The organism is Paraburkholderia sp. A3BS-1L (genome assembly GCF_051125215.1).
In the GTDB taxonomy this organism is placed as follows: domain Bacteria; phylum Pseudomonadota; class Gammaproteobacteria; order Burkholderiales; family Burkholderiaceae; genus Paraburkholderia.
Genome location: NZ_CP120443.1, coordinates 167,938 through 223,968 on the forward strand (window position 1 = coordinate 167,938; position 56,031 = coordinate 223,968).

Annotated in this window: 53 protein-coding genes (2 of these 53 cut by a window edge); 28 read left to right on the forward strand and 25 right to left on the reverse strand. The window is 65.5% G+C overall.

Features of this window, described 5'->3' with window-relative positions:
• From P5W99_RS15995 to P5W99_RS16015, 5 genes are all read right to left on the reverse strand, one after another.
• A protein-coding gene (locus P5W99_RS15995; protein ID WP_421026161.1) for a pyridoxamine 5'-phosphate oxidase family protein crosses the window boundary here: on the reverse strand, positions 1–156 show its start. It extends 462 nt beyond the left edge of the window; only the first 156 of its 618 coding nucleotides appear in the window; it begins with the start codon at positions 154–156; the stop codon falls past the left edge of the window.
• A 125-nt stretch (positions 157–281) separates the two neighbouring features.
• Complete coding sequence (locus tag P5W99_RS16000; protein WP_421026162.1) at positions 282–1,151, reverse strand: NAD-dependent protein deacetylase; 870 nt, start codon at positions 1,149–1,151, stop codon at positions 282–284.
• A gap of 24 nt (positions 1,152–1,175) precedes the next feature.
• Positions 1,176–1,439, reverse strand: a complete 264-nt coding sequence (locus P5W99_RS16005; RefSeq protein WP_421073922.1) for an oxidoreductase-like domain-containing protein — start codon at positions 1,437–1,439, stop codon at positions 1,176–1,178.
• Positions 1,440–1,489: 50 nt separating this feature from the next.
• The gene (locus P5W99_RS16010) at positions 1,490–2,806 is read right to left on the reverse strand and encodes a DUF2252 domain-containing protein (RefSeq protein ID WP_434663770.1); all 1,317 of its coding nucleotides are present in this window, start codon (positions 2,804–2,806) and stop codon (positions 1,490–1,492) included.
• Complete coding sequence (locus P5W99_RS16015) at positions 2,770–2,943, reverse strand: hypothetical protein (RefSeq protein ID WP_434663772.1); 174 nt, start codon at positions 2,941–2,943, stop codon at positions 2,770–2,772. The genes P5W99_RS16010 and P5W99_RS16015 overlap by 37 nt, the downstream gene beginning before the upstream one ends.
• Before the next feature lie 204 nt (positions 2,944–3,147).
• On the opposite strand from P5W99_RS16015, the gene P5W99_RS16020 reads away from it, so the two are divergent.
• Both P5W99_RS16020 and P5W99_RS16025 read left to right on the forward strand, forming a co-directional pair.
• Positions 3,148–3,768 (forward strand): LysE family translocator, encoded by a 621-nt coding sequence (locus P5W99_RS16020; RefSeq protein ID WP_421026165.1) that lies wholly within the window; start codon positions 3,148–3,150, stop codon positions 3,766–3,768.
• Between the two features lie 229 nt (positions 3,769–3,997).
• Entirely contained in the window at positions 3,998–4,975 is a 978-nt protein-coding gene (locus tag P5W99_RS16025) for a 2-dehydropantoate 2-reductase (RefSeq protein WP_421026166.1), read from the forward strand.
• Positions 4,976–5,083: 108 nt separating this feature from the next.
• Here P5W99_RS16025 and P5W99_RS16030 read toward each other — a convergent pair whose 3' ends face one another.
• Positions 5,084–6,127 (reverse strand): LysR family transcriptional regulator, encoded by a 1,044-nt coding sequence (locus P5W99_RS16030; RefSeq protein WP_421026167.1) that lies wholly within the window; start codon positions 6,125–6,127, stop codon positions 5,084–5,086.
• 31 nt (positions 6,128–6,158) lie between these two features.
• Positions 6,159–7,472, reverse strand: coding sequence for an oxalate/formate MFS antiporter (gene oxlT, locus P5W99_RS16035; RefSeq protein ID WP_421026168.1), 1,314 nt, complete (start codon positions 7,470–7,472; stop codon positions 6,159–6,161).
• 360 nt (positions 7,473–7,832) lie between these two features.
• Here oxlT (P5W99_RS16035) and P5W99_RS16040 point away from each other — a divergent pair, with 360 nt between their 5' ends.
• Positions 7,833–8,777 carry a LysR family transcriptional regulator gene (locus P5W99_RS16040; RefSeq protein WP_421026169.1) on the forward strand — a complete coding sequence of 315 codons (945 nt, stop codon included), beginning with the start codon at positions 7,833–7,835 and terminating at the stop codon, positions 8,775–8,777.
• 80 nt (positions 8,778–8,857) lie between these two features.
• On the opposite strand, the gene P5W99_RS16045 is transcribed toward P5W99_RS16040, so the two are convergent.
• From P5W99_RS16045 to P5W99_RS16065, 5 genes are all read right to left on the reverse strand, one after another.
• Positions 8,858–9,901: a hypothetical protein gene (locus P5W99_RS16045; RefSeq protein ID WP_434663778.1), complete on the reverse strand. Its 1,044-nt coding sequence runs from the start codon at positions 9,899–9,901 to the stop codon at positions 8,858–8,860.
• A 178-nt stretch (positions 9,902–10,079) separates the two neighbouring features.
• A complete protein-coding gene (locus P5W99_RS16050) occupies positions 10,080–10,904 on the reverse strand; it encodes a fumarylacetoacetate hydrolase family protein (RefSeq protein WP_421026171.1) in 825 nt (274 codons plus the stop codon).
• A 137-nt stretch (positions 10,905–11,041) separates the two neighbouring features.
• Entirely contained in the window at positions 11,042–12,289 is a 1,248-nt protein-coding gene (gene frc, locus P5W99_RS16055) for a formyl-CoA transferase (protein WP_421026172.1), read from the reverse strand.
• 431 nt (positions 12,290–12,720) lie between these two features.
• Positions 12,721–13,449, reverse strand: a complete 729-nt coding sequence (locus P5W99_RS16060; protein ID WP_421026173.1) for a GntR family transcriptional regulator — start codon at positions 13,447–13,449, stop codon at positions 12,721–12,723.
• The gene (locus P5W99_RS16065) at positions 13,430–13,666 is read right to left on the reverse strand and encodes a hypothetical protein (RefSeq protein WP_421026174.1); all 237 of its coding nucleotides are present in this window, start codon (positions 13,664–13,666) and stop codon (positions 13,430–13,432) included. Before P5W99_RS16065 ends, P5W99_RS16060 begins: the two co-directional genes overlap by 20 nt.
• Positions 13,667–14,199: 533 nt before the next feature.
• Between P5W99_RS16065 and P5W99_RS16070 the strand changes: the two genes are divergently transcribed.
• A complete protein-coding gene (locus P5W99_RS16070; RefSeq protein ID WP_421026175.1) occupies positions 14,200–14,646 on the forward strand; it encodes a DUF2917 domain-containing protein in 447 nt (148 codons plus the stop codon).
• Between the two features lie 141 nt (positions 14,647–14,787).
• Here P5W99_RS16070 and P5W99_RS16075 read toward each other — a convergent pair whose 3' ends face one another.
• Positions 14,788–15,951 carry a porin gene (locus P5W99_RS16075; RefSeq protein ID WP_421026176.1) on the reverse strand — a complete coding sequence of 388 codons (1,164 nt, stop codon included), beginning with the start codon at positions 15,949–15,951 and terminating at the stop codon, positions 14,788–14,790.
• 504 nt (positions 15,952–16,455) lie between these two features.
• Between P5W99_RS16075 and mprF the strand changes: the two genes are divergently transcribed.
• From mprF to P5W99_RS16100, 5 genes are all read left to right on the forward strand, one after another.
• Positions 16,456–19,068, forward strand: coding sequence for a bifunctional lysylphosphatidylglycerol flippase/synthetase MprF (mprF, locus tag P5W99_RS16080; RefSeq protein ID WP_421026177.1), 2,613 nt, complete (start codon positions 16,456–16,458; stop codon positions 19,066–19,068).
• Positions 19,065–20,453 (forward strand): virulence factor family protein, encoded by a 1,389-nt coding sequence (locus P5W99_RS16085; protein WP_421026178.1) that lies wholly within the window; start codon positions 19,065–19,067, stop codon positions 20,451–20,453. The genes mprF and P5W99_RS16085 overlap by 4 nt, the downstream gene beginning before the upstream one ends.
• 371 nt (positions 20,454–20,824) lie before the next feature.
• Complete coding sequence (gene oxlT / locus P5W99_RS16090; protein ID WP_421026179.1) at positions 20,825–22,159, forward strand: oxalate/formate MFS antiporter; 1,335 nt, start codon at positions 20,825–20,827, stop codon at positions 22,157–22,159.
• A gap of 119 nt (positions 22,160–22,278) precedes the next feature.
• Entirely contained in the window at positions 22,279–22,563 is a 285-nt protein-coding gene (locus tag P5W99_RS16095) for a type II toxin-antitoxin system RelE/ParE family toxin (RefSeq protein ID WP_421026180.1), read from the forward strand.
• A 14-nt stretch (positions 22,564–22,577) separates the two neighbouring features.
• Positions 22,578–22,862, forward strand: a complete 285-nt coding sequence (locus P5W99_RS16100) for a HigA family addiction module antitoxin (protein WP_421026181.1) — start codon at positions 22,578–22,580, stop codon at positions 22,860–22,862.
• 120 nt (positions 22,863–22,982) lie between these two features.
• Here the strand turns inward: P5W99_RS16100 and ahpF are convergent, their stop codons facing one another.
• The 3 genes from ahpF to P5W99_RS16115 all read right to left on the reverse strand — a co-directional run bounded on the left by ahpF (position 22,983) and on the right by P5W99_RS16115 (position 26,561).
• Positions 22,983–24,569, reverse strand: a complete 1,587-nt coding sequence (ahpF, locus tag P5W99_RS16105) for an alkyl hydroperoxide reductase subunit F (RefSeq protein WP_421026182.1) — start codon at positions 24,567–24,569, stop codon at positions 22,983–22,985.
• 183 nt (positions 24,570–24,752) lie between these two features.
• Complete coding sequence (gene ahpC, locus P5W99_RS16110; RefSeq protein WP_035527993.1) at positions 24,753–25,316, reverse strand: alkyl hydroperoxide reductase subunit C; 564 nt, start codon at positions 25,314–25,316, stop codon at positions 24,753–24,755.
• A gap of 336 nt (positions 25,317–25,652) precedes the next feature.
• The gene (locus P5W99_RS16115; protein ID WP_421026183.1) at positions 25,653–26,561 is read right to left on the reverse strand and encodes a LysR family transcriptional regulator; all 909 of its coding nucleotides are present in this window, start codon (positions 26,559–26,561) and stop codon (positions 25,653–25,655) included.
• Between the two features lie 116 nt (positions 26,562–26,677).
• On the opposite strand from P5W99_RS16115, the gene P5W99_RS16120 reads away from it, so the two are divergent.
• From P5W99_RS16120 to P5W99_RS16145, 6 genes are all read left to right on the forward strand, one after another.
• On the forward strand, positions 26,678–27,403 hold the full coding sequence (locus P5W99_RS16120; RefSeq protein WP_421026184.1) for a pirin family protein: 726 nt from the start codon (positions 26,678–26,680) through the stop codon (positions 27,401–27,403).
• A gap of 94 nt (positions 27,404–27,497) precedes the next feature.
• Complete coding sequence (locus tag P5W99_RS16125; RefSeq protein WP_421026185.1) at positions 27,498–27,911, forward strand: DoxX family protein; 414 nt, start codon at positions 27,498–27,500, stop codon at positions 27,909–27,911.
• A gap of 75 nt (positions 27,912–27,986) precedes the next feature.
• The gene (locus P5W99_RS16130) at positions 27,987–29,351 is read left to right on the forward strand and encodes an aspartate aminotransferase family protein (RefSeq protein ID WP_421026186.1); all 1,365 of its coding nucleotides are present in this window, start codon (positions 27,987–27,989) and stop codon (positions 29,349–29,351) included.
• Between the two features lie 130 nt (positions 29,352–29,481).
• Entirely contained in the window at positions 29,482–30,039 is a 558-nt protein-coding gene (locus P5W99_RS16135; RefSeq protein ID WP_421026187.1) for an FUSC family protein, read from the forward strand.
• Positions 30,040–30,290: 251 nt separating this feature from the next.
• Positions 30,291–30,419 (forward strand): hypothetical protein, encoded by a 129-nt coding sequence (locus P5W99_RS16140; protein ID WP_421026188.1) that lies wholly within the window; start codon positions 30,291–30,293, stop codon positions 30,417–30,419.
• A 36-nt stretch (positions 30,420–30,455) separates the two neighbouring features.
• Positions 30,456–30,869: a rubredoxin gene (locus tag P5W99_RS16145; protein ID WP_434663792.1), complete on the forward strand. Its 414-nt coding sequence runs from the start codon at positions 30,456–30,458 to the stop codon at positions 30,867–30,869.
• Positions 30,870–30,907: 38 nt separating this feature from the next.
• On the opposite strand, the gene P5W99_RS16150 is transcribed toward P5W99_RS16145, so the two are convergent.
• Positions 30,908–31,750 carry a helix-turn-helix transcriptional regulator gene (locus P5W99_RS16150; protein ID WP_421026189.1) on the reverse strand — a complete coding sequence of 281 codons (843 nt, stop codon included), beginning with the start codon at positions 31,748–31,750 and terminating at the stop codon, positions 30,908–30,910.
• Positions 31,751–31,850: 100 nt separating this feature from the next.
• Between P5W99_RS16150 and P5W99_RS16155 the strand changes: the two genes are divergently transcribed.
• From P5W99_RS16155 to P5W99_RS16165, 3 genes are all read left to right on the forward strand, one after another.
• A complete protein-coding gene (locus tag P5W99_RS16155; RefSeq protein WP_434663795.1) occupies positions 31,851–32,693 on the forward strand; it encodes a carbon-nitrogen hydrolase family protein in 843 nt (280 codons plus the stop codon).
• Positions 32,694–32,831: 138 nt separating this feature from the next.
• Positions 32,832–34,223 (forward strand): APC family permease, encoded by a 1,392-nt coding sequence (locus tag P5W99_RS16160; protein ID WP_421026191.1) that lies wholly within the window; start codon positions 32,832–32,834, stop codon positions 34,221–34,223.
• A 139-nt stretch (positions 34,224–34,362) separates the two neighbouring features.
• Positions 34,363–35,526 (forward strand): DUF2242 domain-containing protein, encoded by a 1,164-nt coding sequence (locus P5W99_RS16165; RefSeq protein ID WP_421026192.1) that lies wholly within the window; start codon positions 34,363–34,365, stop codon positions 35,524–35,526.
• A gap of 67 nt (positions 35,527–35,593) precedes the next feature.
• Here the strand turns inward: P5W99_RS16165 and P5W99_RS16170 are convergent, their stop codons facing one another.
• On the reverse strand, positions 35,594–36,226 hold the full coding sequence (locus P5W99_RS16170; protein ID WP_434663799.1) for a LysE family translocator: 633 nt from the start codon (positions 36,224–36,226) through the stop codon (positions 35,594–35,596).
• Between the two features lie 371 nt (positions 36,227–36,597).
• Here P5W99_RS16170 and P5W99_RS16175 point away from each other — a divergent pair, with 371 nt between their 5' ends.
• Positions 36,598–37,080, forward strand: coding sequence for an Lrp/AsnC family transcriptional regulator (locus tag P5W99_RS16175; RefSeq protein ID WP_213301033.1), 483 nt, complete (start codon positions 36,598–36,600; stop codon positions 37,078–37,080).
• Positions 37,081–37,138: 58 nt separating this feature from the next.
• On the opposite strand, the gene P5W99_RS16180 is transcribed toward P5W99_RS16175, so the two are convergent.
• Positions 37,139–37,855, reverse strand: a complete 717-nt coding sequence (locus tag P5W99_RS16180; protein ID WP_421026194.1) for a TetR/AcrR family transcriptional regulator — start codon at positions 37,853–37,855, stop codon at positions 37,139–37,141.
• 261 nt (positions 37,856–38,116) lie between these two features.
• On the opposite strand from P5W99_RS16180, the gene P5W99_RS16185 reads away from it, so the two are divergent.
• The 5 genes from P5W99_RS16185 (at position 38,117) to hydA (ending at position 45,370) form a co-directional block, all read left to right on the forward strand.
• Positions 38,117–39,382, forward strand: coding sequence for a Zn-dependent hydrolase (locus P5W99_RS16185; protein WP_421026195.1), 1,266 nt, complete (start codon positions 38,117–38,119; stop codon positions 39,380–39,382).
• A 127-nt stretch (positions 39,383–39,509) separates the two neighbouring features.
• Complete coding sequence (locus P5W99_RS16190; protein ID WP_421026196.1) at positions 39,510–40,919, forward strand: NAD(P)-dependent oxidoreductase; 1,410 nt, start codon at positions 39,510–39,512, stop codon at positions 40,917–40,919.
• Between the two features lie 106 nt (positions 40,920–41,025).
• The gene (gene preA / locus P5W99_RS16195; RefSeq protein ID WP_434663805.1) at positions 41,026–42,303 is read left to right on the forward strand and encodes an NAD-dependent dihydropyrimidine dehydrogenase subunit PreA; all 1,278 of its coding nucleotides are present in this window, start codon (positions 41,026–41,028) and stop codon (positions 42,301–42,303) included.
• 60 nt (positions 42,304–42,363) lie between these two features.
• A complete protein-coding gene (locus tag P5W99_RS16200; RefSeq protein WP_421026198.1) occupies positions 42,364–43,881 on the forward strand; it encodes an NCS1 family nucleobase:cation symporter-1 in 1,518 nt (505 codons plus the stop codon).
• A gap of 31 nt (positions 43,882–43,912) precedes the next feature.
• Complete coding sequence (hydA, locus tag P5W99_RS16205) at positions 43,913–45,370, forward strand: dihydropyrimidinase (protein WP_421026199.1); 1,458 nt, start codon at positions 43,913–43,915, stop codon at positions 45,368–45,370.
• Between the two features lie 81 nt (positions 45,371–45,451).
• Here hydA and P5W99_RS16210 read toward each other — a convergent pair whose 3' ends face one another.
• The 3 genes from P5W99_RS16210 to P5W99_RS16220 are packed head-to-tail and all read right to left on the reverse strand — an operon-like array spanning position 45,452 to position 48,423.
• A complete protein-coding gene (locus P5W99_RS16210; protein ID WP_421026200.1) occupies positions 45,452–45,694 on the reverse strand; it encodes a DUF2783 domain-containing protein in 243 nt (80 codons plus the stop codon).
• A 30-nt stretch (positions 45,695–45,724) separates the two neighbouring features.
• Positions 45,725–47,437 carry an FAD-dependent oxidoreductase gene (locus P5W99_RS16215; RefSeq protein ID WP_421026201.1) on the reverse strand — a complete coding sequence of 571 codons (1,713 nt, stop codon included), beginning with the start codon at positions 47,435–47,437 and terminating at the stop codon, positions 45,725–45,727.
• A 26-nt stretch (positions 47,438–47,463) separates the two neighbouring features.
• Complete coding sequence (locus tag P5W99_RS16220) at positions 47,464–48,423, reverse strand: MBL fold metallo-hydrolase (protein WP_421026202.1); 960 nt, start codon at positions 48,421–48,423, stop codon at positions 47,464–47,466.
• Positions 48,424–48,694: 271 nt separating this feature from the next.
• Between P5W99_RS16220 and P5W99_RS16225 the strand changes: the two genes are divergently transcribed.
• The 3 genes from P5W99_RS16225 to P5W99_RS16235 all read left to right on the forward strand — a co-directional run bounded on the left by P5W99_RS16225 (position 48,695) and on the right by P5W99_RS16235 (position 52,109).
• On the forward strand, positions 48,695–49,642 hold the full coding sequence (locus P5W99_RS16225; RefSeq protein WP_421026203.1) for an IclR family transcriptional regulator: 948 nt from the start codon (positions 48,695–48,697) through the stop codon (positions 49,640–49,642).
• 10 nt (positions 49,643–49,652) lie between these two features.
• Positions 49,653–50,528, forward strand: a complete 876-nt coding sequence (locus tag P5W99_RS16230) for an IclR family transcriptional regulator (protein WP_421026204.1) — start codon at positions 49,653–49,655, stop codon at positions 50,526–50,528.
• A gap of 120 nt (positions 50,529–50,648) precedes the next feature.
• Positions 50,649–52,109 carry a cytochrome P450 gene (locus P5W99_RS16235; protein WP_421026205.1) on the forward strand — a complete coding sequence of 487 codons (1,461 nt, stop codon included), beginning with the start codon at positions 50,649–50,651 and terminating at the stop codon, positions 52,107–52,109.
• 348 nt (positions 52,110–52,457) lie between these two features.
• Here P5W99_RS16235 and P5W99_RS16240 read toward each other — a convergent pair whose 3' ends face one another.
• The 3 genes from P5W99_RS16240 to P5W99_RS16250 are packed head-to-tail and all read right to left on the reverse strand — an operon-like array spanning position 52,458 to position 55,304.
• Positions 52,458–53,336, reverse strand: a complete 879-nt coding sequence (locus P5W99_RS16240; RefSeq protein WP_421026206.1) for a MurR/RpiR family transcriptional regulator — start codon at positions 53,334–53,336, stop codon at positions 52,458–52,460.
• 56 nt (positions 53,337–53,392) lie between these two features.
• Entirely contained in the window at positions 53,393–54,469 is a 1,077-nt protein-coding gene (locus P5W99_RS16245; RefSeq protein ID WP_421026207.1) for an ABC transporter ATP-binding protein, read from the reverse strand.
• Positions 54,470–54,518: 49 nt separating this feature from the next.
• A complete protein-coding gene (locus P5W99_RS16250; protein WP_421026208.1) occupies positions 54,519–55,304 on the reverse strand; it encodes an SDR family oxidoreductase in 786 nt (261 codons plus the stop codon).
• A gap of 366 nt (positions 55,305–55,670) precedes the next feature.
• Between P5W99_RS16250 and P5W99_RS16255 the strand changes: the two genes are divergently transcribed.
• Positions 55,671–56,031, forward strand: partial view of an ABC transporter substrate-binding protein gene (locus P5W99_RS16255; protein WP_421026209.1) — the start only. The gene runs 884 nt beyond the window's last position; 361 of the gene's 1,245 nt are visible here — the first part of the coding sequence; the start codon lies at positions 55,671–55,673; the stop codon falls past the right edge of the window.

Genomic DNA, 56,031 nt, shown 5'->3' on the forward strand with positions numbered 1-56,031 from the left:
GTCGAGGCCTTCGGGGCCGCCTGTCGCGAGCACCACGAACGGCGACAGTTCGATGAAGCGGCGGTAGTCCGCGTTCACATGATCGATTTCCTTGCGCAGCGAGCGCTCGTTCGGCGCGCCGTAGCAGGCTTCGAGTTCCGCGATCGTGTTCGGCATGAGGCTTCCTTGTGGCTTCCTTGTGGCTACTTTATGGCCGTGTCGCTGCTTCGCGACCGCTTCATGGTGCTGCGATGCTGATGCCCCTCGCGCACTGCCTGAAATCGTGGCGCTAATCGTGACGCCTATGCCGCATTCAGGCGCGCGGCCAGTGCTTCGAGCGTGGCCGCGCACGGCGCCGCCACTTTGAGCGCGAGCAGCGGATCGGCGCGTGTCTTGCCGAGGTTGATCGCCGCCACGGGCTTGCCGCGCTGCTGCGCCCACGCGCAGAAGCGATAGCCCGAATACACCATCAGCGACGAACCGACCACCAGCACCGCATCCGCCTCGTCGAGGGCCGCCGAGGCCGCCGCCACGCGCTCGCGCGGCACGTTCTCGCCGAAGAACACCACCGACGGCTTGAGCACGCCGCCGCACGCCTCGCAGGCGGGAATATCGAAGGCCTGCTCGCCGTCGAAGTCGAGATGCGCGTCGCCATCGGCGGCGGGCTCGGCGTACGCGTCCGCCAGCGCCGGATTGCCGGCTTCGAGACGCGGCTGTAGCGACGCTCGCGTGTATCGCGCCCCGCAATCGAGGCAATGCACGTGGCCGATGCTGCCATGCAGCTCGATCACATCGGAACTGCCCGCACGCTGATGCAGGCCGTCGACATTCTGCGTGACGAGCGCGGCGATCCGCTGCGCCGCGCCGAGTTGCGCAAGCGCGCGATGCGCGCCGTTGGGCTGCGCAAGGCCGACGGTCGGCCAGCCGATCATGCTGCGCGCCCAATAACGCCGGCGCGCGTTTTCGGAGCCCAGGAATTCCTGCAGCGTGATGGGCGGCGAGCGCTTCCACGTACCGTTTTCATCGCGGTAGCCGGGAATGCCCGAGTCCGTGCTGATGCCCGCGCCGGTCAGCACGAACAGGCGCGGGTGACGTTCCGCGAACGCGTGCAGCGCGTCGAGCGCGGCGGAGTCGGGCTGGCTGGCAGCAAGCGGCAAAGCGGGATCGAACATGATGGTCTGGCGGGGGGTACGGGATCAGCGATCAGGCGGCCGGCGCGCGGCCTCGCGCGCCTCCCAGGCCTTCATCGCGGCGCGCCAACGGTCCATCTCTTCATAGTAGAGATCGAAGATGCAGGGACTGCAGCCGCTCTGGCAGCAGTCTTCATCATTGGGCCGCTCGGGCGGCGATGGACGCGGATCGTCCTCGGAATGGGAAGGCAAATGCATGAATGCGTGGCGATGTGGCGATTCGGCACGCCCAGTATACGGGACCATGCGAACGCGCGTGCGGGACCGCATCAGCCCTGAACTCGACGGATTCGGCGCGCCAGCCCCCAGACCCGCCAAATTCAGACGCGGAAATCGGCGGCCATGTCCTCGTCGCTGCGCGCCACGATCTCGCCGCTGCGCGCGGCCTTGACGAACGCTTCGTAGTCGCGCTCCACCTGATCCGCGTAGCTGGCCGCATAGCCCCCGAGCGCTTCGGCGAACGCGTCGCCGCGACCGATGTATGAGGCGATCTCGATGGCCGCATTGCCCGACTTCGCGTGCGCACGCGCCATCGCCCAGCCGCACAGGCGCGCGTAGCCCGCGAGCAACGTGCTGTCGAGCAATTCGAGGTCCACCGAGAGCTTCATGTCGCGCAACTGGCGAAAGTAGAAATGGCGTCCCGAGGGGCCTGTGGACCAGCCGAGAAACAGATCGCTCGCGGCCTGCAGCAGACGCTGCCCCTGCACCACGCGCGCACCCTCGTGCTTGAATCCGGGCCCCTTGAAATACCGGGAAATCACGGATTGGCGCGCCTCTTTCAACTGCAGGAAAAGCGGCTTGTCGTGATGATCGACGAGCAGCATCACGAGGCAGCGCGTGCCGACGCTGCCCACGCCCACCACCTTGAAGACGAGATCTTGGATCGCGAAGTGTTCGAGCAGCTCGCGGCGGTCGGGCGCGAGCGTCTTCAGATAAGCCTCGTAGGTCGGCATGATCATCGAGCGCCAGTCGCTGTGCGTGAGCCAGTTGTCTTCGTGCTCGTAAAGCGAGTTCGGGCCGTGCACGTGAAAGAGCGCGGGCGGGGCGTCGCGGATCGTCCAGTGCGGGGCGGCGGGCGCTTCGCTGCTTTCACCATTGCCCGGATCGCTGCGACCGTGACGATAAGCGAGCTTTTCCAGCATGCTCTCGTGGGTGCGGCCCGCGGCCTTCTCCATGCCGCGGCGAATCAGGCGCCGGCCCTCGGGCGTGAGCGCGGTCTCCACCATGCGGTCGAACGTGATCTTGTCGTACCAGAGTTCCAGTGCGCCAAAATTCGCGTACTCGCGCATGCGGTCGCGATACGTGTTCACCGTCGCCATGACGAGATCTTCGGCCACGCCGCGCGAAAAGCGCAGATGACGCGCGGCCACCACGAAACTCGCCACGAGGCGCTTGAGGTCCCACTCCCAAAGGCCGGAAGCCACCTCGTCGAAATCGTTGAGATCGAACGCGAGCTGGCGCTCGGGCGTGGCGAAGCCGCCGAAGTTGAGCAGATGGCCGTCGCCGCATATCGGCATGACCATGCCCGTGTTAGGCACATGGGCGAGATCGTGAGCCTGCAGGATCGCGCTGCCGCGAAAGAACGTGAAGGGCGAGACGATCATGCGCCCGTAGCGCAGCGGCACGAGATTGGGCACGCGCCCCCGCTGCTCTGTTTGAGCAGCGCGACCGGGTCGCGCTTGAGCTCGCCCACCTGCTTGTGGCTCGAGCGTTTGGCGCGTTCGCGCGCGGCGCGGCCAGCCGCTTCGCGCTCGGCAACGGTCTTTCCATTCATGAACGGCTCCAGTTCTCGGGGATGTTCGTGGATGCACTCCGCACCGGCCGCTCAGCAAGGCCGCACGCGACTGGCGTATTTAAGCGTGCGGCCCTTTTTTGCGCAAGCGGACCGGCGCGCGATTTCGCGGCCCGTGGCGGATACGCTTCGCGCTAGAATCGCGCAATGCGCCACTGGGCGCGCGCACCGTGCCGAATCCCGATCATGTCCCTCACTGCCTGGCTCTTTTTCCTGCCCGCCTGCTTCGCGCTCAATATGGCGCCGGGGCCAAACAATCTCCTGTCGATCAACGTGGCCGCGCGCCACGGCTTCATGCGCGCGCTCGTGGGCGGCACGGGCCGGCTGGTCGCATTCGCGGCGATGATCGGGCTCGCGGCAACCGGGCTCGCATTCGTGCTGCGCGCGTCGGAAGCCATTTTCTTCGCGATCAAGCTCGCGGGCGCGGCCTACCTGATGTGGCTCGCCGTGCAGCTTTGGCGCAGCGACGCCGCCCCGATCGGCATGAAGCTCGACGACGACGCCACGCTCGCGCGCATCGCCCGGCGCGAGTGCCTCGTGGCGGCGGGCAACCCGAAGGCGATCCTCGTGTTCACCGCGTTCTTGCCGCAGTTCGTCAACGTCGCCAAGCCGATGCTGCCGCAATTCGCCGTGCTGGGCGCGAGCTTTCTCGTGCTCGAATGCGTGGCCATCGCGCTCTACTCGCTCGCAGGCATGTACCTGGGCCGCTGGCTCACGCGCGCGAGCGTGCGCCGCTGGTTCAATCGCGCGTGCGGCGCGTTTCTGGGCATCATTGGCATGAGCTTCCTGCTGGTCCGCCGTGCCTGATCCACGCCCGCCCCAAGCCCTGCTGATCTCGCGAAATCGCTGCAAACCCCGGGAAAACACGTAGTCCATAATGTTTTCCTGATGATTGCGCCGACAAACTTTAACTGTCGTTAATCGACGGCAGCCCCTATGCTCGAACCATCGCCTGCGCGTGCGGCGAGTGGCCTGAATCACCCTGTCACTCGCATCGCGCGCGGGCACGCGGTTTTCAACGTCATTGGGGGAATCCATGAAGATCTGCATCTTTGGAGCGGGCGCCATTGGGGCCATGATGGGCGTGCAGATGGCCCGCGCGGGCGCCGACGTGAGCTTCGTCGCACGCGGCCCGCATCTGGCCGCCATGCGCGAACGCGGCGCGCGTCTGTTGATGGACGGCGAGGAGTACGTCGCCAAGGTCCGTTGTACGAACGATCCGCGCGAGCTGGGCGTGCAGGACGTAGTAATCATCACGCTCAAGGCGCATTCGGTGGCGGGCGTGATCGATTCGATGCAGCCGCTCATCGGCAAGCACACTGCCATCGTGACGGGCACCAACGGCATTCCCTATTGGTACTTCTACCGCCACGGCGGCAAGTTCGAAGGCTCGCGGCTCGAAAGCATCGACCCGGACGGCTCGCAATGGACGCGCCTCGGGCCCGAGCGCGCGATTGGCTGCGTGCTCTACCCTGCCGCCGAAATCGAAGAACCGGGTGTGATCCGTCACGTGTACGGCAAGAAGTTTCCGATCGGCGAGCCGTCGGGCGAGCGGACCTCGCGCATCGTGCAACTGCACGAAGTCATGACGGCCGCCGGCTTCGACGCGCCGATCCGCGAGAACATCCGCGACGAAATCTGGCTCAAGCTGTGGGGCAATCTCTGCTTCAATCCGATCAGCGCGCTCACGCACGCCACGCTCGACATCATCACCGAAGACCCGGCCACGCGCGCCGTCGCGCGCACGATGATGCTCGAAGCACAGCGCATTGCCGAGCGGTTCGGCGTGAATTTCCGCGTCGACGTTGAGCGGCGCATCAACGGTGCGGGCGCGGTGGGCGCGCACAAGACCTCGATGCTCGTCGATCTGGAACAGCGCCGGCCGATGGAAATCGATCCGTTGCTGACCGTCGTGCAGGAGATGGGGCAACTCGTGGGCGAAGCCACGCCGGCCATCGACACTGTGCTCGCGCTCATCAAGCAGCGCGAACGCATGGCGCAACGGGCGGCCTGAAAATAAGTAGCGTGAAATAAACGGGCCGCGCTCGAAAAGCGCGGCCCGTTTTGCATTTGAAACACGAAAGAGAAAGGAAAAGCGCTCGCGAGGAGCGCCCGAAAGAAGTCAGCCGATGCGCGCGAGCACGGCGGTTTCGCGTTCGAAACGCGGCGCGACGCGGGCGTCGTGCGTGACATGCGTCGATGCGGTGGCGGCGTGGTCTTCTGCAATCTGGCCGTCCGCGGCGAACTGTGACCACGCGGCTTGAGCGCAAGGACGCAACGAGCGATTGCGGCGCCGCACGAGCATCGTGCTCACCATCACGACCGGCTGCAGCACGCGCGCGACGAGCGGTCCCGCCGGCACCGGCCAATGGCACGCCGCGCCCGATGCGTCGCCGTGCTTCGCGCGCGCGCCGTCGTCGCTGATGGGCAGAATGCCGATGCCCATGCCCAGTTGCGCCATGCGCGCGACGCCTTCGACATGCGCAAGCTCCTGAACCGGACGTCCCTCGGGCCGCAGCCCCTGGAGCGCGCGCATCACCGCGCCATGGCAGCCTGCATCGCGATTGAGCGTGAAAAGCGGCTCGCGCGCGAGTTCGTCCCAGCGCAGCGCTCCTTGCAGCGCGAGCGGATGATGCGAGGGCAGCACGGCACACAACGGCGTGGCGGCAAGCGGTTGCATCTCGAAGTTGGCGCTCGTGAACGGCATGGCTTCGGCGATCACGCCGAAATCGGCTTCGCCCTGCTCGACGGCCTGCAAAACGGCGGCTTGCGGCAAGTCCCGCAATTGCAGCGTCAACGAAGGAAACGCCGCCGCACAACGTGCGAACGCGGCGGGAACCCAGCCTGAGGACAGCGCTGGATTGCTCGCCACGAGTACGACGCCGCTATATTCATGATGCGCGTCGCGGCCTTCGTTCAACGCCATTTCGATCTCGTCGAGCAAGCGCCCGATGCGCCGCTCGAACCCACTGCCTGCGAGCGTGAGTTCGACCTGGCGCGTCGTGCGATCGAACAGCTTCAGATCGATGGCCTCTTCGAGATCGCGCACGCAGCGGCTCACCGCCGACTGCGTGAGCCCGAATTCGCGCGCGGCACGCGTGAAACTGCGCTCACGCGCGACCGCGACGAATACCTTGAGTTGCTGCAGCGAAACGTTCATCGACATGGTCTGGCCCGTGTCAGCGTATATTCGCGGCTCATTCGCCGGTCTGCAGGCCAGCCGGATTTGCCGAGAGCGAGGCGGAATGCTCGTCGCTGCGCTCGATCAGGCGATGGCGCATGGGCGCGAGGATGAACTTCGCGCCGATGCCCGCTGCGATCGTGATGATCGCCGCTGCGATGAACACCGCGCTCCAGCCACCCGCTGCCGAGAGCACCGAGGCCACCGGCACGAGCAGTGCGGCCGTGCCCTTCGCGGTATAGAGCGTGCCTGCGTTGGCTGCGGCGTACTTGCTGCCGAAGGTGTCGGCGCAGATTGCCGGGAAGATCGAGAAGATCTCACCCCAGAACAGGAAGATGAGCGCGGCGAACGTGATGAACGCATACGGGTTCGTGCCGTACTCCATCATGCCGAGCAGCGCGAGGCCTTCACCCACGAAGATGAAGAACATGGCGTTCTCACGGCCGATCTTGTCGGAGATGAAGCCGCACAGCGGACGCGTGAAGCCATTGCAGATGTTGTCGATCGACAGCGTGAGCGTGAGCAGCGGCAGCGTCGCGCCGAACACGGTCATCGGCATGCGCGCAAGACCCCAGTCCTTCGCGATCGGCCCGATCTGCGCGGTCGCCATCAGGCCGCCCGCGGCAACGGCAACGAACGCCACGTAGATGACCCAGAATACCGGCTGCTTGACCATCTGCCCCGGCGTGTAGTCGACGCGCGAGACGAGGCGGCGGCCCGCTGCCATGGCGGCGCGCGGTGCGGGCTTCACAAGCAGCAGCGCGAGCACGAGAATCGCCACGCCCTGCAGGATGCCGAAGAAGAAGAACGTGTGCTCGTAGCCCGAACGCGAAATCATGTTCGCGATAGGGATCACGGTGACGGCCGCACCCGCGCCAAAGCCCGCCGCGGTCAGGCCCGCTGCGAGACCCCGACGGTCCGGGAACCACTTGAGCGCATTGCCCACGCAGGTGCCATACACGCCGCCCGCGCCGATGCCCGCGAGCACCGAGCCTGCATAGAGCATCGGCAGCGTGGTCGCATACGAGTAAAGCACCCATGCGAGGCCTGCGCACACCGCGCCGCCCATGACGACCGGGCGGGGGCCGAACTTGTCGACGAGCCAGCCTTCGATCGGCACGAGCCAGGTTTCAGTCAGGATGAAGATCGAGAACGCCAGCTGAATCGAGGCTTCGCCCCAATGATGGCGTGCGTTCATGGGCGCGACGAAGAGCGTCCACGCGTACTGCAGGTTGGCAACGAGCGCCATGCATAGCATGCCCACCACCAGTTGACCCCAGCGGTTCGTCCAAAACGGACCACCTTCGCTCCTTTGACTGATTGCATTCATCTCGGTTGTCTCCACTATCCGATCAAGAATTGCAGCCGCTCTTCCGGCTTGCATAAACATCGACTTATAGACTTCGAATCCACCCTAATTTACTGCTTATTTTTATTCTCATCGGCACATAAAAATTCGAATGAAAATACGTAATTCCCCTTTCATTCCGCGAATTCATAAAGTGCCTGAGAAGTACGTCAAGCCACCTTTTATTACGGGTTTTCCCGCTATTTATCGCTTTTCCAGGCGTTAACCCGCATGTCAAAGCACGGCATTCGAACGCCTTTCAACTCATGCTAGGGTGATTACTCGATTACTCATAATTAAAGTTTGTTATTATGTTGATTCAGTATCCTTTATGGTTCGACCATGACCATGCGAAACGCCACGCTGCGCCAGTTGAAAGTCTTCGAGACCGTGGCGCGCCACCTCAGTTTTTCGCGTGCCGCCGAGGAGCTTCATCTCACGCAACCGGCGGTTTCCACGCAGGTCAAGCAGCTCGAGGACCACGCGGGCCTGCCGCTGTTCGAGCAGCTCGGCAAGAAGATCTATCTCACGCCTGCCGGCTCGGAAATGCTGCACTACAGCCGCGCGATCATTCAGCAGTTCCATGAAGTCGACGAGGCCATGAGCCAGCTGAAGGGCATCTCCGGCGGCAAGCTCAACGTGGCCGTGATCAGCGCGGGCGACTACTTCTTTCCTCGCCTGCTCGCCGAATTCACGCGCCGCTACAAGGGCGTGCAGCTCAATCTCTCGGTGCACAACCGCGAGCAATTGCTGCAGCAGCTTTCGACCAACCAGACCGATCTGGCGGTCATGGTGCGCCCGCCGCACACGACCGATGCCATCAACGAAGCCTTCGCCCCGCACCCCTACGTGATCGTGGCGGCGCCCTCGCACCCGCTGGCGAACAAGCGCAACATCAAGCTGAGCACACTCGCGAACGAGGCGTTCATCGTGCGCGAGCGCGGCTCGGATACGTGGAATTCGATGGAGGAAGGGTTTGCCGGCAAGATCACGAACCTGAAGATCGCAATGGAGATCCAGAGCACCGAGACGATCAAGCAGGCCGTGATCGCCGGCATGGGCATCGCGTTTCTCTCGGCGCACACGGTCAGCCTCGAATTGCAGGTCGGACACCTCACGGTGCTCGACGTCGAGGGCTTCCCGGTAATGCTCAACTGGTACCTCGTGCACCGCAAGAACAAGCGCCTGCCGCCGGTCGCGCTCGCCTTCAAGCGCTTCCTGCTCGAGGAAGGCAAACAGCTCATCGAAGACATCACCCGGGTGTCCGAGTCGTCACTGCATAAGTAAGACGTGATGGCTCAAGGGGCAACTATCAGGCAAGCCTGATCGTTTGCTCCTTTCCCCCCCGAATTGTTGAACGGGTTGCCTCAGTGCAATCCGTGGTGCAGCCCCTGGCGCAGCCTGAGCGCGCCCTCGCGGCTGCGATTGCGTCTGCGGCGCGGCAAGTCCTGCGAGGCGTGATGCAGCGTGCGGGGCGTTTCGAACGGTGGTTCGCAGTCCGCCAGCCAGAGGTCGAGACTCGCGGGTTCGAGCGCGCAGCGGCCGCAAGCCGCCGCGAGCCAGACACTGGGCACGCCTGCGAAGCGGGATCGAGCAGGCGGTTTCGACGCGATCCGCGCGTCCGCGTCGGCCTGCTCACCGGCAGACGCACGCACGATGCCCGGACGCGGCGCAACCGGGAGGCGCGCGCCGCCCATGAGACGCACGCCGAATGCGGCGGCCAGCACGCAGGCGGCCACCAGCACGGAAAGCCCTAATTCGGCGGAGGCCAGAATGCGCACCGCCGCAAAGCCGTAGCCCAGTATCGCGAACAGAACGAACGCAATCGCATGCACCACACAATCGCCCGGCCGGAATGGCAAGCGGCGGCGCTCGTTCATGCCTGCGCCGCCGCTCATGCCAACACTTGCGCCATATGCGAACGCGCTCGCGGCCGCGCCAGCGAGCAGCGCGCCCAGCGTTGCCGTGACGTAAAGCGCAGCGCGCCCCGAAGTGGACAGCGCCGGCATCATCAGGAAGCTGACAAGGCAGACGCCCATGGACACCGCGCTCACCACGCAGCCCGCCACTGCGGTGGCCCGCGCGCGCTTCGCGAGGTTGTGCCGCGCACCCAGCCATAAACCGGCAAGCACGCCGCATTCCGCAGCGCCCACCGCATCGGGCCGGTACGCAACCAGCGCCGCCAGCAAGCCCGGCGGCACCGTCAGTAGCAGTGCGAACGATATGGCGAGCGCGGTGCGCACCCGTGGCGCCACCTCGCGCGCATGCTTGCAGCGCGGCTTCGCGCGCTCGGGCGCGCGCCGCGCCCATGCCGGCGCGAGCGCCGCCAATTGTGCAAATACACATGCAAGCCACGCGTACAGCAGGCTGCCGCCAAGCCATGCCACGTCGCCTGCCAGTTGCTCCGGCATCTCTCCTCCTCGCACGCGGCACTCATGCCGCGCACGTAATCCGTTCGCGCTTCGAATGCCTGCTTGCGGCGCGCCTTTCGTTGCGACCCAATCGTTCGTCTCGTCGCGCAATGCATCATGTCGTGCATCGCGCGACACGCGCGAGCGTTCTCCTGCTGGTCCCGGACTGCTTGTCCGGCTACGCCGCTGTTATCGCCTCGCGGCCCGCGTGCGCCGGATCCTGCGCGGCGCCGGCTTTCGCACCCAAGGCGTTCACCAGCGTGCCGATGCCTTCAATCGCGACCTCGACCGTCGCGCCATCGCCGATCGAGCCCACGCCCAACGATGTCCCGCACGCAATCACGTCGCCGGGTTCGAGCGTGAGGTCCTGCGAAATCAGGCTCACTTGCTGCGCGGGCGTGAACACCATGTCGTCGAGCGGATAGTTCTGCCGCTCCACGCCATCGAGCCGCGTCACGACGCGCGCGCTGCGCCAGTCGAAACCCGAAACGATCGCAGGCCCCAGGCAACAGAATGTATCGAAACCTTTAGCGCGGCACCATTGCGGGAAGTGCGGATTTTCCGCGAGCAGGCCCGCCGCGGTCACGTCGTTGACGATCGTGTAGCCGAAGATCGCGTCCTCTGCCTCGGCAAGACTCGCATTGCGGCAACGCTTGCCGATCACGACGCCCAGTTCGCCTTCGAAGACGATTTTTCCCGCATAGTGAGCGGGCCGGCGAATCGGCACGCCCGATCCGATCACCGACTCCTTCGGCTTGATCAGAAAGAGAGGATGCTCCGGAACCGGCTTTTCGAGCTTCAACGCAAGCGCATGAAAATTGTTCCAGAGCGCCACGACCTTGCCCGGCGTGCAGGGGGCGAGCGGCGTGAGCGTGCGCAGCGAGAGCACTGCGCCGGTGGGCACCGGTTGATCGAGCCCTTCGTATTCATGCAGATAACCGTCCTCTACGCGGCCGAACACGATACTGCCGTCGTTCGCCATCAAGCGCATCCATGTGTCCATGCTTCGCTCCATCGTTGCGTGGCGCGCGGCACGCTGGCGCCGCGCGGTCCGTCGGTTCAAAGATTCAGTCGTTCATGGGCACGGGCGCATCGTTGCGCCCGCATCGATCTTCGCGTGCTGCTTCACATACCGGCAGTTCAGATCGCGCCCGAAGCGCGCAGCGAACGGATATCCGCCTCGCTGTAGCCGAATTCGGCGAGCACTTCGTCCGTGTGCTCGCCCAGCAGCGGCGAGCGCGTGACCTCGGTGGCGCTGTCCGAGAGCTTGATCGGGTTGCCGACCGTGAGGTACTTGCCGCGCACCGGATGGTCGACCTCGACGATCGTGCCGGTTGCGCGCAGCGATTCGTCGGCGGCAATCTCCTTCATCGAAAGAATCGGGCCGCACGGAATGTGCTGGCGATTGAGCACCGCCATCGCTTCGAACTTGGTGCGATGCATGGTCCAGCGCTCGATCTCGGCGAAGATCTCCTTGAGATGCGGCAGGCGTGCGCTGGCCGTGGCGTAAAGCGGATCGTCGATCCATTCCTCGCGGCCGATCAGCTTGCAGATGCGGTCCCACACGGGCGCCTGCGCGATGAAATAGATATACGCGTTCGGATCGGTCTCCCAGCCCTTGCATTTGAGAATCCAGCCCGGCTGGCCGCCGCCCGAGGCGTTCCCCGCGCGCGGCACGGCGTCGCCGAAGCTCTCGTTCGGGTACTGCGGATACTCCTTCATGACGCCATCGCGATCGAGCCGCTGCTGGTCGCGCAACTTCACGCGGCACAGGTTGAGCACGCCGTCCTGCATGGCGGCCAGCACCTTCTGCCCGCGCCCGGTGTGAGTGCGTTGATACAGCGCCGTGACGATGCCGAGCGCGAGATGCAGGCCCGTGCCGCTGTCGCCGATCTGCGCGCCGGAGACGACTGGCGGGCCGTCGTCGAAGCCCGTGGTGGAGGCGGCGCCGCCCACGCACTGCGCGACGTTCTCGTAGACCTTGCAGTCCTCGTAGGGGCCCGGGCCGAAGCCCTTCACCGAAGCCACGATCATGCGCGGGTTGAGGGTCTGGATATGCTCCCAGCTGAAGCCCATGCGCTCCAGTGCGCCGGGCGCGAAATTCTCGACGAGCACGTCGCAATCGCGGATCATCCGCTCGAGCACGCGCTTGCCTTGCGGATTCTTCGTGTCGAGCGTGACCGAACGCTTGTTGCCGTTGAGCATCGTGAAGTACAGGCTGTCCGCGTCGGGGATGTCCCGCAGCTGCTCGCGCGTGATGTCGCCAGCGCCGGCGCGCTCTACCTTGATGACGTCGGCGCCGAACCATGCAAGCAATTGCGTGCAGGTCGGGCCCGATTGCACATGCGTGAAATCGAGAATGCGCACCCCATCCAGTGCCTTGCCCATGTCATGTCTCCCTTGGTTAGTCGTGGCCGGGCGAGTTTCGAAAAATCGGTGGACTGCGGGAGCGCCTGGGCGTCCGCGGTTGCTGCTTTGCTGCGTCCTTGTTCAATACAGTATGTGATATATCACAACGAAGCAAGAGGGGATTTACCGCGTGCAAATGCAGGTTGAATCAGCCGAAATCCTTACCTGGCAAGGTTTTGAAGGAATTTATGCAGTTTTGGCGTACAAGGAGCAAGGGAAAACCCCGAGTCGATAGTGCCGAGATATTTCAGATTCCGTGCGCGGGATTGGGCGTCCTGCCTTGATGCGCATAAAGTCTCGCCGGCAGGCCTCCTCGCCTTCCTCGCCCACGATGACCGCCGCCCAAGCAAAAAAAGCGGGCGACCTTATGGTCGCCCGCCTTTCTCAAGTGAATGACTGCCCTGCTGCGCTCAGTCCAGAAAATCGCAATGCTTCTCGACGTAAGCCGCAAGATCGAGCGAATGCTGGCGCACGAGCCGCTCTGCAAGCTCGGTATCGCGCTTTTCGAGCGCCTCGATAATGCGCAGATGATCGACGATCGAGCGCGATGCCCGGTCGCTCTGCGAGATCGTCATGCGCCGGATAGCGCGCACGTGCACGAAGATGTTCTTGATCGTATCGAGGATCAACTGCGACTTCGAAAGCTCGACGATGGCCTGATGGAACGCGATGTTGGCGTCCGAATACTCGGCGATATGCTCGGCCGGCGTGCTGTCGCGGAAATTGTCGAACATGTGGCGCAGCTTCGCGATTTCCGCGTCCGTTGCGTGGATCGTCGCGAGGCGCGCCGCCATGCTTTCGAGCGCGGCCCACATCTGGATCATCTCGACGATCTCGCGCTTGCTCTTGCGCACGATATAGATGCCGCGACGCGGCACCATGCGCAGGAAGCCTTCCTGCTCCAGCAGCGTCATGGCCTCGCGCACCGGCGTGCGGCTCACGCCAAGCGTCTCGCTCAGCACGCGCTCGTCCAGCCGGATTTCTTCGCGTGTCTGGTAGATATCCGCGTCGGCGATGGCCTGGCGCAACATCGCGTAAGCCTGATCGCGCAGGCTCAGCGTGGCGTTGATGGGCTGCAGCGCCAGCTTGAGCGACGCGGCTTCCCGGGTAGCGACTGCTTCAGTGTGTTCTGACGACATTCATTGCCTCTTTAACAACTCGCACGCCGACCAGCGGGCGGCGCTCCGCATGCAAGTCCAGCTTCGCGCGCGGCGCCACGCCGAGGCCGACAAAACGGCCATGCTCGGCCGCCTGCTCGATGGCCGCCCGCGGCAGCCATTTGGCGATCATAACCGTTGCCGCCACGCCTAAGCCGACAACTGACAAACCGAAGACTGCGAGAGATATGAAATCCATTTGAAGCTCCACAAGATTGAATCATCGAATGACTCAATCATATGCTGCGGCGCCACAAAAATCAATATTTCGTATGTGGTATATCAGATACAAATATTCACTCTTTTGTCTTTCTGCAGCACGTCTCTCCGAGTCCTCAGACCGCCAAAATCGTTCCGCATGAGAAAAGAGCCCATCCTGACGGAAACCGGCGCGCGCGACAAGGGGCGCGACGACGGACCGGGAACCAGGCGAAGCGGTTGCGAACATCGATTCCCTACCGTCGAGTACGACTTGTCCTACAAATCTTGTTGACAGTGCAAGCGTGCCCCCGCACACTCGACCCATGCACACATCCGTCACCTTCATCCACGCGAACGCGATGAATCACCCGTGGCATATGCCCAAAGGCATGGCATGGGGAATGTGTGCGGACGAGCAATCCGGGTAGTCCAGTCTGTCGTACGCAAATCACAGCCCCGCCGGCATCGACGGGGCTGTTGTTTTTTGTGTGACTGTGTCCCGTCCGTCGGCTTCTCATCATGGAGAACACGATGGATTCCGCTTCGCAGCAGGCCGATCGGGAAGGCGCTTCTGGTGCTTTCCGTGCTTTCACTCCCTTCGCCGCCTTCGCGCACGATGAGGTGCTGCCAGCCCTGTCAATCCACTTTGCCGTGCCCGAGGCCAGCACATTCACATGGCGCGTGCGCGCGGACGGGACACTGCACGTCCGCGGCGCGCGTATCTGGCTCACGCGCGCACGCTCGCCTTACGACTATTGGCTGAATCCGGGCGAAACGCTGCGGGTCTATCGCGGCGAACGCCTCTGGCTTAGCGTAGACGCCGGAAACTCCGCCGCACCAAGCGCCGCCGCGCCGGGCGCCGCTGCGTGCGTGACGCTCACGAGCGCATGGCGGCCGCCGTTTGCAACGGTGCGGAGCGCCGCCGGGCGTTGCGTCAACTGGTTCGCATTGCTCACGGCACGCCGCCTTGCCCGTTAGCGGCCTCGACGAGTCCGGCGGGCGCCGGCGCCCGCCGCAGTATGGGTGGACGCCGCATCGAGCCCGCCGCAGCCACCCTGAAAAAAGGCCGGACGCGCCGCCCATGCAGCGCTCCCGACCTTCATCAAGCACCGTGACGCGTCAGAACTTGTGCCGCAGGCCCAGATTGAACATGGTCTGCGTCGCCGTGCCGTTATAGCCGTACGAGCCAATCGACGCCTCGGCTGGCATCGAGCCGCCCAGGCCGTCGCCCTGGTCGCCGCTTGCGTGCTGCCAGCCCGCCGTCATGTAGATGTCGGTGCGCTTAGAAAGGCTGTAATCCGCGCCGATCGACACCTGGTGGTAATTTGCGTTCGTGTCGCCATTGGCATGCGTATAGGCATAGCCGAGGCCGAGCAGGAGCACCGGTGTCAGGTGATAGTTCATGAAGCCCTGCCCCGTGTTGTACTTCTCGGTGCCGTGGAATACCGAGCTGCCGTCCGGCGCGTATTGCGCGTTGCTGTATCCGAGCCCGAAGGTGAATTGGCCGAGCGAGTATTGCGCCGCCGCGCGTGCAATGGAAAGCGAGTGAGCGCTCACATAGCCGCGGTTGATGGAACTGTCGAAGGTGCCGTCCGAGGTGCTGCTCCATCCGGTGGTCCGGATGCCGCTGCCCGCCTGGCTGTTGGCCGCGTAGAAGTAGCCACCCGCGAGCGAGACAGGTCCGCGGTTGTACGCCACCGCCGCCGAATACGATTGTTCGGCCCCCGTCGAGCCGGCGATGCCGCCGAACGAATACATGGCGGCGGCCTGCAGGCCGTTCCAGACTGGCGTGGTGTATTTGACGGCGTTGTTGACGCGGAAGCTGTTGTCATAGTTGTCGACGTCGCCGGGCGTCGCGAATACGGAACCCAGGTAGTTGTCCTCGGTGATGCCCTGAACAAGGTCGATCACCGGGTCATATTGGCGCCCGAGCGTGAGCGAGCCGTACTGCGCTGCCGTCAGGCCCACGTATGCCTGGCGGCCGAACAGGCGGCCGCCCTGGCCCAACGCCCCCGTCGACGGATTAAAGCCGCTCTCCAACTGAAAGATGGCTTTGAGGCCGCCGCCCAGATCCTCGGCGCCCTTGAGGCCCCAGCGCGAACCCGACAGATTGCCGTAGCTGCTGTTGCCGAGCGCCCAGAGATTCTTGTTGCCGTTGGCGTGATTGACGTAGGTAATGGACGTGTCGAGGGTGCCGTACAGCGTGACGCTGGTCTGCGCATGCGCGACGCCGGCGGCGCCGAGCGCGACGAACGAAAGCGAAGTCAGGGCGAGTCGTTTCACGTCTTTCTCCTGTCGGCCTGAGTATGTGCTGAAGCACTCACTCAGGCCCGATGCAACGCCGACGCAGTCGAACTTCCGCAGTCAAACAGCAGGTGACCGAATCAGACTACCTCCACCGACACCCGAAGTAAAAGAATTAAAAAGCGTGTCTCGAATTGGTCACAGTGGTTTCAGAAAGGACCCAATCCGGCCGTAAACATCATTGGGTTGCGAACGATACAATGCCCCGCTCCGCTCTTTGGATTATCCGGCCCTTTGAGACTTCCCTCGATGTTTCTCGGGCACGGGGTCAACCATCAGGTCGCTCCGCGCGTTTGTTTTTTTACCAGTCATTTACCAAACGTTTACGGTTTGGCTCGCCGTAAAGGCCAGCCCCACGGCCCCTTGCGCTGCCTGCCGCGGCAACGCGCAACCGCCGGACCCATCGACAAACACTATGCGATGCCGCCCTGAAGACGCCAACCACGGCGCCCGCGCGGCATCGGAGAATCGCCAGGTCAACCCATGTTTGAATCGCCCCCTTCGCGCATTGCGCGCCCCGCCGCCGTGGCGTTGCGCCGCCGCGCCCGCGCGTTGCGCCTGCAGCGCTTCGTGGCGCCGGCCTTCGCCATCGGCATCTGCGCGCTGCTGCTGCTGGTGTTTCAGCACCTCTCGCAGTCCGTCGACTACCGCTCGGTCATTCGCCAGCTCTGGCACCTGAGCCCGGCGCAATGGACCGGCGCGCTCGGCGCCACCGCCATCAGCTTCGTCGCGCTCGTGGGCCGCGACGCGGTCGGCCTGCGCTACCTCGGCGCGCGCGTCTCGCGCAGTGCGCTGTGGGTAGGCGCCATCGCCGGCTCGGCGCTCGGCAACGTAACGGGCTTCGGCGCGCTCACGGGCGGCGCCGTGCGCTGCCGCGTCTACGGCGGCGCGGGCGTCACGGCGGCGCAAGTCGGCCGCATGACGGTGTTCACGAGCGTCACGCTCGCGCTCGCCCTCGCGCTCATGAGCGCGCTCGGCATGGTCGGCGCCGCCGACACGCTCACGGGCCTGCTGCACCTCTCGCCCGAAGCGCTGCGCTGGATCGGCGGCGTGGTGCTCGCGCTCGGCGCGGGGCTCATCGCGGCCTGCCCCAGCGAGGCGCGCGAAGCCGCGCCGTTCAAGCGCGCCTGGCTGCGCTTCACCGTCCCCGCGCGGCGCGACCTCGTCGCACAGTTGCTGCTCGCAGCGCTTGACGTGGTCGGCGCGGGCCTCGCGCTGTGGTCGGTGATGCCGCACGCGCATATCGGCTTTGCCGACTTCCTCACCGTCTACAGCGTCGCCATGCTGCTCGGCCTGATCGGCCACACGCCCGGCGGCATCGGCGTGTTCGAGGCGGCGATGGTGTTCGCACTCGGCGAGAGCGTGCCGGGCCCCAAAGTGTTCGCTGCCTTGCTCGCCTATCGCGCGATCTATTTCGGCGCGCCGCTCGCGCTCTCGGCTGCGCTGCTCGCCGCGTTCGAAGGCCGCGCGCTCAAGAATCCGCTCAACACGGACTTCGCGAGGCGCGGCGTCCATGGCGTCTCGCAGCTCGCCCCGCTGTTCCTCGCCATCGTCACCTTCGTGACCGGCAGCATGCTCGTGATCTCGGGCGCCACGCCCGCGTTCACCAAGCGCATAGAACTCCTGCAGAATTTCATCCCGCTCTGGGTGCTCGAAAGCTCGCAACTGCTCGGCAGCCTGTTCGGCGTGCTGCTGCTGTTCGTCGCGCGCGGCCTGCTGCGCCGACTCGACGCCGCCTGGTGGCTCGCTCTCATGCTCGCGGTGGCCAACCTCGCGCTCTCGCTCACCAAGGGCCTCGCGTTCGTCGAAGCCGGCGTGCTGTGCGTGCTGATCGCGCTGTTGCTCACCACGCGCCGCCGCTTCAACCGTCATTCGTCGCTGTTCGCCGAACCCTTCACACCCGCGTGGCTCGCCTCGGTGGGCTGCGTGATCGCGCTCGCCGTGTGGGTGCTGTTCTTCGCCTTCCGCGATGTCGAGTATTCGCAGCATCTCTGGTGGCAATTCGCGTTCGACGAACGCGCGCCGCGCGCGCTGCGCGCGACCCTCGGCGCGGGCGTGTTCGCAGCGGCGCTCGCGTCGTGGCAACTACTGCGTCCGGCCGCGGGCCGCTTCGTGATTCCCGCGAGCGAGGATCTGGCCGAAGCCGCGCGCATCGTGCGCGCGCAGGAACGCAGCGACGCAGGCCTCGCGCTCATGGGCGACAAGAGCTTCCTGTTCTCGTCCTCGCGCAACGCGTTCCTCATGTATGCGAAGCGCGGGCGCACGTGGGCCGCGCTGCACGACCCGGTGGGCCCGCGCAATGAATGGCCCGCGCTGATTCGCGAGTTCGTCTCGCTCGCACACGCGCACGGCGGCCGCGCCGCGTTCTATCAGGTTCGCGCCGACGCCCTGCCGCTCTATCTCGACGCCGGCCTCACGCTGATGAAGCTCGGCGAGGAAGCGCGCGTGATGCTCCAGGAGTTCGATCTCAAGGGACCGCAGCGCGCCCATCTGCGCTATGCGCTCAAGCGCGGCGAACGCGACGGCTTTACGTTCGAGCACATCGATCCTGCGCGCATGAGCGACAGCCTGCCGGTGCTGCGCGCGATCTCCGACGCGTGGCTCGAGGAGCGCGACGTGCGCGAGAAGAGCTTCTCGGTGGCCGCCTTCGACGACGACTACCTCGCCGCGCAACACGTGCTGCTGGTGCGCCAGAACGGCGCGCCGCTCGCTTTCGTGACCTTCATGACGACCGACCTCAACACCGATGCGACGGTCGGCGTCATGCGCCATCTGCCGGGCGCGTCGCCTTACGCGATGGAGTATCTGTTCACGCAACTTTCGCTGCATCTGAAGGGCGCCGGCTATCAATCGCTGTCGCTCGGCATGGCGCCGCTCGCCGGCATGGGGCCGACGCCGCTCGCTTCGTCGTGGCACCGCCTCGCCGGGCTGATCTGGCGCTTCGGCGGCAAGTTCTATAACTTCCGGGGGCTGCGCGGCTTCAAGAACAAGTTCGCGCCGCGCTGGGAACCGCGTTATCTGGCTGCATCGGGCTCGATCAGCGTGTTCATCACCCTCGCGGATCTTTCGTTGCTGGCAGGAGGCTGGCGCTCATGAATTTTCGTACTTTCTCGCTGCCGCGCCTCGCGGGCGCTGCGGCGGGCGCCGCCGTGCTCGCGCTCTGCGCGGTTCAGGTCAACGCAACCGAAACAGGCGCGCCGTCACACCCCGTGCCCGCACGCGTCTCGGGCGGCCGCTACGGCGATGTCGCCGTGACCAAACCCACCGGCGCGATGCGCGGCTTTGCCGTGCTGTTCTCGGCGGGCAAGCACTGGAGCGCCGCCGACCAGACGCGCGCCGACGCCCTCGCGCAACACGGCGCGCTGGTCGTGGGCGTGGATACGGAGCGCTACGCAAGCAATCTCGCGGCGGTGAAGAACGAGACCTGCCACAAGCTCTATGGCGACGCCGAAGCGCTCAGTCATCAACTCGAACGCCAGCAGGCATCGAACCAGTACTTCGCGCCGATCGCGATCGGCAGCGGCCAGGGCGCGCTCGTCGCGCAACGCATGCTCTCGCAAGCACCCGCGAACACGATGGCGGGCGCGGTGTCGCTCGATCCCGCTGCGCAGCTCGACGCACGCTTCTCGCCCTGCCCCGCCGACGCTACGCTGTCGCGCGGCAACGGCCTGCCCGGCTTCTTCGAGCAAGGCGCAACGACCGTTGCTAATGCAACCAAATTGCCCGCAGAGACTGGCGCCACTCACCCGGCGCCGCACGCATTTGCCGCGAACCTCTCCGATGCCGACAAGCTCGTCGCGCTCACCGCACCGCATCTGCGCGTGCAGACGGAGAGCGAGGAAGACGTGTCGGATCTGCCGCTCGTCGAGCTGCCCGCCGCGCATCCGACCGACATGCTCGCAGTCGTGATTTCCGGCGACGGCGGCTGGCGCGATCTCGACAAAACCATTGCGGAAGCCCTGCAAAAACAGGGTATTTCGGTGATCGGCTGGGACGCGCTGCGTTACTTCTGGAGCGAGAAGAGCCCCGCACAAACGAGCCATGACCTCGCGCGCGTGCTCAACACCTACGCCGCGCGCTGGCATGCGAAGCACATCGCGCTGGTGGGCTATTCGTTCGGCGCGGACGTGATGCCGTTCGCCTACAACCGCCTGCCCGACGCTCTGCGCGCGAAGGTCTCGTACATGTCGCTGCTCGGCTTCGCGCCCGACGCCGATTTCCAGATCCGCGTGACGGGCTGGCTCGGCATGCCCGCGAGCGAGAAGGCGCTGCAGGTGCGCCCAGAACTCGCGAAGGTGCCGCCCGCGATCGTGCAATGCGTCTATGGCGCCGATGAAAAAGACACGTTGTGCCCGGCGCTCGCGAACACCGGCATCGAGCTTGTGAAGACGGGCGGCAGCCATCACTTCGATGGCGACTACAACGCCCTCGCGGCGAAGATCATCGCGGGGTGGAAGAAGGAGATTGCGGCGCGCGGGTGAGCTGCTCGCCCGCTCAAAGGCCTCAAACCTTTCACTCGCATCTGAATGAAAGGCTTTAGAAAAATTCTTCTTTCATTACAAAAAACTTTCATCTATAACGGCATCACATGTCGCGATCTCCACTATCTCGCACATGACTCAGCCCGCCAGGCCTTGTCCTGCGGGCTTTTTTTTGCTTTTTCGGCATCGATTTAAAGCTTCCAAAAAGCCTGCTCATCAATGTCCCACGTTAGTGGAAACACTGAGACTGCTTTCTCTTGACTCCGTTGATATATCACATATTGTGTAAACGACTGTCAGCAAAACGACAGCATACAAGGCCGCAACCAGACGCAAAAACGGCCTCGCGGAACATCAACAAGGAGACACTGATGGAGCATCGGCAAGGAGGGGCGTCGCGCTTTGCGTCGCCATGGGTTCAGCTCGTGTTCGGCGTAATCTGCATGGCGATGATCGCCAACATGCAGTACGGCTGGACGCTGTTCGTCAATCCGATCAACGAGAAGTACCACTGGGGACGCGCGGCGATTCAGGTCGCGTTCACGATCTTCGTCGTCACCGAAACCTGGCTCGTGCCGGTCGAAGGCTGGCTCGTCGACAAGTATGGCCCGCGCCCCGTGGTGGTCGGCGGCGGGCTGCTGTGCGCAATCGCCTGGGTGCTCAACTCGTTCGCCTCGTCGCTGCCCTTGCTCTATGTCGCGGCGGCCGTGGGCGGGCTTGGTGCGGGTGCCGTGTACGGCACTTGCGTCGGCAATGCGCTCAAGTGGTTCCCCAACCGGCGGGGGCTCGCGGCCGGCATCACGGCGGCGGGCTTCGGCGCAGGATCGGCAGCCACCGTCGTGCCCATCGCCAACATGATCAAGAGCAGCGGCTATGAGGCGACGTTCCTCTGGTTCGGTCTCGGTCAAGGGATCGTCGTGCTCGTGCTCGGCCTCGCGCTCGCGGCGCCGGCTTCGCATGGCGTCGCCGCCGCAAAGCGCGCCATCGGCGAAGCCGCGAAACACGCCGCGCAAGGTGTGAGCGCCGTCTATAACGCGAGGCCGCGCGAGGTGATCGCCTCGCCCATCTTCTGGGTGATGTACGCGATGTTCGTGATGATGGCCGCCGGCGGCCTGATGGCGACCGCGCAGCTCGGCCCGATCGCGAAGGACTTCGGCCTGCACGACGCGCCGGTCTCGCTGCTCGGCCTCACGCTGCCCGCGCTCACCTTCGCGCTCACCATCGACCGTGTGCTCAATGGCCTCACGCGGCCGTTCTTCGGCTGGGTCTCGGACCGCATCGGCCGCGAGAACACGATGTTCGTCGCGTTCGCCGTGGAGGCCGTCGGCATCGTGCTGCTCTCGCGCTACGGGCACAGCCCGGTTGCCTTCGTCGTGCTCACGGGTATCGTGTTCTTTGCGTGGGGCGAGATCTACAGTCTCTTCCCCGCCACCTGCGGCGACACCTTCGGCCCGAAGTTCGCGGCGACCAACGCCGGTCTGCTCTACACCGCGAAAGGCACCGCTGCGCTGCTCGTGCCGTTCTCCAGCGTGATCACCGCGGCTACCGGAAGCTGGCACGCCGTGTTCATGCTCGCCTCGGGCATGGCGGCGCTCTCCGCACTGCTGGCCGTGTTCGTGCTCAAGCCGCTGCGCAACGCGCATCGCCAGAAGCATGCTGATCCGGCAGTCGGGTTTTCGTATCGCAACTCGCTCGTGCAGGAATGAGTGACTGCGCAACGTGAGCGGGAGTGAGACGCCGCAATTTGTGGGTATCGCTTGACTTCAGGCAGATCTGGACAACCATAACGCCGCGCGTCATATGATGCGTGGCGTTATGCTTTCGCATGGCGATCCAAAACTTTGAAGACCGCGAAACTGCACTCATCTGGACTGGCGAGCGATCGAGGCGGCTGCCTGCTGAAATGCAGCAGATCGCACGCCGCAAGCTGCGCATGCTTCATGCGGCGCATGATCTTGCGGATTTGCTCATCCCGCCAGCGAACAGGCTTGAGCTGTTGAAGGGTGACCGAGCCGGACAGGACAGTATCCGCATCAACGATCAATGGCGCGTGTGCTTTCGTTGGAGCAATGGAAACGCATACGACGTCGAAATCGTCGACTACCATTAACCGAGGCGCAGACTATGAAAAAACTCGCGAACGTGCATCCCGGCGTCGTCCTCCAGGAAGAGTTTCTGACGCCCATGGGAATGAGCCAGAACGCAGTGGCCCGCGCCATGAGCGTTCCACCGCGCCGCATTAACGAGATCGTGCATGGTGAGCGCAGCGTCACTGCCGACACGGCGCTGCGGCTGTCCTTCGTTTTTGGCACGACGCCGCAGTTCTGGATGAGCTTGCAGACAGACTACGATCTCGAAGAGGCCGCGAAGCACGTGAAACTGACCGATTTGCAGCGTCTGGCCGCGTGAGCAGCCGTGTCCGCACGACAACGGCTCAACGGCTAGACGAAAGAAAACGCACGAAAAAACGCCGGCGATCTGAGTAGACGCCGGCGTTTTCCATGATGCTGCATGCCTTCGCAGGCAAATTTACGCAACCGCTTCTTCTTCCTGCTCCACCGACGAACGGATCAGATAGTCGAACGCACTCAGCGAGGCCTTCGCGCCCTCGCCCACGGCGATCACGATCTGCTTGAACGGCACCGTCGTCACGTCGCCGGCGGCGAACACGCCCGGCACCGAGGTCTGGCCCTTCGCGTCCACTTCGATCTCGCCATGCTTCGAAAGCGCCACCGTGCCCTTGAGGAATTCGGTGTTCGGCACGAGGCCGATCTGCACGAACACGCCTTCGAGTTCGACGCGATGCTTCTCGCCCGTGTTGCGGTCGAGATACGCGAGGCCGGTGACCTTCTGGCCATCGCCGCTAATCTCCGTGGTCTGCGCATTCACGTGCACGGTGACGTTCGGCAGGCTGCGCAGCTTGCGTTGCAGCACCTCGTCCGCACGCAGTTGTGCGCCGAATTCGAGCAGCGTCACATGGCTCACGATGCCCGCGAGGTCGATGGCCGCCTCGACGCCCGAATTGCCGCCGCCGATCACGGCCACGCGCTTGCCCTTGAAAAGCGGGCCGTCGCAGTGCGGGCAGTACGCCACGCCCTTGTTCTTGTACTCCTGCTCGCCAGGCACATCCACATTGCGCCAGCGCGCGCCCGTGGCGAGCACTACGCTCTTCGCACGCAGCCTCGCGCCGCTCGCGGTGCGCACTTCAAAGCCGTTGCCGACGGCGGTGAGCGCTTCGGCGCGCTGCAGGTTCATGATGTCGACGTCGTAGGCGCGCACGTGCTGCTCGAGCGCCACGGCGAACTTCGGCCCGTCGGTTTCCTGCACCGAGACGAAGTTCTCGATCGACATCGTGTCGAGCACCTGGCCGCCGAAGCGTTCGGCCAGCACGCCGGTGCGAATGCCCTTGCGCGCCGCGTAAATCGCGGCCGCTGCGCCAGCGGGGCCGCCGCCGACGATGAGCATGTCGAAAATATCTTTCTGGTTGAGCTTTTCTGCTGCACGCGCCGAGGCGCCAGTGTCGAGCTTCGCGAGAATCTCCTCGACGCCCATGCGGCCCTGGCCAAACACTTCGCCGTTCAGGTAGATGGTCGGCACGGCCATGATCTTGCGCTGCTCGACTTCGTCCTGGAACAGTGCGCCGTCGATCGTGGCGATCTGCACGTTCGGGTTGAGCGCGGCCATCGCGTTGATCGACTGCACGACTTCCGGGCAGTTCTGGCACGACAGCGACATATAGACTTCGAACGAGAACGCGCCGTCGAGCGCCTTCACCTGTTCGATCGTTTCGTTCTCGAGCTTGACCGGGTGGCCGCCCACCTGGAGCAGCGCCAGCACGAGCGACGTGAATTCATGGCCCATCGGAATGCCCGCGAACGTCACCTTGACGTCGGAGTTCGCGCGCTTGATCTCGAACGAAGGGGTACGCGCGTCGCCAATTGCGGCGCCACGGCGTTCTTCGTACGCGATGCGATCCGAAAGCGATGCGATGTCCTGCAGCAGTTGCTGCAGCTCTTGCGACTTCTCGCCGTCATCCAGGTACGCAACGATCTCGATCGACTGCGTGACTTTTTCGAGGTAGTTTTTGAGTTGATCTTTGAGGTTGGCGTCGAGCATGGCGTTTTTTTTCCTGCTGGAGAAGAAGCGTTGGAATGCTAACTAATGCCTCGCGATAACAAAGCCTTTTGAGCTTTGCAGCAAGGCTTCCGGGCCGCAAGCCGCGAGGGTACGGCCCGGTTGTGCAGCTCAGTGCGATTTTCAGCGTCATGCGGTCAGGGCGACCGCATCGAACATCGACGCTTAGATCTTGCCGACGAGGTCGAGCGACGGCTTGAGCGTTTCAGCGCCCGGCGTCCACTTGGCGGGGCACACTTCGCCCGGGTGAGCCGCAACGTACTGGGCAGCCTGAACCTTGCGCAGCAGTTCCTTGGCGTCACGGCCGATGCCGTTGTCATGGATTTCGCACAGCTTGATCTCGCCTTGCGGGTTGATCACGAACGTGCCGCGCAGTGCCAGGCCTTCTTCTTCGATCATCACGTCGAAGTTGCGCGTGAGCGCGCCGGTCGGGTCGCCGACGAGCGGGTACTTGATCTTGGCGATGGTTTCCGACGTGTCGTGCCATGCCTTGTGCGTGAAGTGCGTGTCGGTCGACACGCCGTAGATTTCAACGCCCAGCTTCTGGAATTCCGCGTACTGGTCGGCCAGATCGCCGAGTTCGGTCGGGCACACGAAAGTGAAGTCGGCCGGGTAGAACACGACCACGGACCACTTGCCCAGGAAGTTCTCTTCAGAGACCGGAACGAACTTGCCATTGTGGAATGCGGTGGCCTTGAACGGCTTGACTTGCGTGTTGATGAGAGACATCAGTTGTTTCCTCGCTCTGGGTTGGAAAGGGATGGACGTAGATTACGGGAATCACGGCCATTTGAAAAATTGATTACATTGATCGCCGGGATAAACCATGTCTATCGAGCCTCATAGAAAGCCCTGATTGGGCCTCCAAGCCCGCCAGCACGGCGTTCCACGCCCGCATCGAGGCAGCGTGAGCAACCCTCGGGGCGGTGAGCATACAACGAAATTGCGACATCCCACCTCATCTGCCCGATATACCGGGCAGTGCCGCCGGGGCGGCAATCTTCTAGATGCGGGCGCAACCGGCAAATCACAAGACCGGCGCGCCGAATCCCCGCGGATTGCGCATCAAAGCGCACCGCCGCGCGCAGTTGCCGCGCGAGCTGCCAGACGTTCGCGCAGAAATTGCGTAAATGCGCGGATGGTCACGGAAGCTTCGCGGTGCTGCGGATACAGCGCGTGCAGCGCGTTGGGCGGCGGCATGAACGCTTCGAGCACCTCCACCAGCAACCCCGCATCAACCGATCCTGCCACGATGAAGTCCGGCAGATAGCAAATGCCAAGGCCCGCCACCGCTGCATCGCGAATCACCTCGCCGTTGTTGGCCCGCAGCGGCCCGCGCACCTCGAACGGCGTGCGCACCCCGTCGATCATGAAGTCCCACGACGCGCGCCCCTGCTGCCCGTATGGCAGGCAGGCGTGCTGCGCGAGATCGGCGGGCGTTTGCGGCTCGCGGTGCCGGCGCCGGTAGCCGGGGCTGCAGCAGGCGATCATGCGCACGTCGATGAGCCTCTGGGCGATCAGCGTGGAATCGGAGAGCCTTCCGATGCGCAGCGCCATGTCGAAGCCCTCGCCGATCACGTCGACGCTGCGGTCGCTCAGGTCCATGTCGAAGTGCACGTCGGGATGCGCGCGCAGGAATTCGGCGACGAGCGGCGAGAGATGCGCCATGCCGAACGACATCGGCGCGCTCACCTTGAGCAGGCCGCGCGGCTCCGAGCGGCGCGCCGACATGGCCTGCTCCGTGTCGGCCACCTCGGCGAGGATGCGCTTCGCGCGCTCGTGGAACTCCTGGCCGAGGTCCGTCGCGGCCAGCTTGCGCGTATTGCGCACCAGCAGCCGCGCGCCGAGATCGGCTTCCAGCGCGGCCACGCGGCGGCTCACGAATTGCTTCGAGAGCCGCAGCCGGTTGGCCGCCGCCGTGAAGCTGCCCGCCTCCACGGCGCTGACAAAGATCCGCATGTCATCGAGTTGCATGGCGATTGTCCACTTCAATATGACAGTGAGTCGTATTTTACGACGCTCCGTATCGCATGGGTTGACCTAAACTGTCTCCATCGCAACCGAACATCGGAACCAACGGAGAAACGAACATGATCGAACTTCGCAAAGCAGACCAACGCGGCCGCGGCGAACATGGCTGGCTCAGCTCGCGCCACACGTTTTCGTTCGCGAACTACTACGACCCGAAGCAGATCGGCTTCTCGGACCTGCTCGTGATCAACGACGACCGCGTGGCCCCGGGGCGCGGCTTCGGCAAGCATCCGCACCGCGACATGGAAATCTTCTCGTACGTGCTGGAAGGGGGGCTGGAGCACAAGGACTCGATGGGCACCGGCTCGGTGATCGTCCCCGGCGACGTACAGCTGATGAGCGCGGGCACCGGCGTCGCGCATAGCGAGTTCAACCACTCGGCCGAACAGCCGGTGCACTTCCTGCAAATCTGGATTGCGCCGAACGTGAAGGGCGCGCAGCCGCGCTATCAGCAGAAGCACATTGCGGATGCGGAAAAGCGTGGCAAGCTGCGCCTGGTTCTCTCGCCGGACGGCGCTGCCGAGTCGCTGGAGCTGCGCCAGGACGCGCGGGTCTATGCGGGCCGCTTCGACGGCGCGCAGAGCGCAACGCTCGAGATCGGCGCGGACCGCTACGCCTATGTGCACGTGGCGCGCGGCAGCGTGAAGGTCAACGGCGTGGAGCTGGGCGAAGGCGACGGCGCGCGGATCCGCTCCGAGCGCGAGCTGACCTTCAGCGACGGACACGATGCCGAGGTGCTGGTGTTCGATCTGCGTAATATCGAGGTGTCGGAACTCTGGTCGTAATCAGTGCTAGCGCGGCCGCCGCCAGGCGGCGGGCCGCGCGGCCGACACGGGCAACAAAACAAACAACCCGCTTCAACGTCTTCGGAGAAATACAATGCGATACAACCTCTTCGGCCAGGGCAACGACCTCGCCCTGCTCGTCTCTCGCGTCCTGCTGACCTCGCTCTTCATCCTGTTCGGCTGGTCCAAGATCACCGGGTTTGCCGGCACCGTCGACTTCATGGCGCACGAAGGCGCGCCGATACCGATGCTCTCGGCCGTCATCGCGGTCGTCATGGAGCTCGTGGTGGGCATCCTGCTGCTCGTGGGCTTCTTCACGCGACCGCTGGCCGTGCTGCTGGCGATCTACACTGTCGCCACCGCGTTCATCGGCCATCACTTCTGGACCATGACCGGCATGGAGCAGATGGCGAACATGATCAACTTCTACAAGAACATGAGCATCGCGGGCGGCCTGATCGCACTCGCCGTGGCAGGTCCGGGGAAGTTCTCGATCGACAGGAAGTAAGGCGGGCGCGCCCGAATTTACTTCAGTGCGGGTGCATGCGAGGATCGGCGCGACTCCATCCTCGAGGAAGCATCCATGCAAGACCGCCAAGGCGTGAACCGGGAGCGCGCGCAGCGCATCCTGGCACGCGAGCGTGATGCCTTTGTCGCCGCGCGCCCGAAGTCGCAAGCCCTCTCCGTGCAAGCCGCGCAGCATCTGCTGTTCGGCGTGCCGCTGCACTGGATGAACGACTGGCCCACGCCGTTTTCGCTCTATGTGGATGCGGCGCGCGGCGCAGCCTTCACCGATGTGGACGGGCACCGCTACATCGACTTCTGCCTCGGCGACACGGGCGCGATGTTCGGCCACGCACCGCCCGCCGTCGCCAAGGCGCTCGCGCGCCAGGCGCAGCGCGGCTTCACCACCATGCTGCCCGGCGAAGACGCCGTAGCCGTGAGCACGGCGCTCGCGCGGCGCTTCGGCCTGCCGTACTGGCAGTTCGCCATGACCGCGAGCGACGCCAACCGCTTCGCACTGCGCTGGGCGCGCGCGGCCACCGGGCGCAACACGATCGTCGTGTTCAACGGCTGCTATCACGGCACCGTGGACGACGTCTTCGTCGACCTCGTCGATGGCCGGCCCACGCAGCGCGCGAGCCTGCTGGGCCAGGTGCACGACCTGCTGCCGCACACGCGCGTGGTGGAGTTCAACGACCTCGACGCGCTCGGGCGCGCGCTCGCCGATGACAAAGTGGCCTGCGTGCTGGCCGAGCCTGCCATGACCAACGTGGGCATGGTGCTGCCCGATCCCGGTTTCTGGCGCGACGCGCAAGCGCTCATGAAGCGCCACGGCACGCTGCTGCTGATCGACGAAACGCACACCATCAGCAGCGGGCCGCGCGGCTATGCGTGCGAGCACGGCATCGAGCCCGACCTCTTCGTGCTCGGCAAGCCCGTGGGTGGCGGCGTGCCGTGCGCGGTGTACGGCTTTTCCGCCGAACTCGCCGCGCGTGCGCAAAAAGCGAAGCTCGAAGCGCCGCCGGGCCACTCGGGAATCGGCACGACGCTCACGGCGAACGCGCTATCGATGAGCGCGATGCGCGCGACGCTCGACGAAGTCATGACCGACGCGGCCTATGCGCGGATGTTCGCGCTCGCCGAGCGCCTCGCACAGGGCCTCGCGGCAACGATCGCGCGCCATGCGCTGCCGTGGTGCGTGACGCGCGTGGGCGCGCGAAGCGAGTTCCAGTTCTGCGCCACCCCGCCGCGCAATGGCAGCGAGGCGCGCGCCGCGATGAATGACGAGCTCGAGCAAGTCATCCATCTGTATCTGCTCAACCGGGGCGTGCTCATCACGCCGTTTCACAACATGATGCTCGTGTGCCCCGATACCACCGAAGCCGATGTCGAGCGCCTGATCGGCGCATTCGATGCGTGCCTCGAGGAGCTGTACGCGTCGTAAAGAAGCGCGGCGTGCTGACCTTGCATGCGAAATTGATATCCTTGACGACCAGGCGGGCGCGCCGCGCGCCCAGCTCTCAGGGCCGCCTTCAAATTCGCTTTCAAATCGGCCTTCGAGCCGATCAAACCCGATGCACGATCCGCAAGAAAATCTCTTCGGCTATTTTTCCTCGCTGCAGCAATCCGCGCTGAGCGCGCTCAAACACCTGCCGCTCAAGAGCCGCGCCGCGCAAGGCATGCTCATGGCGCTGCGCGCCGTTTGCGGTGCAGGCCTCGCCTACAGCATCGGCCACGCGCTGCATACCGAGCAGGCGTTCTGGGCGGCGATCACCGCCATCGCCGTCACGCAGCACGATTACGCCGATACGCTCACGCAGTCGCGCGACCAGTTCATCGGCGCGATCTCCGGCGGCATTGTGGGCTTCGTGGCGGCCACGCTCGGGCCGGAGAACATGGCGGTGTATCTCGTGGCGGTGGCCGTGGTAATCGTTTCCTGCTGGTGCCTGCGCGTGAGCACCGCCGCGCGGCTTGGCGCCACCACCACCACCATCGTGCTCCTCGTACCCAGCCACGGCCCCGTGTGGGATGTCGCACTCTTTCGCGTGGCCGAGGTGGCGATCGGCATGGCTTGCGCCTTGCCCGTTTGCTGGGGGTTTTCGTATTTCGAGCGGCGCTGGCTGCATGCTTAGGCAACCCTCGCGAGAAAATCTCTCTCCGCACGCTTCGCAATATTCGGCGCAGGAGCGGCGATAATCAGGGCCGCCGTGCTCAATGCCAGTGCGGGCCGCACAGGTAGCCTCGGGGGGTGCGACCCGTGCGCGCGAATTGCGCGCAATCGTCCCCCCGGATGCGAAATCGTGCGAAACTTGCCGGCTGCGCCGATCCTGGCGCACCCAACGCCCAAGTCACGCACCCGCAACACCCAATCGCATCGCACGCCATGAACTCGAACCGTCAATCCGTCCCCGCCGCCACGACCGCACGCAAATCCATCTCGCTTTTGCAGATGCTCGCGCTGATCGCGTTCGGCGGCATCGCGGTCTCGCTCGTGCTCCAGCACTTCGCCTAAGCGCCGCACCGGACGCACGCTTCAAGGTTTTCGCTTATGTACAAGAAAGGCGTCGCCCTCGAAATCCAGTTCTCACCCGAGCGCCTGAACGATGGCGCAGGCGATCCCTACTGGATCGATCTCACCGCCGCGGAAGCCGCCGCGCTGCTCGACACGCTGCAAGCAAAGCTGGCCGCGCGCGAAGCCACTTCGGCGCCGCTCGTCGTGGCGCTCGACGCGCCGCGCGAGCCTCGAGCGGATGCCGCCACCGCAAGCGCGGCACACGCTACTCGGTCCGATCAAGCCTTAAAGCAATGGGTCTGCGTGATCTGCGGCTGGGTGTACGACGAAGCCGCCGGCGCCCCCGACGACGGCCTCGCCCCCGGCACGCGCTGGACCGACGTGCCCGACGACTGGCGCTGCCCGCTGTGCGATGTGGGCAAGGAAGATTTCGCGCTGGTCGAGTTCTGAGGAACCCGCCATGTGTGAGCGTTCATGCGCTCACACTGCTATCCGCCTTCACGTCCCAGCGGCTCGTAGAACAGCGCAAATAGTTCAGACTGCGAACTAACGCCGAGCTTCGCGTAAATATGTTTCTTGTGCGCACGCACGGTCTCGAACGAGATGTCGAGCCGCTCGGCAATCGCGCGCGTCGAAAATCCCGAAAGACTCTGGCGCACCACTTCGATCTCGCGCGCCGTGAGCGGCGTGCGGCCGCTTTGTCGCGCCACCGCTTCGAAGCGGCTCGCGTAATCCGTGTTGCCTGCCGCCGTCGTCTCGGCGCGCGGCGCGCCTGCATCCGCCTCAGCCGGCTCGGGCATCGAGAACGTCTCATAAGGCAGCCGCTGCCGCATCAACGCCATCACCCACGGCGCAAACATCGCGAACATCGCAATATCGCGCTCGGTGTAATGGCGCGTTGCGCCCAGCGAGAAAATCAGCGTGCGGCGCGCATCGAGCGGGTGATTGAACTGCACTTCGTCGCCGATGATGTTGCTCCTGAAATAGCGCTGGTAGTAGTCCGTCATGCGGAAGTTATCAGGCGCGACTTCGGCAAGCGTGACGAGCCCCGCGCGCGGCTTTTCGCAGGCGTGGATATAGAAGGGATCGAGCTGGTACATGCCCTCCAGATACGCGCGGAACAAGAGATCCACGGTGCCGTCGGGCATCGGCGACTCGGCGCAGACGAGCGGTGCGCGATCGCGCATGAAGACGAGCGCGACCCAGTTGTCGAAAGCGACGAACCGCTCGATCACGCGCGTCATGCGGGTCCAGAATTCGGGACCGTCGAGGGCGTCGATGAGCGTCGCGATATGGTGATGGAACGCGCGATCTTGCCAGTCGAGTTCCATGGTTCCTCCGGTCAGGGTACCCCTGCAGGGTGATTTCCGAGCAAAAATAACGTGGTGATAATAGCCGCTCATTACGCTCGCGCGGCACAAGGAGACAGGCATGCAACTCGAACTCGCACAAATTCCCCTCGTTGACGGCGTCGTCGCGCCCAATCTGGCGCGCACGCTCGATGCGATCGGCAAGCGCCGTGCGGGTACCGACCTGATGGTGTTCCCCGAAGCCACGCTCACCGGCTTTCCCACCCGCGAGCGCGTGCGCGACGTGGCCGAGACGCTCTCCGGCCCCTCGCTTTGCGCCGTGCGCGACGCCGCGCGCAACGCCCAGGTGGCGGTGGCCGTGGGTCTTGCTGAGCGTGACAGCAGCGACAACGAGCGCTTCTACAACACCACCGTCCTGATCGACGAACGCGGCGAAATCGCGCTGCGTTATCGCAAGACCCACCTGTGGGCCACCGACGTCGGCGTCTTCACGCCCGGCGACCGTTTCGAGGTCTGCGAATTCAAGGGCATGACCGTGGGCCTGCTGATCTGCTACGACATCGAGTTTCCGGAACCCGCGCGCGCGCTCGGCGTGCTCGGCGCGGAAATGCTGATCGTCACCAACGGCAACATGGATCCGTTCGGCCCGGTGCACCGCCGCGCCATTGTCGCGCGTGCGATGGAAAACCAGGCATTCGCGGCGCTCGTGAACCGCACCGGCGACGGCGACGACAACCTCACGTTCCCCGGCGAATCGGCGCTCATCAGCCCGTTCGGCGACGTGCTGGCCGAACTCGAGAGCGACGACGCGGTCCTGCCCGTGACCGTGGACCGCGCGCTGCTCGCGCAAAGCCGCGAGCATTACAGCTATCTGCACGATGCGCGCGTCGCGCTGAATCTCGCCGATGAAAACAACGCGCAGGGCCGCCGCTCGCTCAACATCCGCGCCCGCACGAGCCGCTGAGCGCGCAGCGCCAGCGGCCAGCGCAGCCGACAACCCACCAGCAAACGATCGAAGCCACGCAGCGTGCGCTGCCCCGCCGGGGCGGCACGCACGCTCGCGCGCGGACTACACCCGCAGCACTCAGGAGACACCTGCATCATGAAGCCTTCCGCAACGCCGGCTGAACACGGCACCCACGGCACGAACGGCGCAAGCGTGGCAAGCCACGCGCGCGAACCGCATCTCAAGCGCACGCTCGGCCTGCCCTCCGTGCTCCTGTTCGGCCTCGCCTACATGGCGCCGCTGATCGTCTACGGCACTTATGGCGTGCTCGCGGGCGCGAGCCAGGACACTGCCGCGCTCGCCTATCTCATCGCGCTCATCGCGATCGTGTTCACGGCGCTCAGCTATGGCAAGCTCGCGCGCCTGTTCCCGGTGGCCGGCTCCGCCTACACCTACACGCGCAAGAGCTTCAATGCGCACATGGGCTTCATGATTGGCTGGGCCACCCTGCTCGACTACTTCTTCTTGCCGATGGTGATCTGGCTGATCGGCGCGGCCTACCTGGGCGCTGCGTTTCCGCACGTGAGCGCGTGGATCTGGATCGTCGCGTTCATCGTGCTCACGAGCGGCCTGAACATCATCGGCATCGAACTCGCGGCGCGCTTCAACATCGTGCTGATGATCGTGCAGCTCGGCATTGCCGCCATCTTCGTCGTGCTGTGCCTGCACTACGCGGCGGCCGCGGCCGGCCCCGGCGGCCTGCTCGCCGCGCAGCCGTTCTTCCAGCCGCACGTGCCGCTTTCGGCCACGATGGCTGGCGCGGCCATCGCCGCGTATTCGTATCTCGGCTTCGACGCCGTCTCCACGCTCACAGAAGAAACCATCGAGCCGGAAAAGAACATTCCGCGCGCCATCGTGCTGATCGCGCTGCTGGGCGGCGCGATCTTCGTGATCGCCGCGTACACGTTGCAGCTCGCACATCCGGGCGCCGTGTTCAAGGACCCCGATTCGGCTGCGTTCGAAATCGCGCGCAAAGTAGGCGGTGACATTTTCGTGACGATCTTCCTCGCCGGCCTGATCCTCGCGCAGTTCGCCTCGGGCATCTCGGCGCAGGCGAGCGTGGGACGCCTGCTCTACGCAATGGGCCGCGACGAAGTGCTGCCCAAGTCGATCTTCGGCTTCATCCACCCGCGCTTTCGCACGCCCGCCATCAACATCGCGATTGCCGGCGCGATCGGCCTGATCGCGCTGAAGCTCGACGTGGCCACGTCCACTTCGTTCATCAACTTCGGCGCGTTCCTTGCGTTCACCTCGGTGAACCTGTGCGTGATCCGTCAATACCTGGGCGGCGCCGCCGGCACGCGCGGCTTCGGTTTCCTGGGTGGCCTGGTGTTCCCGCTGATCGGCGCGATCACCGATATCTGGCTGCTGTGCAGCCTCGAGAAAACCGCCATCGCGCTCGGCGTGATCTGGTTCGTGCTCGGCCTTGCGTATCTCGGCTGGATCACGCGGTGCTTGCGCCGCGCGCCGCCGGAAATGGCCGTGTAAGCGCGCGCATCGCGCCATATCGATACGGGCTTCGCTGCGCGCGACAGCCCGTTTTTTGTTTTTGGGGCCGAGTGCGATCGCGATTGCGGGGTCGGGGTCAAACAGCCGCTTCAGTCACGCGGACCCGAACCGCACTACAATGCATGCCGTTCTCTCGTTTGCCGGCGCGCTCGCCGCCTCGTTCGTACGCACCATGCCCCGTATTTCAAAAGTCGTTCCGTTTCTGCTGATTCCGCTTGCTGCCGCCCTCAGTGCATGCTCGTCGCCCACACCGGCGTTTCGGGATGACCAACTGCTGAGCAGCGCTCCGAGCCCGTTCTCGCACGGCTTCAACTATGCCAGCAGCGATGCCTGCGAGGCATCGCGCCGCGCGCTGCTGAGCCAGGGCTACATGACGACGATGACGCGCAACGACACCGTCGACGCCACCAAGAATTTCCAGCCGTCCGTCGACCAGCACATCGTCGTGGAGGTGCACGTGGTGTGCACGCCGGCCGACGCCACGAACACTAGCATGCTGTACGTCAACGCCGTGCAGAACGGCTATGCGCTCAAGAAGAGCGCGACCTCGGCGAGCGTGGGGTTGTCGATTCTCGGGTCGGTCTCGCTGCCGATCCACTCGAACAGCGACGAAATGGTCAAGGTCTCGAGCGAGACGGTTCAGTCGACCGAGTTCTACAAGCGCTTCTTCGGTCTCGTGGGGCGCTATCTGGGCGGCGTCGCGCGCAGCGAGCCGGTGCCGGGCGGCAATATCAAGGCTACGCCGCTGCAACTCGAGCCCGATACAACGATGGTGAACATGGCAGCGCCGGGCGCTTCGACCGCGCCAGCGGCGGCGGCTGCCGCTGCAGCGGCAGCCGCGGTGACTGGCGCGACCGTGCTGCATACCTCCGTGTCGAGCCCGACGCCGGCAACGAGCGCAATGCCCGTGCAAGCAACCACGCACGCGGCCGCGCCCATCGCCGCCGCAAGCGGTGTGCATGCGGTCTTCCCGGCATCGCCCGCATCGGAGGCGACGCTGCTCACACCGGTGCTGCCGGCGGCGGCATCGGCTCCTGCTGGGTCGGCGGCGTCGGCTCCGGCAGCACCGGCCGCCGCAGCGACAAGCACGGCTGCCATGCCTGCCTCGGCGGCTTCGGCAACGCCGGCGCAAACAGCCGCACAGCCCGCAGCGGCATCGGCTGCCGCGGCACCGGCGCCCGCCCGCGGTGCTCAAAGCGCGGCAGCGGCCTCGTCAGCGGCGATCAGCTCCGCCAGCGCTCCGGTTTCCGGCTCGGCTCCAACCGCAGCCAGGGCGCCCTGAGCGGCCCGATCCGCACGCCTCCCCGGCGTCCGGACGCAGCGCCCGAATCCCACCGCCATATGCGCGTCTAGCGCAAGCCCGCCATCACCGCGCCCATGCCCACCAGCAGGCTGCCCATCAAACGGTTAACCACGCGCAGCCGCCGGGGCCGTTGCAGCACGTGGCGCAGGCGGTGCGAAAACAGCGCCATCGACGCCACCCCACCCGCGAACAGCAACGCGAACGTCGCCGCCAGCACGAGGTACTGTCGGTTCGCGCTCCACGACGCATCCGCGCTGATGAACTGCGGGAAAAACGACGGAAAGAACAGCAAGGTCTTGGGATTGAGCCCCGAGGTAGCAAACCCGCGCCAGAACAGACCGCGCCGGGCAGTGAGCGCCGACTCCGCTGGCTCCGCGCCAGACTCGCCGCCGAGCGTACGGCTGCGCCATTGCTTGCAGCCGAGCCAGACGAGGTAAGCCGCGCCGGCCCAGCGCAGCACGGTAAGTGAATGCTCACTAATGAGCAGCAGCGAATTCAGGCAAAGCGCCGTGAAGACGAGTTGCAACAGCACCGCGAGCGTGCCGCCCCAGACGCAAGGCAGCGCGCGACGCCAGCCGGCATGGAGCGCGTGGCTCATCGTGAGCACGTTGACGGGACCGGGGGTGTAGACGAGGACCAGCGCGGCGGCGAGAAACGACAAATACAACTGGGGCGACATTTCTGGAGTTCTGGGTTGGCGTAATGAAGGGGGCGAAACGAAAGCGGGCAACAAAAAACCGCGCAACAGCGCGGTTTCAAATGCCATCTGCCCGATCGAACCTTGCTGGCCGCGTGATGAACGCGTACAACGCCCGATGGCCGCCGCTGGGTGCACGGAAAACCGGCTCTGACGGTCCACCGCGGCTTGTGGCTGCGGCGGCGCACCTCAACGCGGGGAGGTGGCCGCGTGGGTCGTGCCGGGCAAGAAGGCATGGAGAAAATATACCGGCAATGACCCTGTAAAGGCTTCCTGTTTTCAGGCAAAAATCGCTCATTTACGGAATATCATTCCGCTAAAATTGCAACTTTCTGTAGATAATTCCATCCATCATGAGCCCCCGCGAACGCCCGTCCAAACCGCTCGACAACCAGGACCGCAAGATCCTGCGCGCGCTACAGCAGAACGCCCGCCTCTCCAACGCCGAACTCGCGGAACAAGTAGGCATGTCGACCACGGCGTGCTGGAACCGCACGCGCCAACTCGAAGCCGACGGCTACATCGACGGCTATGTCGCGCTCGTGAACCAGCGCAAGCTCGGTTTCGCCGACATCGTGATTCTCGAAGTCACGCTCGACCGCCACGAGGACGACGCGCTCGCGCGCTTCGGCGCAGAGCTCGCGGCGCTGCCCGAAGTGCTGGAGGCGTATCTCGTCTCCGGCGAATACGACTACTGGATCAAGGTGGCCGTGGATGGTACGGCGGGCTACGAGCGCTTCCTGCGCGAAAAGCTCTATCGCATTTCGAGCATCCGCCACAGCCGCTCGATGTTCGCGCTGCGCTGCATGAAGGACGTGGCGTCGATGCAGGTGTGAGCTTCCTCAGCGCATCACGCCAGTTAGTTCGTCATCCGTATCAAATGCGCGGAGCAGTTCACGCTCCTGGCGAGCGCGCCCCGCTCGCGCGCAAGATCATCTTCACGACTTCTTCAGTGGTGGCCTCGAAGCTCGCGGCCGATAACGCGCGCTTGCCCGCGAGCGCGCGAATCTGAGCCTCGAAATCGGCGTAATGCTGCGTGGTCGCCCAGATCATGAAGAGCAGCGTCTTGGGGTCCAGCGGCGCGAGCAGTCCTTCGTCGATCCAGCGCTCGATCAGTTGCACGCGCGACTCCATCCACGGCTTCACGCGCTTGAGCAGAATGTCCTGCATGTGCGTGGCCCCGCTGATGATCTCGTTGGCCCACACTTTCGAGCCCAGCGGCCGGCGCCGCGAGAGCGCCATCTTCGCGCGCACATAGCCGCCGATGGCGACCACCGGGTCGTCGCTTGCGTCGAAGGTGTCGGCGGCGGCGTTCCACTCTTCGAACACGTCGTCGAGCACGCGCCAATAGAGTGCGAGCTTGGTGGGAAAGTAGTAGTGCAGATTCGCCTTCGGCAGGCCGGCGCGCTCGGCAATCAGCGCCGTGCTCGCGCCCTCGAAGCCCCGCTCCGCGAAAACCGCCTCCGCGCAAGCCAGCAGATGCGTTTCATTGGAGGCGCGAATCGACGCCTTGCGGCGCGGCTTGTGCGCCGCGTCAGCGTCGTCGCGCGCGCCCGCACTCGTGCGCACTGCAAGATTCGCGGCTGGCGTGTTCGGGTCGTCGTCGCGCATGGGGTTCGGTCCGCTCAAGGGTGGAAAAGCGTCGCGCGCATCATCCGCCGCGCAACGCCGGTTTCATTGTAGTCACGGCATCGGCGCGACGTGCATAGATGCATGGCAAACCTTCGGGTAAACCTGCCCGTCGCCCGTGTGCTTTCATGCACCGCAACATCGATGGCATGCTTTTCGCTCGTAACACCGCATTGAATTCCTGAAGTTTATCGCCTACAACCTGTCCAATCGGACAGGATTCAGCAAACGAGGAGAGCACGCATGAACACCGTAAGCGAAGCCGCGCTGACCACCGCGATTCATGTGAACGGCCAGCGCCTCTGGGACAGCCTCATGGAGATGGCGAAGATCGGCGCGACCGCGAAAGGCGGCGTCTGCCGCCTCGCCCTCACCGATCTCGACAAAGCCGGCCGCGACCTCATCGTGAAGTGGGCGAAGGAAGCGGGCTGCACCGTGAGCGTCGATCAGATGGGCAATGTCTTCATGCGCCGCGCGGGACGCAACAACGACCTGCCGCCGGTGATGACCGGCTCGCACGCCGACTCGCAGCCTACGGGCGGTCGCTTCGACGGCATCTATGGCGTGCTCGGCGGGCTGGAGGTGATCCGCTCGCTCAACGACCACGGCATTCAGACCGAGCACCCCATCGAAACGGTGATCTGGACCAACGAGGAAGGCTCGCGTTTCGCCCCCGCGATGGTGGCGTCCGGCGTGTTCGCGGGCGTGTTCACGCTCGATTACGGCCTCTCGCGCAAGGACGTGGACGGCAAGACCATCGGCGAGGAATTGCAGCGCATCGGCTATGCGGGCGACCTGCCGTGCGGCGGGCGCAAGATTCACGCGGCGTTCGAGTTGCATATCGAGCAAGGGCCGATACTCGAGGCGGAGAACAAGACCATCGGCGTGGTGACCGACGCGCAGGGCCAGCGCTGGTACGAAGTCGTGCTCACGGGCCAGGAAGCGCATGCGGGCCCCACGCCCATGCCGCGCCGCCGCGACGCGCTGCTCGGCGCTTCGCGCGTGGTGCAGCTCGTGAACGAAATCGGCCTGCGCCATGCACCACTTGCGTGCGCGACGGTCGGCATGATGCAGGTGCATCCGAACTCGCGCAACGTGATTCCGGGGCGGGTGTTCTTCACCATCGACTTTCGCCATCCACAGGATGAAGTGCTCGCGAAAATGGACGCCGAGTTGCGCGAAGGCATCGCGAAGATCGCGCAGCAAGGCAAGCTCGAAGCTCAAGTCGAGCAGATTTTCTATTACGCGCCGGTGCCGTTCGATGCGAACTGCGTGAAGTCCGTGCGCGCGGCGGCGGAACGCTTCGGCTATTCGAACCGCAATATCGTCTCGGGCGCGGGCCACGACGCGTGCTATCTCGCAACGGTCGCACCGACTTCGATGGTGTTCGTGCCGTGCATCGACGGCATCAGCCATAACGAGGTCGAGGACGCGACGCAGGAGTGGATCGAGGCGGGCGCGAACGTGCTGCTGCATGCGATGCTCGAACGCGCGTCAGAGCCGGGTTGATCGCACACGAATCGAAACAGGCGGCCTCGAGCGCCGCGTAGCAATTCCAGCATTTCCCCCGCGTCCCGGCTACGCCGCTGCGTGCGCAGCCGGCGGGCCCGTGTTTTGCCTCGCAAGGAGCATCCGGATGTCCCATTCGAACTCGCGTGCCACCGCACCTACTCCGCAAGGCGTTGCTGCCGGACGCCTCGGCGCCGAGGCGCTCGGCTGCAATTTCGCCGATGTCGCCCCGCCCCTCTCCGCCGATGCCGCCGTCATTGCCGCCGACCGCTGCCACTACTGCTACGACGCGCCCTGCATCGCCGCCTGCCCCACCGGCATCGACATTCCGGGCTTCATCCGCAAGATCGGCAACGGCAACCTCAAGGGCGCGGCGCGCGACATCCTGAGCGCCAACCCGCTCGGCGGCATGTGCTCGCGCGTGTGCCCCACCGAGATCCTGTGCGAGGGCGCCTGCGTGCGAAATCATCAGGATGGCGAACCAGTCCGGATCGGCGCGCTGCAGCGCCATGCCACCGACTTCCAGATGGCACGCGAGGCCGAGGGCGCCGCGCCGCTCTTCAAGCGCACGAGTGAGACGGGGCGGCGCGTGGCCGTGGTCGGCGCGGGTCCCGCCGGGCTCGCATGCGCGCATGGGCTCGCGCTGGCCGGGCATGCCGTGACCGTGTTCGACGCGCGCGAGAAACCCGGCGGGCTCAACGAATATGGCATCGCCGCGTATAAGACCGTCGACGATTTCGCCCAGCGCGAGGTCCAGTGGCTGCTCTCCATCGGCGGGATCGTGATCGAAACGGGCAAGCGGCTGGGCCGCGATTTCGCGCTCGACGCGCTGCGCGAAGCGTTCGATGCGGTGTTCATCGGCATCGGTTTGGGCGGCACGCAGGCGCTGCGCATCGAAGGCGAAGCGCTCGAAGGCGTGCTTGACGCCGTCGAGTTCATCGCCGAACTGCGCCAGGCGCGCGATCTGGCCACCGTGCCCACCGGCCGCCGCGTCGTGGTGATCGGCGGCGGCAACACCGCCATCGACGCCGCCGTGCAAAGCCGCAAGCTCGGCGCGGAGCACGTCACCCTCGCCTACCGGCGTGGCGGCGCGCACATGAGCGCCACGTGGGCCGAGCAGGAATTCGCACGTAACGAGGGCGTCACGATCGTCGAGTGGCGCAAGCCGTTGCGGATTTTGGGCAGCGGCGTGGGCGCGGGCCGTGTCGAAGCGGTCGAGTTCGAACGCACGGCGCTCGACCCGAACGGCGTGCTCCGGGGCACCGGCGAAATCGAGCGCATCGAGGCCGACGTGGTGCTCAAGGCGATCGGCCAAAAGCTGCTGCCGGCAGGGCTCGAAGCACTGCAGTTGACCGAGGGCGGCGTGCGCATCGCCGTGGATGCCGATGGCGCGACCTCGCTCGAAGGCGTCTGGGCCGGCGGCGACTGCGCGGGCCACGGCGCGACCGATCTCACCGTGCAGGCGGTGCAGGACGGCAAGCTCGCCGCGCGTGCGATCGACCGCTACCTCGCTGCACAGGCCACGAAAGCGGCCTGAGCGGCAGCACTACACGTACCCCGACAAAAACGAACCATCCCATCAGCTTTGCATGGGATCGGAGCAAGTGCTGAAGCACTAACTCCGAATCGACAGGAGCCGCATCATGGCCGATCTCCGCTGCACGATTGCCGGTATTCAATCGCCCAACCCGTTCTGGCTCGCCTCCGCGCCGCCCACCGACAAGGCCTATAACGTCAACCGCGCCTTCGAGGCCGGCTGGGGCGGCGTGGTCTGGAAGACGCTCGGGCTCGACCCGCACGTGGTGAACGTAAGCTCGCGCTACGGCGCGACCACCTGGCGCGGCCAGCGCATCGCGGGCCTGAACAACATCGAGCTCATCACCGACCGGCCGCTCGACGTGAACCTCAAGGAAATCGTGCAGGTCAAGCGCGACTGGCCCGACCGCGCATTGATCGTCTCGCTGATGGTGCCGTGCACCGAGCAGGACTGGAAATGGATCCTGCCGCTGGTGGAAGACACCGGCGCCGACGCCGTCGAGCTCAACTTCGGCTGCCCGCACGGCATGAGCGAGCGCGGCATGGGCGCCGCGGTGGGCCAGGTGCCCGAATACATCGAGATGGTCACGCGCTGGGTGAAGGAAGGCACGCGCCTGCCCTGCCTCGTGAAGCTCACGCCCAACGTGACCGATATTCGCCACGGCGCGCGCGCCGCGTTCAAGGGCGGCGCGGACGGCGTCTCGCTCATCAATACCATCAATTCGATCGTGGGCGTGGACCTCGACGCCATGGCGCCGCTGCCCACCGTGGACGGCAAGGGCACGCACGGCGGCTACTGCGGCCCCGCCGCCAAGCCCATCGCGCTGCACATGGTGGCCGAGATCGCGCGCGACCCGCAAACCCAGGGCCTGCCGATCTCGGGCATCGGCGGCATTTCCGACTGGCGCGACGCCGCGGAGTTCATGGTGCTGGGCGCCGGAAGCGTGCAAGTGTGCACTGCCGCGATGCATTACGGATTCCGAATCGTCCAGGACATGATCGACGGGCTCGCCAACTGGATGGACGACAAGGGCTACGCGAATCTCGACGCGTTTCGTGGCCGCGCGGTGCAAAACGTCACCGACTGGCAATACCTGAACTTGAACTACGACATCAAGGCCCGCATCGATCAGGACCGCTGCATCCAGTGCGGCCTGTGCCATATCGCCTGCGAGGACACCTCGCACCAGGCCATCACCGCGACGAAGGACGGCAAGCGGCACTTCGAAGTGGTCGATGCGAACTGCGTCGGGTGCAATTTATGCATGCATGTCTGCCCGGTCGACCAATGCATCACGATGGAGCGCGTCGACACGGGCCGTTACGCGAACTGGACCACGCACCCGAACAATCCGGCCCGCGTGGCCGATCCGAAGGCGGCCTGATCCTCTCTCCCCCAACCTGAGCAACAAAGCGCAGCAAAAAGCGCCAGGAGAAACCGCACCATGAGCCAGCCAGCAGCCAGCGGTGGTATGGAAGGCGACGCGCACGCGCGCCGCAGCGCCAGCGAGCTATACAACGACGACCTCGCGCCCACGCGCGCCGCGCAGCGCACGTGGCGCTGGTATCACTTCGCCGCCCTGTGGGTGGGCATGGTGATGAACATCGCCTCGTACATGCTCGCGGCGGGGCTCACCGAACAGGGCATGTCGCCGTGGCAAGCGGTGCTCACGGTGCTGCTCGGCAACATGATCGTGCTCGTGCCCATGCTGCTGATTGGCCACGCGGGCGCGAAGTACGGCATTCCCTACGCGGTGCTGGTGCGCTCGTCGTTCGGCACCCAGGGCGCGAAGCTGCCCGCCATGCTGCGCGCCATCGTGGCGTGCGGCTGGTACGGCATTCAGTCGTGGCTCGGCGGCAGCGCGATCTACACGCTCGCCAACATCCTCACGCACAACGCGCTGGTCGGCGACGCGCTGCCGTTCCTCGGCATTTCGGTCGCCCAGGGCGCGTGCTTCCTGATCTTCTGGGCGCTGCAACTCTACTTCATCGTGCACGGCACCGACTCGATCCGCTGGCTCGAAAGCTGGTCGGCGCCCATCAAGGTCGTGATGTGCGTGGCGCTGGTCTGGTGGGCCTGCTCGAAAGCGGGCGGGGTGGGCTCGATGCTCTCGCAGCCCTCGCAGTTCGCGCCGGGCGGCAAGAAGGCCGGGCTCTTCTGGGTCACCTTCTGGCCGAGCCTCACGGCGATGGTGGGCTTCTGGGCCACGCTCGCGCTCAACATTCCCGACTTCACGCGCTTCGCGAAGACGCAAAAAGACCAGCTCGTGGGGCAGGCGCTGGGCCTGCCGATTCCGATGGCGCTGCTCTCGGTGGTCTCCGTCGTGGTCACCTCGGCCACCGTGGTGATCTACGGCAAGGCGATCTGGGACCCCATCGACGTCACGAGCCGCATGGAAGGCATCGGCGTGGGCATCGCGCTCGTGATCCTCACGCTCGACACCATGTGCTGCAATCTCGCAGCGAACCTGGTCGGACCTGCTTACGATTTTTCGAGCCTCTGGCCCAAGGGCATTTCGTACAAGGCGGGCGGCCTGATCACGGCGACCATCGCCATCGTGATGATGCCGTGGAAGATTCTGGCCACCACGCAGGGCTATATCTTCACGTGGCTGGTGGGCTATTCGGCGCTGCTCGGGCCGGTGGCGGGCATTCTCATGGTCGACTACTTCCTGATTCGCGGCGCGCGCCTCGACACCGAGCAGCTGTTCGAGGAAAACGGCGAATACGCTTACTCGAATGGCTGGAACCTAGCCGCCGTGATCGCGCTCGTCGCGGGCGTGCTGCCGAATCTGCCGGGCTTTTTGAACGTGGCGTTTCCGAATGCGTTTCCCTCGGTGCCCGACGCGTTCAAAAACCTCTATACCTATGCGTGGTTCGTGGGACTCGCGATCGCGGCCGTTGTCTATGGCGTGCTGATGAAGCTGGGCAAGAGCCGCAGCCCACGCATTGCGAACGCATAACTGAAAACGTAACCGAAGGAGACATTGCATCATGGCGATCCTGATTCGAGGCGGCACCATCGTCGACGCGGACAAAAGCTATCGCGCCGATGTGCTCTGCGAAGGCGGCACGATAGCGGCGATCGGCGAGAACCTCGACGCGCCCGCTGGCGCCACCGTGGTGGACGCGGGCGGGCAATACGTGATGCCGGGCGGCATCGACCCGCACACGCACATGGAGCTGCCCTTCATGGGCACCACGGCGAGCGACGACTTCTTCAGCGGCACAGCGGCGGGGCTCGCGGGCGGCACCACGTCGATCATCGACTTCGTGATCCCGAACCCGAAGCAGCCGCTCATGGACGCGTTCCAGCAATGGCGCGGCTGGGCCGAGAAGGCCGCCGCCGACTACGGCTTTCACGTGGCGGTGACGTGGTGGGACGAGAGCGTGCATCGCGACATGGGGCTGCTCGTGCAGGACCACGGCGTGTCGAGCTTCAAGCACTTCATGGCGTACAAGAACGCCATCATGGCCGACGACGAGATCCTCGTGAACAGCTTCGCGCGCGCACTGGAACTGGGCGCGCTGCCCACCGTGCACGCGGAAAACGGCGAGCTCGTGTTTCAGCTTCAGAGGCAATTGCTCGCGCGCGGCTTCACCGGACCAGAGGCGCATCCGCTCTCGCGGCCGCCCGAAGTGGAAGGTGAGGCCGCGAACCGCGCGATGCGCATTGCACAGGTGCTGGGCGTGCCCGTGTATATCGTGCACGTCTCCGCGAAAGAGGCGCTCGAAGCCATCACGCGCGCACGCGCCGAAGGCCAGCGCGTCTTCGGCGAAGTGCTCGCGGGCCATCTCGTGATCGACGAGTCGGTGTATCGCGACCCCGACTGGACGCGCGCGGCCGCGCATGTGATGAGCCCGCCGTTCCGCACCAAGGAGCATCGCGACGCGCTCTGGCGCGGGCTGCAAGGCGGCCTGCTGCACACCACGGCCACCGACCACTGCGTATTCTGCGCCTCGCAGAAAGCCATGGGGCGCAACGATTTCACGAAGATTCCCAACGGCTGCGGCGGCGTGGAAGACCGCATGGCCGTGCTATGGGATCAGGGCGTGAACACCGGGCGTCTCACGCCGAATGAGTTCGTGCGCGTGACCTCCACGAACGCCGCGCAGATCTTCAACCTCTATCCGCGCAAAGGTGCGGTGGCCGTGGGCGCGGACGCCGATCTGGTGGTCTGGGACCCGCAGGGCACGCGCACGATCTCGGTGAAGACGCACCATCAGAACGTGGACTTCAATGTGTTCGAAGGCATGACGGTGCGCGGCGTGCCCACGCATACGGTTTCCCAGGGAGAACTCGTGTGGGCGGATGGCGACTTGCGTGCGAAGCGCGGCGCGGGGCGCTATCTGAAACGGCCCGCGAATCCGGGCTATCTGCAGGCTTCTCGGCTCGCGAAGCAGTTGAAGGAAACGCAGCCGGTACATCGCGAAGGCGATGCGGCGAAGTAAGCGATTAAGCGATCGAAGCGATGACTCATGAAGCGCGCGGAGCGACAAGCTCCGCGCGCTTTCACTCCATCAAGCGGTGAATCAAGCCGCCAACTGGCCATGACCGCTCGCCGCGCCGTTGCCTTCAGGCGCGCACGCCGCGCCCGCGCGCGCAAAGCGGATCGCGTCCATCAGCGCCTCGTGCTCGCCCACGTGATTCGCGAGCAGCAGAATCAATTGCGCATTGGCCGACTGGCTCTGTTCCTCGTCGAGATCGCGATGCATGTCGATGAGCGCCTCGTAGAAGTCGTCGGGGCGTGCGAGGTTGGGTTGGGTGTTGAGCATCGTTGTCTCCTTGATTGACGGTCCGGCGCGTCAAGCCGTGCCGGCCACGCACAACGCCCGCTTGAGCGCCTGCTCGACGCGCGACGCATCGGCGCGACGCCAGCGCGCGCACACGTGCTGATCCGGCCGGATCAGATAGAACGCGCCATCCTGCGCGCCGTAGCGTTGCGCGGCCAGGCCTTCGGCGTCGCGCAACACTGCCGCGTTCGCAGGCAAGCCCTCGGGCACCGCGCCCGCGCCATCGAGCACAACCACGAATTGCATCGGCACCGGGCCACGCGCCAGCGCGTCGAGCGCTGCGCGCGTACCGCTTTCGAGCGTCGCGCCCGCGCGGCAGAACAGCAGCCCCGTGAAGCGTCCGCCTAGTTGCGCGAGCAACCATTGCGGCGCGCCTTGCGTGCCGGCCACGGGCGCATCGGCGCACGACGCGCCCGGCACCATCTGGCCCGCGAAGGTCTCTTCGTCGGCCGTATTGAGCGTCGATTCGTGCAGCACCGCAGGCACCGAGAGCCGCCCGCTGTTCACCAGTTGCCGCGCGAATGCATGCTCGCGCGCGAGCGTGAGCACGGCGTCGCGGAACACGCGGCTCACCGCGCTCTTCGGCGTAATGAAGTCGGTCGAGCGCGTGGAGTTGCGGATGTTTTCATCGGCGGCGTATTCGCGCTCGCTCGCATAGGTGTCGAGCAGTGCATCGGGCGCGCGATTCTCCAGCACCATCGCGAGTTTCCACGCGAGGTTCTCGCCGTCCTGGAAGCCGCTATTCGCGCCACGCGCGCCGAACGGCGAAACGAGGTGCGCCGAGTCGCCCGCGAACAGCACGTTGCCGTGGCGGAAGCTGTCCATGCGCAGGCACGAAAACGTGTAGATGCTCACCCACTCCAGCTCGAACTTCGCGTCGGGGCCGAGCAGCGCGCGCACGCGCGGAATCACGCGCTCGGGGGTCTTTTCGAGCACCGGGTCGGCGTCCCAGCCCAGCTGGAAGTCGATGCGCCAGACGTTGTCGGGCTGGCGATGCAGCAGCACCGACTGGTTCGGATGAAATGGCGGGTCGAACCAGAACCAGCGCTCGGTGGGAAACTCGGCTTCCATCTTCACGTCGGCGATCAGGAAGCGGTCCTTGAACGTGCGGCCATGGCTGTCGAGGCCCATGAGCTTGCGCACCGGACTGCGCGAGCCATCGGCGGCCACCACGTAGCGCGCGAGCAATTCGTATGAGCCGTCGGGCGTTTCGATTTCGAGCGCCACGTGCGAATCTTCGGCGCCCGGCGCACCGTGCTGCGCGATGCCCGTCACCTTGCTCTTCCAGCGGATTTCGAGGTTGGGCAGTTCCTGTGCGCGTTCGAGCAGGAAGCCTTCCACGTAGTACTGCTGCAAATTGACGAACGCAGGCCGATGATGCCCGCTTTCCGGCAGCAGATTGAAGGTGTAAACCAGCTCGTCCTTGCGGAACACCTTGCCCACGTTCCAGCTCACGCCCTTCTCGACCATGCGCTCGCCACAGCCGAGCCGGTCGAAAATATCGAGCGAGCGCTTCGAAAAGCAGATTGCGCGCGAGCCCGTGGAGAGCGTGCAGTCGTCGTCCACGAGCACAACGGGCACGCCGTGCTGCGCGAGGTCGATCGCCGCGGCGAGGCCCACCGGCCCCGCGCCCACCACCACGACCGGATGCACGCACGCGGCGGCATCCGGCCTTTGCTCGCTACAGCGCGTGTATTCGAAGGTCAGCGTCTGATAGTCGATCATTGTTGTCTCCATGCCTCGCGTCAGCCTCAATCCTGCAGCGCGTCCCACATTTCCTTGTCGCGCTGCGCGGTCCAGATGCGCGGATGCGTAATGCCGCTCGCCTCGTCGTAGGCGCGCGACACGTCGAACGGCAGGCAATGCTCGTAGATGAACACATGGCCGAACTTCGGATCCATCGCTTCACGCGTGAGCGCCATCGACTGCTTGAGGTCCAGCTTCTGCGCGACCGCCTTGCGGCCCTGCGCGAGCAGCGTCGTGACGAAGTCCTTCGTGTAGTCGAGGCCCTTGTTCACTTCATCGGGTGTGACGAGCGCGGGGCCGCGGCCCGGCACGAGCTTTTGCGCGCCCAGCGAGCGCAGCGCTTCGAGCGTGGCGGGCCATTCGGCGAGCTGGGCATCGCCGCAATAGCAGGCCGCGTCGTACTCCACGAGGTCGCCCGAGAACAGCACCTTCTGCTGCGGCAGCCACACCACGGTGTCGCCCTTCGTGTGGCCCGAGCCCAGGTGAGCGATCTTCACTTCGAGCTTGCCGAGAAACAGCGTGATTTCCTTCTCGAACACGAGCGTGGGCCACGTGAGGCCCGGCACCGTTTCCACACCCGCAAAGAGGCGCGGGAAGCGCTCGATTTCCGACTTCATGTCGGCTTCGCCGCGCTCGACGATCATTTCGTACGTGCCGCGGCTCGCGATGATCTGCTGCGCGCCTTCCTTGAAATACGCCGATGCGCCCAGCACGCGCACCGCGTGATAGTGCGAGAGCACGACGTACTTGATGGGCTTGTCCGTCACGCTGCGGATCTTGGCGATGAGATCCTGCGCCATGGCGGGCGTGGCGGTGGTGTCGACGATCAGCACGCCGTCGTCGCCAATGATCACGCCCGAGTTCGGGTCGCCTTCCGTGGTGTACGCGTAGGCGTTTTCCGAGAGCTGCGTGAAGGTGACCTGCTTCTCTTCGAGATCCGCCTGCGATGCGAACGCCTTTGCCATCTGAGTCTCCGTATCCGTTGGGGGAGCGAACGACGGAGCGAGGCAGGGCGGCCCGCGCGAGCACGCGCCGCAATGGCGGGCCTCACGCCCGCCCGAATGTCTCGCCCCGCCTGGTTGTGAATGAGCCGCTGTTTTGCCGGGGTGAGGTCATGATCGCCCGCCCGGTTTTATTTGTCAATGGCGAATACACTAGCTATTTGCAAATAATTTGATCGCCGGTGTTCGTGCGCCATTCGGTTAACATGGACCCTTTTTCAGCCCGGGACAACGAGTGAAGACCCCTCGCAACGCGCGCGCCGCCGCGACCACGCAAGCGCCGTCGGCCACGCCGGATGCGGACGCAGGCGGCGGCAAGACGCAGCGCGGCATTCAAAGCGTGGAGGTGGCCGCGCGCCTGTTGCGCGTGCTCGCCGACGCCCGCGTGCCGCTCGCGCCCAGCGATCTCGCAGCAGGCGCCGACATCGCGTCGAGCCAGGCGCACGCGTATCTGGTAAGCCTCACGCGCCTGGGGCTGATCAAGCGCGACGCGCTGTCCGGGCGCTACGAGGCGGGGCCGCTCGCGCTGCGCCTCGGCCTTCTGCACCTGGCGCAGGAGCCCGCGCTGCGCGAAGCCGTGCCGCGCGCGGCGGCGCTCGCGCAGGCGCACAACTGCAGCATCGCGCTATGCATTGCCGGGCCGCAAGGGCCGACCATCGTGCGCTACGAGCACGCGAGCCTGCCGCTCCATGTGAACCTGCACGTGGGCACGGTGATGTCGCTGCCGGCGACGTCCACGGGCCGCGTGTTCTGCGCATACCTCGACGAAGCCGCGCTGCGCGCGATGTGGCGCAACCAGACGGCGCAGCCGGTCTGGCGCGGCACAGCGACAGCCGGCGCGACTTCGACGGCGGCCAGCAAGTCCACATCGAAGGACGCCCCGTCGCCGAAACTCGACGCCGCCTTCACCGCCACGCTCGACACCATCCGCGCGCGCGGCTTCGAGCTCGGCATCGACTCGCCCAGCCCGGGCGTGAGCAGCGCCTGCGTGCCGGTGCTCGATCCGCAGCATGGATTGCGCCTCACGCTCACGGCCGTGGGCGCAACCGGCGTGCTCGACGTGCGTCCGACCAGCGCGCTCGTGCGCGCGCTGCGCGAGGCCGCGCGCGAAATCGCCGAGGCTGCCTTTGCGGCGGCTTCCGCCGGCGCCGTCGCTGTCCCTCCCGCCTCCGATCCGAACTGAAGCCGCCACCATGCCCCGAGCCCGCACCCCGTCCACCGTCACGGACGAAGCCCGCGCCGAATCCGCGCCCCAGCTCGAATCCGCCGACAAGCCGCAGCGCGGCATCCAGGCGCTCGATGCCACAGGCGAATTGCTCGCCGCGCTGGTGGCGGCCGGCACGCCGCTCTCGCTGCGCGACCTCGCGGCGGCGGCCGGCATGCCGAGCGCGAAGGCATTCCCGCACCTCGTGAGCCTGCTCAAGACCGGCCTGCTCGCGCGCGACGCGGCAGGCCGCTACGAAGCCGGCCCCTTGAGCCTCGAACTAGGCCTGCTGGGACTCGCGCGCCTGTCGCCCGTGCGCGAAGCCGACGCCGAGCTGGTCGACCTCGCCGCCAGCACGGGCATGAGCGTGGCGCTCGCGGTGCCGGGGCCCCTTGGGCCCACGGTCGTGCGCCTCGAAGAATCGCCGCGCCCCCTGCACGTGAGCCTGCGGCCAGGCACGGTGATGTCGCTCGTGAACACGGCCATCGGCCGCGTGTTCGCCGCCTGGCTCGACGACGACATGCGCGCCGGGCTGCTCGCGCAAGACGGCCTGCGCCTCGCCGGCGCGCCGTCGCCGTCGTCGCCCATGCAATCGGCGGCATCCGATCCGCGCTACGCCGGGCGCCTTGCCGCGATCCGCGCACAAGGGCTCGACACGGCGCTCGACAATCCGATCCCCGGCATCAGCACGGTGGCCGCGCCCGTGTTCGACCACACCGGCAGCGTGTGCCTCGTGCTCGCGCTGATGGGGCCATCGGGCAACTTCGACACCGCCAGCGAGGGCGACAGCGCGCAGCGGCTAAGCGCCTCGGCCGAGCGCCTGTCGCGCCGCTTCGGTCATGTGGCGGGGGCCGCGTCGCTATAATCGGCTCCCAGTCGTCCGCGCGCGGCCATGCAACACCCCGCAATACCGCGCGACACCACGCACCACGCAGTAGCGCCCAGCAGCCACACCAGCCCGCCAACCGCCACCAGGGAAGCGCTCATGAGCACGGCCACCACCGGTTCCCGCACCGCGCAGCGTCAGGTCGCAGACCTGCCCTGTCCGCGCGGCCTGCCGCTCGTCGGCAACCTGCTGCAGCTCTCGCCCGCGCGGCTGCATCTGATCCTCGAACGCTGGGCCGCCGAGCTGGGCACGCCCTACCGCTTCCAGGTGGGCAGCATCCCCATCACCATCTGGACCGACCCCGAGCTGATCCAGCAGATCATGCGCGAGCGCCCGCACCGCTACCGGCGCTATCAACCGATCGAGGCCGTGCTCGAGGAGATGGGCTGCAACGGCCTGTTCTCGGCGGAAGGCGCGGCCTGGGAGCCGCAACGCCGCCTCGTGATGCAGGCGCTCTCGATCCCGACCATCAAGGCGTTCTATCCCACGCTGGCCGACATCACCGGGCGGCTGCGCGCGCGCTGGCTACGCGCGGCCGAGCGCGGCGAGACCGTCGAGATGACCGACGATCTCAAGCGCTACACCGTGGACGTGACGAGCGCGCTCGCGTTCGGCGAAGACCCGCGCACGCTCGAACGCGATCACGGCGTGATTCAGGAGCATCTGGAGCGCATCCTGCCGAGCGTGATGGGCCGCATCAACGCGCTCTTTCCGTATTGGCGCTACTTCAAGCTGCCCGCGGACCGCAAGCTCGATCAGGCGCTGGCCGAAGTGCACCGCCATGTCGACGCGATGATGGCGCGCGCCCGCGAACGCCTGCGCGACGAGCCCGCGCAAACGCCGCGCAACCTGCTCGAAGCGATGCTCGTGCAGCAGCAGGACGCCAGGGCGGAACCTGGTGCTGCGCCCATCACCGATGCGCAGATCCGCGCCAATGTGCTGACGATCCTGCTCGCGGGCGAAGACACCACCGCCGATTCGATCGCGTGGACGCTGCCCTATCTCGCTGCGGACACGTCGCTGCAAACGCATCTGGCCTGTGAAGCGCGCCGCGTGCTCGGCGAGGCGAGCGTATGCCCCGACTATGCAACGCTCAAGGAGCTCGACCTCTTCGAGGCGATCTGCATCGAGGCGACGCGCCTGCGCCCCGTGGCGGCCGTGCACTCGTTCGAGCCGCTCGAAGACGTGGTGCTCGACGGCGTGGCCTTGCCCCGTGGCACGCGCATGTTCTTCGTGGCACGGCCCGCGATGACCGACGCAAAAAATTTCGCCGATCCGCAGCGCTACGATCCGTGGCGCTGGATGCATAAGAAGGAACAAGGCGGCGAGCACGGCGGTGCGCACGACGTGCGCGCCTACCTGCAGTTCGGCGCGGGGCCGCGCGTGTGTCCGGGGCGTCATCTCGCGACCGTGGAGATGCGCCTCGCGCTCTCCATGCTGATGGACGAATTCGAGATCGAGATGGCCATCGATCCGGCGAAAATCAACGAGGTGTCGGCATTCACGATGGTGCCGGACACCATGCCGGTGAGGCTAAGGAAACGCGTGCGGGCAACTTGATCCGGCGACCGGCTGGAGCCGCGCCGGAAAACGGTGACTGCGCACAAGCAAGGCTCCGACTCGATTTTTTCAGGATCCGCGGCAGGCTATGGTGGCGACTCCTCAGACAACGATCGTCCGCCAGCCCATCCATGAACTTCAGGACCACGAGCCCCCAGTACTCCGCAGCCATCAGCCTCGCGCTTTGCGCCCTGCTCCTTCCACGGTCCGTCTTGCACAAAATCGACGCGTATGTCGAGAAGCGGCAGAGAAGCGGCATGAAACGCGAAGCGGCTTTCTCGCGCGCATAGCGCTGGAAGCGCGGGCGCGCGAATAAGCAACCGCGCGGCTTCAAGTGTCGCGCGCGGCTTATTCCTTCACTTCCACGCTGCCCGCCCCCTCGCCACCCTGCGCGCCACGCATCTTCTCCAACGTTTTCGGCCCGAGCCCGAGCGCCACGCCCATCACGAGCGCATCCACCACCGCGAGATGCACGATGCGCGCCACGCCCGGCGCGTGCGCCTCTTCAGGCGCTTCGGACTCCGGCACGCGCAACAGCAGCGGTATGTCCACCACCCACGCGAGCCGCGTACCCGCATTGGTGAGCGCGATCGTGGTCGCGCCGCGCTCCTTCGCGATCTGGATGCTCTCGTTCACTTCCACGCTGCGGCCCGACTGCGAGATCGCGAACGCCACGTCGCCGGGCTCGAGCAAGCCGGCATAGAGCCGCTGCAAATGCGCGTCGGTGAACGCGCTCGCGGCAATGTCGAGGCGCAGCAAGCGCAGCGCCGCGTCCTGCGCCACCAGCCCCGAGCCCGCGCCCACGCCGAAGAAATAGACGCGCCGCGCACTGGCGAGCGCCGCCACCGCCGCCTCGAACACGGCCGGGTCCAGCGAGGCGCGCGCGTGCTGCACGCCCAGCACCACCTGCTCCGTCACGCGATCGAGCAGCGTGCCGGCCTGCGCGAGGTCGCCGCTCGCCACTTCGCGCGCGGCGGCAAACGGCATGCCGCCCGCCGCGCTCTGCGCGAGCCGCATCTTGAAGTCGCGCAGGCCGTGCGCGCCCACCGCGCGGCAAAACCGGGTGACCGATGGCTCGGACACCTCGGCGCGCAGCGCGAGTTCGGTGATGCTCGCGCGCATCGCGAAGTCGATGTCGGCGAGCACCATCTCCGCGACCTTGCGTTCGGCGGGCCGCAGCGACTCCGCTACGTTGCGGATGTGATGGATCAGATTGGAGACCGGCAAGCTGTATTCCGTGGATAAGCCGTGGAAGGTGCGACCGGGCCCGCGGTTCGGTTCAGTCAGTCGAGCCGCTTGCCGCTTTCGGTATCGAACAGATGCAGGTGGGCGAGCGGCAGACCCAGCGTCATGCGCTGCCCCGGTTCGATGCCGGGCCGCGCACGCGTCGTGACGCACCATGTCGTGCCGCCTATTTTCCCGTACAAGTGGGTCTCGGCGCCAGTCGGCTCAATCACCTCGACGTTGAACGGCACGTCGCCGCCTTGGGTTTCGACGTGCTCGGGGCGAATGCCCAGCGTCACGCGCGCGCCCGCTTGCATGCTCGTTCCCGCACTGCCCTCGGGAAGCGCGATGCGCACGCCGTCCTCGAGCACGAGCGCCGTGCCGCGCGCGTCGCTCATCACGCTGCCTGCGGCGAAGTTCATCGAAGGCGAGCCCAGAAAGCTCGCCACGAACAGATTGCCCGGCTTGTCGTAGAGATCGAGCGGCTTGCCGATCTGCTCGATGCGTCCCGCGTTCATCACTACGATGCGGTCGGCCATGGTCATCGCTTCGATCTGGTCGTGCGTGACGTACACCACCGTGTTGCGCAGGCGCTGATGCAGCGCCTTGATTTCCGTGCGCATCTGCACGCGCAGCTTGGCGTCGAGATTCGAGAGCGGTTCGTCGAACAGAAACAGCGCGGGCTCGCGCACCACGGCGCGCCCCATCGCCACGCGCTGGCGCTGGCCGCCCGAGAGCGCGCGCGGCAGACGGTCGAGATAGCTCGACAGATTGAGCATTTTCGCGGCGGCTTCGATGCGCGGCTTGAAGCCCTCCTCGCGCTCCTTGCGGATGCGCGGCCCGAACGCGATGTTGTCGTAGACCGAGAGATGCGGATAGAGCGCGTAGCTCTGGAACACCATCGAGATATTGCGCTGCTGCGGCGGCAGCGTATTCGCGAGCGTGCCGCCGATGGTGAGATCGCCGCCGCTGATGTCTTCGAGGCCGGCGATCATGCGCATCAAGGTGGTCTTGCCGCAGCCCGAAGGCCCGACCAGCACGACGAATTCGCCGTCCGCGATGTCGAGATCCACGCCGTGCACGACCTGGGTGTCGCCGTAGCGCTTGTAGATGCCGTTCAGTTGCACTGCCGCCATGTTGTCCTCTTGGGCTGTCCTTTTGTACTGTTCCCGCCTGCCGCGCGCTTCAGAACGGATCGAGCGTGAGCTCGTTGGCCATCAGCCGGTTGCCGGCCATGAGGCCCGCATCCACCGGCAGCGCCACGCCCGTGATCACGCGCGCCTGCGGCGAAGCGAGAAACTGCACGGCGTCGGCGATGTCCTCGGGCGTGGCCACGTCGCCGAGCGGATACCACTTCTTCAGTTCTTCGAATATTTTCGGATGCTGCGTCACGCGCGCGTGCCAGGCCGGCGTTTTCACCGTGCCGGGGCAAACGATGTTCGCGCGGATCCCGTGCGGCCCGAGCTCCATGGCCAGCGCCTTCGTGTAGCTCACGAGCCCCGCCTTCGCGGCGCTGTACGCGGGGTGTCCGAGCGCAGACAGCCCGTTCACCGAGCCGATCAGCACGAGCACGCCGCGCCCGCGCTCGATCATCGAGCGGCGCACCGCCTCCACGGTGTAGTAGGCGCCGTTCAGGTTCAGGTCGATGTCGCGCCGCCAGCTTGCGGCGTCGGTATGCGCGAGCGTCGTGCCGAGCGCGGCGCCCGCGTTGGCCACGGCCACCTCCACCGGGCCGCGCGCGGCCACGGCGCGCGCCACGGCAGCTTCGATGGCCGCCTGGTCGCTCACGTCGGCGGCCAGCGCTTCGAGGCGCTGCGCGCCGGATTGGTCCACCAGCTCGTCCGCCAGCGCCTGCACGCCGGCCTCGTCGCGATCGAGCGCGAGCACGGTGTCGCCCGCCTCGTGAAATCGCTTGCATAACGCACGGCCAATGCCGCCGCACGCGCCCGTCACCAGCACCACCCGGCTCATCGTCGACTCTCCACGAAGGATTCGAAAGGTCCCGCCACGCATCCGGCAAAGCTGTAAATTTCCTACATAGTGGGCTGCATGCGATCTTTCCAACGGCTTTACACGAACGGCATGCTGCTGCGACGCCGCATGAATTCCTTATGTTTTACGGCATGTTAGGCAATTTCCGGCACACAAAACAATCTCGCGTTTCCCAGGTGACAACGCTTTTTTCATCCTGTAGGATTTTTTCACACAACGCAAGACGGTCAGCACGACGACCGAAGCCAAGGCGGCGGCAATATCCGAAAAACCAGGCAGCAATCACCCCGCATGGGATGGAACGAGGTGCGCGGCGCCCGCTTCCATCGACACAGGAGACAGAGAATGGCGTTTAAGGCACGTGCATCCCTCACGCTCGGCAAGCTCGCCGCTGCGCTCACGGTTGGTATCGCTGCGGCAGGCGTCACCGTGGCGGCGCACGCCGACACGGTCCGCGTGACCGTCGCTCACTACAGCGACGCCACGGCCCCGTACTTCGAGAAAATGGCCAAGCAGTTCGAGGCCGCCAATCCCGGCACCACCATCAAGATCGAAGACGTGAACTGGGACTCGCTGCAACAGAAACTGCAGACGGATATCTCCGGCGGCGCGAACGCCGACCTCGCGATCATCGGCACGCGCTGGCTGCTCGACTTCGTGAAGGACGACATTGCCGAGCCGCTCGATCCTTATATGGACGCGAACT

Excerpts from the sequence above, each read along its gene's own strand:
- P5W99_RS16085 (WP_421026178.1), top strand. The coding sequence starts at position 19,065 with ATGAATTTTCGTACTTTCTCGCTGCCGCGCCTCGCGGGCGCTGCGGCG.
- P5W99_RS16210 (WP_421026200.1), bottom strand. The coding sequence starts at position 45,694 with ATGCTCAACACCCAACCCAACCTCGCACGCCCCGACGACTTCTACGAG.
- P5W99_RS16215 (WP_421026201.1), bottom strand. The coding sequence starts at position 47,437 with ATGATCGACTATCAGACGCTGACCTTCGAATACACGCGCTGTAGCGAG.
- P5W99_RS16020 (WP_421026165.1), top strand. The coding sequence starts at position 3,148 with ATGTCCCTCACTGCCTGGCTCTTTTTCCTGCCCGCCTGCTTCGCGCTC.
- P5W99_RS16135 (WP_421026187.1), top strand. The coding sequence starts at position 29,482 with ATGCACGATCCGCAAGAAAATCTCTTCGGCTATTTTTCCTCGCTGCAG.
- P5W99_RS16220 (WP_421026202.1), bottom strand. The coding sequence starts at position 48,423 with ATGGCAAAGGCGTTCGCATCGCAGGCGGATCTCGAAGAGAAGCAGGTC.
- P5W99_RS16115 (WP_421026183.1), bottom strand. The coding sequence starts at position 26,561 with ATGCAACTCGATGACATGCGGATCTTTGTCAGCGCCGTGGAGGCGGGC.
- P5W99_RS16250 (WP_421026208.1), bottom strand. The coding sequence starts at position 55,304 with ATGAGCCGGGTGGTGCTGGTGACGGGCGCGTGCGGCGGCATTGGCCGT.
- P5W99_RS16100 (WP_421026181.1), top strand. The coding sequence starts at position 22,578 with ATGAAAAAACTCGCGAACGTGCATCCCGGCGTCGTCCTCCAGGAAGAG.
- hydA (WP_421026199.1), top strand. The coding sequence starts at position 43,913 with ATGGCGATCCTGATTCGAGGCGGCACCATCGTCGACGCGGACAAAAGC.
- P5W99_RS16155 (WP_434663795.1), top strand. The coding sequence starts at position 31,851 with ATGCAACTCGAACTCGCACAAATTCCCCTCGTTGACGGCGTCGTCGCG.
- P5W99_RS16190 (WP_421026196.1), top strand. The coding sequence starts at position 39,510 with ATGTCCCATTCGAACTCGCGTGCCACCGCACCTACTCCGCAAGGCGTT.
- P5W99_RS16015 (WP_434663772.1), bottom strand. The coding sequence starts at position 2,943 with ATGAATGGAAAGACCGTTGCCGAGCGCGAAGCGGCTGGCCGCGCCGCG.
- P5W99_RS16175 (WP_213301033.1), top strand. The coding sequence starts at position 36,598 with ATGAGCCCCCGCGAACGCCCGTCCAAACCGCTCGACAACCAGGACCGC.
- P5W99_RS16230 (WP_421026204.1), top strand. The coding sequence starts at position 49,653 with ATGCCCCGAGCCCGCACCCCGTCCACCGTCACGGACGAAGCCCGCGCC.
- frc (WP_421026172.1), bottom strand. The coding sequence starts at position 12,289 with ATGGGCAAGGCACTGGATGGGGTGCGCATTCTCGATTTCACGCATGTG.
- P5W99_RS16125 (WP_421026185.1), top strand. The coding sequence starts at position 27,498 with ATGCGATACAACCTCTTCGGCCAGGGCAACGACCTCGCCCTGCTCGTC.
- P5W99_RS16005 (WP_421073922.1), bottom strand. The coding sequence starts at position 1,439 with ATGCGGTCCCGCACGCGCGTTCGCATGGTCCCGTATACTGGGCGTGCC.
- P5W99_RS16095 (WP_421026180.1), top strand. The coding sequence starts at position 22,279 with ATGGCGATCCAAAACTTTGAAGACCGCGAAACTGCACTCATCTGGACT.
- P5W99_RS16065 (WP_421026174.1), bottom strand. The coding sequence starts at position 13,666 with ATGGATTTCATATCTCTCGCAGTCTTCGGTTTGTCAGTTGTCGGCTTA.
- oxlT (WP_421026168.1), bottom strand. The coding sequence starts at position 7,472 with ATGAATGCAATCAGTCAAAGGAGCGAAGGTGGTCCGTTTTGGACGAAC.
- P5W99_RS16185 (WP_421026195.1), top strand. The coding sequence starts at position 38,117 with ATGAACACCGTAAGCGAAGCCGCGCTGACCACCGCGATTCATGTGAAC.
- P5W99_RS16170 (WP_434663799.1), bottom strand. The coding sequence starts at position 36,226 with ATGTCGCCCCAGTTGTATTTGTCGTTTCTCGCCGCCGCGCTGGTCCTC.
- P5W99_RS16120 (WP_421026184.1), top strand. The coding sequence starts at position 26,678 with ATGATCGAACTTCGCAAAGCAGACCAACGCGGCCGCGGCGAACATGGC.
- P5W99_RS16235 (WP_421026205.1), top strand. The coding sequence starts at position 50,649 with ATGAGCACGGCCACCACCGGTTCCCGCACCGCGCAGCGTCAGGTCGCA.
- P5W99_RS16025 (WP_421026166.1), top strand. The coding sequence starts at position 3,998 with ATGAAGATCTGCATCTTTGGAGCGGGCGCCATTGGGGCCATGATGGGC.
- P5W99_RS16160 (WP_421026191.1), top strand. The coding sequence starts at position 32,832 with ATGAAGCCTTCCGCAACGCCGGCTGAACACGGCACCCACGGCACGAAC.
- P5W99_RS16140 (WP_421026188.1), top strand. The coding sequence starts at position 30,291 with ATGAACTCGAACCGTCAATCCGTCCCCGCCGCCACGACCGCACGCAAA.
- P5W99_RS16130 (WP_421026186.1), top strand. The coding sequence starts at position 27,987 with ATGCAAGACCGCCAAGGCGTGAACCGGGAGCGCGCGCAGCGCATCCTG.
- P5W99_RS16165 (WP_421026192.1), top strand. The coding sequence starts at position 34,363 with ATGCATGCCGTTCTCTCGTTTGCCGGCGCGCTCGCCGCCTCGTTCGTA.
- P5W99_RS16030 (WP_421026167.1), bottom strand. The coding sequence starts at position 6,127 with ATGTCGATGAACGTTTCGCTGCAGCAACTCAAGGTATTCGTCGCGGTC.
- preA (WP_434663805.1), top strand. The coding sequence starts at position 41,026 with ATGGCCGATCTCCGCTGCACGATTGCCGGTATTCAATCGCCCAACCCG.
- P5W99_RS16150 (WP_421026189.1), bottom strand. The coding sequence starts at position 31,750 with ATGGAACTCGACTGGCAAGATCGCGCGTTCCATCACCATATCGCGACG.
- P5W99_RS16060 (WP_421026173.1), bottom strand. The coding sequence starts at position 13,449 with ATGTCGTCAGAACACACTGAAGCAGTCGCTACCCGGGAAGCCGCGTCG.
- P5W99_RS16000 (WP_421026162.1), bottom strand. The coding sequence starts at position 1,151 with ATGTTCGATCCCGCTTTGCCGCTTGCTGCCAGCCAGCCCGACTCCGCC.
- P5W99_RS16045 (WP_434663778.1), bottom strand. The coding sequence starts at position 9,901 with ATGCCGGAGCAACTGGCAGGCGACGTGGCATGGCTTGGCGGCAGCCTG.
- ahpC (WP_035527993.1), bottom strand. The coding sequence starts at position 25,316 with ATGTCTCTCATCAACACGCAAGTCAAGCCGTTCAAGGCCACCGCATTC.
- P5W99_RS16200 (WP_421026198.1), top strand. The coding sequence starts at position 42,364 with ATGAGCCAGCCAGCAGCCAGCGGTGGTATGGAAGGCGACGCGCACGCG.
- P5W99_RS16070 (WP_421026175.1), top strand. The coding sequence starts at position 14,200 with ATGGATTCCGCTTCGCAGCAGGCCGATCGGGAAGGCGCTTCTGGTGCT.
- ahpF (WP_421026182.1), bottom strand. The coding sequence starts at position 24,569 with ATGCTCGACGCCAACCTCAAAGATCAACTCAAAAACTACCTCGAAAAA.
- P5W99_RS16050 (WP_421026171.1), bottom strand. The coding sequence starts at position 10,904 with ATGGACACATGGATGCGCTTGATGGCGAACGACGGCAGTATCGTGTTC.
- P5W99_RS16180 (WP_421026194.1), bottom strand. The coding sequence starts at position 37,855 with ATGCGCGACGACGACCCGAACACGCCAGCCGCGAATCTTGCAGTGCGC.
- P5W99_RS16245 (WP_421026207.1), bottom strand. The coding sequence starts at position 54,469 with ATGGCGGCAGTGCAACTGAACGGCATCTACAAGCGCTACGGCGACACC.
- P5W99_RS16145 (WP_434663792.1), top strand. The coding sequence starts at position 30,456 with ATGTACAAGAAAGGCGTCGCCCTCGAAATCCAGTTCTCACCCGAGCGC.
- oxlT (WP_421026179.1), top strand. The coding sequence starts at position 20,825 with ATGGAGCATCGGCAAGGAGGGGCGTCGCGCTTTGCGTCGCCATGGGTT.
- P5W99_RS16040 (WP_421026169.1), top strand. The coding sequence starts at position 7,833 with ATGACCATGCGAAACGCCACGCTGCGCCAGTTGAAAGTCTTCGAGACC.
- mprF (WP_421026177.1), top strand. The coding sequence starts at position 16,456 with ATGTTTGAATCGCCCCCTTCGCGCATTGCGCGCCCCGCCGCCGTGGCG.